The sequence below is a fragment of the Aquimarina callyspongiae genome, from assembly GCF_034322225.1.
In the GTDB taxonomy this organism is placed as follows: Bacteria; Bacteroidota; Bacteroidia; order Flavobacteriales; family Flavobacteriaceae; genus Aquimarina.
This window is the reverse complement of sequence record NZ_JAXLPA010000003.1, coordinates 1-57671: the sequence shown is the minus strand read 5'-3', so window position 1 is coordinate 57671 and position 57671 is coordinate 1. Positions and strand designations below refer to the sequence as shown.

Annotated in this window: 48 protein-coding genes (1 of these 48 running past the window's edge); 23 read left to right on the top strand and 25 right to left on the bottom strand. The window is 31.7% G+C overall.

Annotated features, from left to right (window positions below; genetic code table 11):
* The 12 genes from U0D62_RS12605 to U0D62_RS12550 all read right to left on the bottom strand — a co-directional run.
* A protein-coding gene (locus U0D62_RS12605) for a PatA/PatG family cyanobactin maturation protease (RefSeq protein WP_322287660.1) crosses the window boundary here: on the bottom strand, nucleotides 1-392 show its 5' portion. Its footprint begins 1648 nt before the window's first position; 392 of the gene's 2040 nt are visible here — the first part of the coding sequence; the start codon lies at nucleotides 390-392; the stop codon falls past the left edge of the window.
* 180 nt (nucleotides 393-572) lie between these two features.
* On the bottom strand, nucleotides 573-1859 hold the full coding sequence (locus U0D62_RS12600) for a hypothetical protein (RefSeq protein WP_322287659.1): 1287 nt from the start codon (nucleotides 1857-1859) through the stop codon (nucleotides 573-575).
* A gap of 12 nt (nucleotides 1860-1871) precedes the next feature.
* A complete protein-coding gene (locus tag U0D62_RS12595; RefSeq protein WP_322287658.1) occupies nucleotides 1872-4130 on the bottom strand; it encodes a TOMM precursor leader peptide-binding protein in 2259 nt (752 codons plus the stop codon).
* Nucleotides 4131-4176: 46 nt separating this feature from the next.
* Entirely contained in the window at nucleotides 4177-5163 is a 987-nt protein-coding gene (locus tag U0D62_RS12590; protein ID WP_322287657.1) for a hypothetical protein, read from the bottom strand.
* Between the two features lie 17 nt (nucleotides 5164-5180).
* Nucleotides 5181-9287: a TOMM system kinase/cyclase fusion protein gene (locus U0D62_RS12585; protein ID WP_322287656.1), complete on the bottom strand. Its 4107-nt coding sequence runs from the start codon at nucleotides 9285-9287 to the stop codon at nucleotides 5181-5183.
* A 28-nt stretch (nucleotides 9288-9315) separates the two neighbouring features.
* Nucleotides 9316-10293 carry an FHA domain-containing protein gene (locus tag U0D62_RS12580; protein WP_322287655.1) on the bottom strand — a complete coding sequence of 326 codons (978 nt, stop codon included), beginning with the start codon at nucleotides 10291-10293 and terminating at the stop codon, nucleotides 9316-9318.
* Between the two features lie 313 nt (nucleotides 10294-10606).
* The gene (locus tag U0D62_RS12575; RefSeq protein ID WP_322287654.1) at nucleotides 10607-11005 is read right to left on the bottom strand and encodes a hypothetical protein; all 399 of its coding nucleotides are present in this window, start codon (nucleotides 11003-11005) and stop codon (nucleotides 10607-10609) included.
* Between the two features lie 11 nt (nucleotides 11006-11016).
* Complete coding sequence (locus tag U0D62_RS12570; RefSeq protein WP_322287653.1) at nucleotides 11017-11931, bottom strand: sterol desaturase family protein; 915 nt, start codon at nucleotides 11929-11931, stop codon at nucleotides 11017-11019.
* 13 nt (nucleotides 11932-11944) lie between these two features.
* A complete protein-coding gene (locus U0D62_RS12565) occupies nucleotides 11945-12133 on the bottom strand; it encodes a hypothetical protein (RefSeq protein ID WP_322287652.1) in 189 nt (62 codons plus the stop codon).
* A 277-nt stretch (nucleotides 12134-12410) separates the two neighbouring features.
* Nucleotides 12411-12815, bottom strand: a complete 405-nt coding sequence (locus tag U0D62_RS12560; RefSeq protein ID WP_322287651.1) for a hypothetical protein — start codon at nucleotides 12813-12815, stop codon at nucleotides 12411-12413.
* A 140-nt stretch (nucleotides 12816-12955) separates the two neighbouring features.
* A complete protein-coding gene (locus tag U0D62_RS12555) occupies nucleotides 12956-14086 on the bottom strand; it encodes a helix-turn-helix domain-containing protein (RefSeq protein WP_322287650.1) in 1131 nt (376 codons plus the stop codon).
* Nucleotides 14087-14263: 177 nt separating this feature from the next.
* Nucleotides 14264-17620 (bottom strand): T9SS type A sorting domain-containing protein, encoded by a 3357-nt coding sequence (locus tag U0D62_RS12550; protein ID WP_322287649.1) that lies wholly within the window; start codon nucleotides 17618-17620, stop codon nucleotides 14264-14266.
* A gap of 438 nt (nucleotides 17621-18058) precedes the next feature.
* Here U0D62_RS12550 and U0D62_RS12545 point away from each other — a divergent pair, with 438 nt between their 5' ends.
* The 3 genes from U0D62_RS12545 (at nucleotide 18059) to U0D62_RS12535 (ending at nucleotide 22167) form a co-directional block, all read left to right on the top strand.
* A complete protein-coding gene (locus tag U0D62_RS12545) occupies nucleotides 18059-18568 on the top strand; it encodes an RNA polymerase sigma factor (protein ID WP_322287648.1) in 510 nt (169 codons plus the stop codon).
* Nucleotides 18569-18648: 80 nt separating this feature from the next.
* Nucleotides 18649-19557 carry a FecR family protein gene (locus U0D62_RS12540; protein ID WP_322287647.1) on the top strand — a complete coding sequence of 303 codons (909 nt, stop codon included), beginning with the start codon at nucleotides 18649-18651 and terminating at the stop codon, nucleotides 19555-19557.
* A complete protein-coding gene (locus U0D62_RS12535; protein WP_416135538.1) occupies nucleotides 19558-22167 on the top strand; it encodes a TonB-dependent receptor plug domain-containing protein in 2610 nt (869 codons plus the stop codon).
* Between the two features lie 10 nt (nucleotides 22168-22177).
* Here U0D62_RS12535 and U0D62_RS12530 read toward each other — a convergent pair whose 3' ends face one another.
* Nucleotides 22178-22792: a DUF4230 domain-containing protein gene (locus tag U0D62_RS12530; RefSeq protein WP_322287645.1), complete on the bottom strand. Its 615-nt coding sequence runs from the start codon at nucleotides 22790-22792 to the stop codon at nucleotides 22178-22180.
* Between the two features lie 77 nt (nucleotides 22793-22869).
* Here U0D62_RS12530 and U0D62_RS12525 point away from each other — a divergent pair, with 77 nt between their 5' ends.
* The 5 genes from U0D62_RS12525 to gwsS all read left to right on the top strand — a co-directional run bounded on the left by U0D62_RS12525 (nucleotide 22870) and on the right by gwsS (nucleotide 26941).
* Nucleotides 22870-24174, top strand: a complete 1305-nt coding sequence (locus U0D62_RS12525; RefSeq protein WP_322287644.1) for a sulfatase-like hydrolase/transferase — start codon at nucleotides 22870-22872, stop codon at nucleotides 24172-24174.
* 341 nt (nucleotides 24175-24515) lie between these two features.
* On the top strand, nucleotides 24516-24713 hold the full coding sequence (locus tag U0D62_RS12520) for a hypothetical protein (RefSeq protein ID WP_322287643.1): 198 nt from the start codon (nucleotides 24516-24518) through the stop codon (nucleotides 24711-24713).
* A 69-nt stretch (nucleotides 24714-24782) separates the two neighbouring features.
* Nucleotides 24783-25742 carry a grasp-with-spasm system ATP-grasp peptide maturase gene (gene gwsG, locus U0D62_RS12515; RefSeq protein ID WP_322287642.1) on the top strand — a complete coding sequence of 320 codons (960 nt, stop codon included), beginning with the start codon at nucleotides 24783-24785 and terminating at the stop codon, nucleotides 25740-25742.
* Entirely contained in the window at nucleotides 25732-25959 is a 228-nt protein-coding gene (locus tag U0D62_RS12510) for a hypothetical protein (RefSeq protein WP_322287641.1), read from the top strand. Before gwsG ends, U0D62_RS12510 begins: the two co-directional genes overlap by 11 nt.
* On the top strand, nucleotides 25949-26941 hold the full coding sequence (gene gwsS, locus U0D62_RS12505; RefSeq protein WP_322287640.1) for a grasp-with-spasm system SPASM domain peptide maturase: 993 nt from the start codon (nucleotides 25949-25951) through the stop codon (nucleotides 26939-26941). The genes U0D62_RS12510 and gwsS overlap by 11 nt, the downstream gene beginning before the upstream one ends.
* Before the next feature lie 107 nt (nucleotides 26942-27048).
* Here the strand turns inward: gwsS and U0D62_RS12500 are convergent, their stop codons facing one another.
* Entirely contained in the window at nucleotides 27049-27582 is a 534-nt protein-coding gene (locus U0D62_RS12500; protein WP_322287639.1) for a DUF4136 domain-containing protein, read from the bottom strand.
* 143 nt (nucleotides 27583-27725) lie between these two features.
* Nucleotides 27726-27896, bottom strand: a complete 171-nt coding sequence (locus U0D62_RS12495; protein WP_322287638.1) for a DUF5522 domain-containing protein — start codon at nucleotides 27894-27896, stop codon at nucleotides 27726-27728.
* 29 nt (nucleotides 27897-27925) lie between these two features.
* Here U0D62_RS12495 and U0D62_RS12490 point away from each other — a divergent pair, with 29 nt between their 5' ends.
* From U0D62_RS12490 to hemL, 4 genes are read left to right on the top strand one after another with little or no spacing between them, the layout of a single operon-like run.
* Nucleotides 27926-28252, top strand: a complete 327-nt coding sequence (locus tag U0D62_RS12490) for a hypothetical protein (RefSeq protein WP_322287637.1) — start codon at nucleotides 27926-27928, stop codon at nucleotides 28250-28252.
* A complete protein-coding gene (locus U0D62_RS12485; protein ID WP_322287636.1) occupies nucleotides 28253-29194 on the top strand; it encodes a 1-aminocyclopropane-1-carboxylate deaminase/D-cysteine desulfhydrase in 942 nt (313 codons plus the stop codon).
* Nucleotides 29195-29201: 7 nt separating this feature from the next.
* Nucleotides 29202-30050 (top strand): glucosaminidase domain-containing protein, encoded by an 849-nt coding sequence (locus tag U0D62_RS12480; RefSeq protein WP_322287635.1) that lies wholly within the window; start codon nucleotides 29202-29204, stop codon nucleotides 30048-30050.
* A 6-nt stretch (nucleotides 30051-30056) separates the two neighbouring features.
* Complete coding sequence (hemL, locus tag U0D62_RS12475) at nucleotides 30057-31343, top strand: glutamate-1-semialdehyde 2,1-aminomutase (protein WP_322287634.1); 1287 nt, start codon at nucleotides 30057-30059, stop codon at nucleotides 31341-31343.
* A 41-nt stretch (nucleotides 31344-31384) separates the two neighbouring features.
* On the opposite strand, the gene U0D62_RS12470 is transcribed toward hemL, so the two are convergent.
* Nucleotides 31385-31711: a hypothetical protein gene (locus U0D62_RS12470; RefSeq protein ID WP_322287633.1), complete on the bottom strand. Its 327-nt coding sequence runs from the start codon at nucleotides 31709-31711 to the stop codon at nucleotides 31385-31387.
* Between the two features lie 122 nt (nucleotides 31712-31833).
* Between U0D62_RS12470 and U0D62_RS12465 the strand changes: the two genes are divergently transcribed.
* The gene (locus U0D62_RS12465) at nucleotides 31834-33138 is read left to right on the top strand and encodes a hypothetical protein (RefSeq protein ID WP_322287632.1); all 1305 of its coding nucleotides are present in this window, start codon (nucleotides 31834-31836) and stop codon (nucleotides 33136-33138) included.
* A gap of 10 nt (nucleotides 33139-33148) precedes the next feature.
* Here the strand turns inward: U0D62_RS12465 and U0D62_RS12460 are convergent, their stop codons facing one another.
* Nucleotides 33149-34630 carry a hypothetical protein gene (locus tag U0D62_RS12460; RefSeq protein ID WP_322287631.1) on the bottom strand — a complete coding sequence of 494 codons (1482 nt, stop codon included), beginning with the start codon at nucleotides 34628-34630 and terminating at the stop codon, nucleotides 33149-33151.
* A gap of 179 nt (nucleotides 34631-34809) precedes the next feature.
* Between U0D62_RS12460 and yiaA the strand changes: the two genes are divergently transcribed.
* The 4 genes from yiaA (at nucleotide 34810) to U0D62_RS12440 (ending at nucleotide 37662) form a co-directional block, all read left to right on the top strand.
* Complete coding sequence (gene yiaA / locus U0D62_RS12455; RefSeq protein WP_322287630.1) at nucleotides 34810-35286, top strand: inner membrane protein YiaA; 477 nt, start codon at nucleotides 34810-34812, stop codon at nucleotides 35284-35286.
* Nucleotides 35287-35397: 111 nt separating this feature from the next.
* A complete protein-coding gene (locus tag U0D62_RS12450; RefSeq protein WP_322287629.1) occupies nucleotides 35398-36690 on the top strand; it encodes a DUF2157 domain-containing protein in 1293 nt (430 codons plus the stop codon).
* Between the two features lie 4 nt (nucleotides 36691-36694).
* Nucleotides 36695-37246 carry a GDYXXLXY domain-containing protein gene (locus tag U0D62_RS12445; protein WP_322287628.1) on the top strand — a complete coding sequence of 184 codons (552 nt, stop codon included), beginning with the start codon at nucleotides 36695-36697 and terminating at the stop codon, nucleotides 37244-37246.
* A 71-nt stretch (nucleotides 37247-37317) separates the two neighbouring features.
* Nucleotides 37318-37662, top strand: coding sequence for a DUF6515 family protein (locus U0D62_RS12440; RefSeq protein WP_322287627.1), 345 nt, complete (start codon nucleotides 37318-37320; stop codon nucleotides 37660-37662).
* 63 nt (nucleotides 37663-37725) lie between these two features.
* Here the strand turns inward: U0D62_RS12440 and U0D62_RS12435 are convergent, their stop codons facing one another.
* The 5 genes from U0D62_RS12435 to U0D62_RS12415 all read right to left on the bottom strand — a co-directional run bounded on the left by U0D62_RS12435 (nucleotide 37726) and on the right by U0D62_RS12415 (nucleotide 43119).
* Complete coding sequence (locus U0D62_RS12435; RefSeq protein ID WP_322287626.1) at nucleotides 37726-38334, bottom strand: SPOR domain-containing protein; 609 nt, start codon at nucleotides 38332-38334, stop codon at nucleotides 37726-37728.
* 316 nt (nucleotides 38335-38650) lie between these two features.
* Nucleotides 38651-40342 (bottom strand): lysine--tRNA ligase, encoded by a 1692-nt coding sequence (gene lysS, locus U0D62_RS12430; RefSeq protein WP_322287625.1) that lies wholly within the window; start codon nucleotides 40340-40342, stop codon nucleotides 38651-38653.
* Between the two features lie 70 nt (nucleotides 40343-40412).
* Entirely contained in the window at nucleotides 40413-41312 is a 900-nt protein-coding gene (locus U0D62_RS12425) for a thioredoxin family protein (RefSeq protein ID WP_322287624.1), read from the bottom strand.
* 92 nt (nucleotides 41313-41404) lie between these two features.
* Nucleotides 41405-41884 carry a DUF1573 domain-containing protein gene (locus U0D62_RS12420; protein WP_322287623.1) on the bottom strand — a complete coding sequence of 160 codons (480 nt, stop codon included), beginning with the start codon at nucleotides 41882-41884 and terminating at the stop codon, nucleotides 41405-41407.
* Between the two features lie 167 nt (nucleotides 41885-42051).
* On the bottom strand, nucleotides 42052-43119 hold the full coding sequence (locus U0D62_RS12415; RefSeq protein WP_322287622.1) for a helix-turn-helix transcriptional regulator: 1068 nt from the start codon (nucleotides 43117-43119) through the stop codon (nucleotides 42052-42054).
* Nucleotides 43120-43223: 104 nt separating this feature from the next.
* Between U0D62_RS12415 and U0D62_RS12410 the strand changes: the two genes are divergently transcribed.
* The 3 genes from U0D62_RS12410 to lipB are packed head-to-tail and all read left to right on the top strand — an operon-like array spanning nucleotide 43224 to nucleotide 44917.
* Nucleotides 43224-43382, top strand: a complete 159-nt coding sequence (locus tag U0D62_RS12410; protein ID WP_322287621.1) for a YqaE/Pmp3 family membrane protein — start codon at nucleotides 43224-43226, stop codon at nucleotides 43380-43382.
* Nucleotides 43383-43404: 22 nt separating this feature from the next.
* Complete coding sequence (locus tag U0D62_RS12405; RefSeq protein ID WP_322287620.1) at nucleotides 43405-44166, top strand: hypothetical protein; 762 nt, start codon at nucleotides 43405-43407, stop codon at nucleotides 44164-44166.
* A 49-nt stretch (nucleotides 44167-44215) separates the two neighbouring features.
* The gene (gene lipB / locus U0D62_RS12400) at nucleotides 44216-44917 is read left to right on the top strand and encodes a lipoyl(octanoyl) transferase LipB (protein ID WP_322287619.1); all 702 of its coding nucleotides are present in this window, start codon (nucleotides 44216-44218) and stop codon (nucleotides 44915-44917) included.
* A 64-nt stretch (nucleotides 44918-44981) separates the two neighbouring features.
* Here the strand turns inward: lipB and U0D62_RS12395 are convergent, their stop codons facing one another.
* On the bottom strand, nucleotides 44982-48623 hold the full coding sequence (locus U0D62_RS12395; RefSeq protein ID WP_322287618.1) for a reprolysin-like metallopeptidase: 3642 nt from the start codon (nucleotides 48621-48623) through the stop codon (nucleotides 44982-44984).
* A 352-nt stretch (nucleotides 48624-48975) separates the two neighbouring features.
* On the opposite strand from U0D62_RS12395, the gene U0D62_RS12390 reads away from it, so the two are divergent.
* Complete coding sequence (locus U0D62_RS12390) at nucleotides 48976-49458, top strand: GNAT family N-acetyltransferase (protein WP_322287617.1); 483 nt, start codon at nucleotides 48976-48978, stop codon at nucleotides 49456-49458.
* Between the two features lie 51 nt (nucleotides 49459-49509).
* Here the strand turns inward: U0D62_RS12390 and U0D62_RS12385 are convergent, their stop codons facing one another.
* Both U0D62_RS12385 and U0D62_RS12380 read right to left on the bottom strand, forming a co-directional pair.
* Nucleotides 49510-51978 carry a ribonuclease HII gene (locus U0D62_RS12385; RefSeq protein WP_322287616.1) on the bottom strand — a complete coding sequence of 823 codons (2469 nt, stop codon included), beginning with the start codon at nucleotides 51976-51978 and terminating at the stop codon, nucleotides 49510-49512.
* A 119-nt stretch (nucleotides 51979-52097) separates the two neighbouring features.
* A complete protein-coding gene (locus tag U0D62_RS12380; protein WP_322287615.1) occupies nucleotides 52098-52700 on the bottom strand; it encodes a ribonuclease HII in 603 nt (200 codons plus the stop codon).
* Between the two features lie 136 nt (nucleotides 52701-52836).
* On the opposite strand from U0D62_RS12380, the gene U0D62_RS12375 reads away from it, so the two are divergent.
* Both U0D62_RS12375 and U0D62_RS12370 read left to right on the top strand, forming a co-directional pair.
* Nucleotides 52837-54900: a putative porin gene (locus tag U0D62_RS12375; protein ID WP_322287614.1), complete on the top strand. Its 2064-nt coding sequence runs from the start codon at nucleotides 52837-52839 to the stop codon at nucleotides 54898-54900.
* Between the two features lie 175 nt (nucleotides 54901-55075).
* The gene (locus U0D62_RS12370; protein ID WP_322287613.1) at nucleotides 55076-57373 is read left to right on the top strand and encodes an FdhF/YdeP family oxidoreductase; all 2298 of its coding nucleotides are present in this window, start codon (nucleotides 55076-55078) and stop codon (nucleotides 57371-57373) included.
* Nucleotides 57374-57671 lie beyond the last annotated feature (298 nt).

Here is a 57671-nt window from a genome sequence, read left to right as displayed (position 1 = left end):
AAGGCAATATGAATTGATCTTGCCAATTCTATTTGAGAAGCAGGTTTCAACTTGTCGTTTTCGCTATTGTAGAGGGTTATACCAAATCCTTTACAATTAGGAGCAATACCTTTAATTGGGGTATTGTGTTGTCCAAATATTATACTCGCTACACTTGTTCCGTGGCTTACTATATTTGAATTAGTGTTTTCTGAAATGTTTAAAGAGAATAGACTACTATTTTTTAAACATTCATGATCATAATTTACAGCACTATCAATTACCGCAATATTTATAGAAACATCTCCTTTTGTTAGTTTCCATAAATCGGTTAGACCAGGAAGTAACAGTTCATATCTATTGTATTCTTTTAAATACTTTTGAGAATAGTTATTGTTATCAGGAGTTTCCATATAAAGGTTTCTTAAGCTCTATTAAAGTTGAATTAATTTTATCTTGTTTTTGGATAGAGTAAATTTATCTTGTCTTTAGATTTAAAAATATTACGCATCATTGCACTGGTAAAACCGCAAAAAAGAAAAGCGATAACCTGTTTGATTATCGCTTTTTATTAATTTGGAGTATTCTATTGTTTATATCAAGAGTTTTTCTATGTCTGTTTCTTTATTAAACAACTCAAAAAGATTACCAGTATCTTTTGTATGTTGATCATATGGAATTAGTTTAATTTTTCCTTCGCTTTGCTTATGGGGTAGTGCTTGTAGGCTTTTTAATACAAAATATTTTTCACCATTTAGTTCTGTTATTCCATCTAATAATACCCGATTGAGATCATTCATGAATACAGGGCCACGAACTGTTCTTGCTAGGCCTGTGGTTTGTCTTTGAGCTTCTTGAAAGATTTGTAAAGTTTTAGATAATGGTATTCTGAAACAATTCTCAGGGTTATGATCAGCTTCTACGAACATATAATTAGGGATCATTCCCAAATTGATTTGAGCAGCCCAAATATCCATCCAATCTTGTGAAGTATCATTAATATCTTTGACTAATGGTCCTTGGCAGCGAATAACAGTACCTGTTTGTTGAATTCGATGAGTAGCTTCTTTTACAACGGTTGTTTCCAATTCTCGTACATGGGTAAAGTGTGCACAAAAATTAAGATGTTTCCCTTTGGACTGGATGTATCTGAATAGTTCTAATATATTATCAGCATCTTTATCAGTAGTAAAACGATATGGCCACCAAGCCAAAGATTTAGAACTGATACTTATTGTTTGTATACTATCAATATTAAGAATGGGATCAATGTATCGTTTTAACGTTTCTGCTTTTAAAACCAGTGGATCCGCACCCGTAAAAAGTACATCCGTAATTTCTGGATTGGCTGTTAAAAAAGCAACTGGAGTAGTAGGGTCCTGATATGAAGTTTTATCTTGTACTTGTTTATTATTAAATGCAATCCATCTAAAACAATAAGAACAGTATGTATGACAGGTTTTGATCATAGGTTCAGGAAATAAACTAACCATGGTGTTGAAACTGCGATACATTCCTTGGATTGGTTGATTGTTTAATTCTGGGAGCCCTGCAATATGATGCTTAACTTTAGGAAGCATTTTTTGTTTGAGTTGTTGTATATAGAGTAATAACTCTTTTTGACTTGCTCCCTGATCTATCAGGTAACTAAGTCTCTCATGATCTATAGAAGATAACATTTCTTTTCTAGGGAATGTTAAGCGATATATAGGATCGTTAGGAACATTTTCCCATCTGATTAAATGATTTAGTACATAGGTATTTATTTTGAAATGAAATACAAGAGATAAAATATCATATATGTTCCTTTCTTCGATTGGTAATCGTTTGTAATATGATGTGTTTTTAAAGGAGAGATTAGAATAGGATACGTATTTCATAATTTGGTATGATTAAATAAAAATACTATGCTGATTTAGATTGTTTTCTGTATTCTTTTTAGAGATCCATCCTAATTGCACTGGTACATCATATAAACGTCCTGGGGCTGTACGTCTCCAAAAATGTCTGAGTCCAGGAATGATAACTTTAACCACTGGCATTTTAATATCGGGTTGGGTGAGGTTAACTATTAACATTTCTAAACCTAACTTTTGAGCTTGAGAAATTCCATATTGAATGCTGTCATATATGGTAGATTCACATAGTTTAGGATAATCAGATAAAATATTTTTTGGAGTTTCTGTATTGGGGCTTAAATACGGATGCTTATCCATGGTAGCAGTATCAAGCCAATCAATAAAGTTTTGATCTTTAGTAAGATATTTGCCCTTGTTATGATGAACTATAGGTAGCAATTGATTCAATTCAATCACAGCTCTTTCCAAAGCAATTTTAGAATCCAAATGTGCACCAAAAGCATAAATAATCTTATCCTTGGAGTTTGCATCAGGACAGTGACTAATCGCTACAAAAACGGGGATATTAAAATCTGTTGTAATGTCCAATACAGTTAAACTGCGATTGATTTCTTTATAATAAGTAACTATGGTATCGAGATATGAATTTGATGTATTGTGTAGGTTAACTGAAGGTCTCTCAATACAATTATACCACCAGATTGCAGCCGCATCACGTTCTACCAATTCTAAGAACCCTTGCAGAATGGCTTCTTCGATAGTATTTCCCGAAGCGCAACCATTAGAATCTGGGTATGCGTAGAGGTTTTTTTCATCTTCAGAAGGATATTGTGCGTAGCAATAGTTGGCAGGTAAATATTTAAAACTTTGATCTGTTAAATTATATACAGGAGTCCAATCGATCTCTTTGTCTTCAGAAAGGTATAATGGAATTAAAGTATGAAATTTGGTGCATTGCGAATTGATATTAAATCGGTTTTCATATTGTTGTTTACTAAATAATAAACAAGTATTTGGATGAATGGCATTTTTTAATTTTTGAAAACTGCTTTTTATCGTATGCGTTTTACCTGGAAACACCATGCAGTAGCGTTCTATACCTTCACATAGAGCGCCAACCTTTGCTTGGATAGCTGTTTTTCCTTTCCCTCCATTCCCACTTCGTAGGTGATGATTTAACCAAAATAAAGAAGTGCTTTGCAAGGCAAGGTTTCTTCCGGATGTAAAATTATAAATAGGAGCATCCTTTACCGGATAATAACTTTTTAGATGCCTGACGATTCCAGTAATTGGGCTTATGAGGTGTTCGTATTGAGATAATGTTATTGCTGGAGAGATAGTTCTGTAACCACCATCCAATTTTAAGTTTGTATTGGGTTCCTGTTGTATATCAATTGGTTTAGGGTGTTGTAGTAAGATAGAATCATCTCCACAACTAGAACATTGTGGTCTTTTAACTATAGAATTTATAGTTCGTTGTCCATTTTTTATGTCAATTGATATTAGATTATTTTCTAATGTATTAGAATTTTCGTCATATAACCATTTAATGATTTCCATAATGGCACTGGTAGTAGATAATTGTTCTGTCAGCGGGTGGTTAATTAAAGGTTTATGTAGTTGGTTCTGACTTAAAGTTAATTTTTGGTATAATTTGTTTTCTTGATTAAATAACGACAATCTATGTTGTAAACAAGTATAGCAAGCAGTATCGTCTTTTTGAGGAACAAAGATTGGTCCAACATAAGGAGTTATACCCGAAAGTTTTACTAAAACCCAGGTTTTTTGGTTTTTTATGGCTTCCTGGTTAATTGCTTCTAATTCAGGAGCAGTATAACTTGTAGTAAGTATAATTGTAAGATAAGGATTAGATGACAATTGAAGACCAGTTTCTATACAAGCACTTTTAAATTTATCAGAAGATGCTTGTCCAATAGTTTTGATCGCTATACTTTTTTGAGAAAGTACAGTTGATAATTTTAATGGATCAAATCCTAATTCTTCCCAAAAAGCATTTTGCTCATTAGAAAAAGGAGAGGTGCTTTGAGTGATGTAACCATCTTTTTCTAATTGATGTAACGTTATTAGCAAATTACTTAGACTTTTTTTTGTCGGGTATTGAGCTATTAACTGGTCTTTTGATACTGGATTTTGATCAATAAAATCTAACAGTTCAATAGTTTCCTGATCATTAAAAACAATACTTTCTGATTCTGATGAGAGAACTGTATATTGGTTATTGATTCTTGTTTTTGCATATTTTTCCTTGATTCGATATAAGTTGTTATACATACGATATAGCTGTTGTGAAAAATAGAATTAAAAAATATTAGAATATCTATGTACAGGTTACTATCAAAGTTTCGTCTACTTGAGGTTTATTGTTATGCGAACTAAAAATTTTAATGATTGTATTCTTGTCGTATACTGGTGCTAGATATGGAACAAATAAGGTGTACTCATACATTTCACCATTCAAAAGAGCAAGATCTAACACTTTGGTATCATTTATAAATGGAGTAGGTTTATCTTTACTATTTGTAGAAATATATGTAGGTTCTAAATCATTGTTAGTGTAAAAACCGATTCCAGATCTTAGTTTTGCTTGTGTTTCGACTAAGGTTACTGCTTTGTCTATTTCATTATTTTTGATATAGCTATTTATTTGAAGGTTGGTCTCTCTATCGTTGATCTGATAAAATTCATTTTGCCCAGTAATTAAAAAATCTAAACCAGCAATATGTTCTTCAAGAATAACTTCACTGTTTTTAAATTCTTTTTCTATGTTTTTTTTGAACATTAACATTTTAGCTTCGCTTACTTTATTACTTAACGCTATTCTTGTGTTAGCTGGGATCTTCATTTCGCAACCTGGCCAGAAATACCATAAATGATAATCACTATCCTGAGATTCTGTATCTAATTGAGTTTTTACGCTATGGATAATTACGGATCGTTGTTCATCAGTCATCGTGGATAATTCATCCATAGTATACCCTTGAACTAATTCTGTAACATCAGCTTTGTTTTCGGTTTTAAAAAGTACACCATCTGTGAGTATTCCACGTCTGATATTATTGTTGTTAAGATATCCCTCTCTTATAAAATCAAATGAGGATTCAAAAAAATTAAAAGAAGAAAAGAATTCCATAATCCTTAAAACATCTGTTTTTGGTTTAGTAGAATTTAATTTATCGGGTTTTATGTTTTGATCAATCGCATGATACAAAGCATATATTGGATCTTTTTTTGGATGATCATCAAATATAGATTTGATAATCGATCTAATTTCGTTTTTTTTGAGAGACAAATTTTTAGTATTCATTTTGTTGGGTATTGGGTTTATAGTGTGGTGTTTATATTTTTAAATCTTTTTTTTAGAGAATTGTATGTGCTCAAAATATTTAAGTTGTATGCTTCTATTTCATTATTTGGATTTATCATGTTTTTAAATATATTATGAGCTTCATCGATTCTAGCTTCTTTGATCAAAATATTTGAGTAATCAATAGCGGCTAAGAAATTTAATAGAGGGGTTTCTATTTTTTTTGAATCCCCGATTGCTTTATTAAAAAAATGCTCTATGTCTTTACTTAATTTTTTTTCCTGTAAATATTTACAGTTTCCTAATAGCGTATAGAATAGTGGTAAAATTGATCTTTCATTTTGAAGTAACTGCCTGTCTATAGAACTTTCAAGAAGATCTATTGCAGGAAGATACTTTTTTTGCTTTATATATGTCTTTACAAGAGAAGGTTCATAATAAGATAATGTAATGCTCTGTCCCATTTCGATGAGCTGATTTCTTTTTTCTTCAGCTAATTTTGATTTTCCGTAGACCCAATCATTTATCATAAAAAACAGGTGAGAATATGTAGTAGCTTCCAGTTTGTCTCCAACGATATTCTCTAATTCTAGATTATATTTTTTGCAGGTTTTCACATCGTCGATAAGAGAAAGAAAAGAAATATAAAATAAATAAGCAGTAATAATTAGAGTATCATTTGATGTAGTTTTAGAATATGTAATCCCCTTTTGAAAAAAAGATTTTGCTTGTATTAAGTAACCTTTTAGTCCATAAGTATATCCAATCATACCTGTGGCAAATATATATGGATCAATACCATATTCTGTTGCAATTAGCTTATCAGTATTGGTGTCAAATTTTTTAATAATGTTAGAGAAAAAGCCTTCTGATTTTGTTATTTCTCCTGCAATGAAATAGGAGTGACCTAAGAAAGATGAAATGACCATTTCTAATTCATGATGTTGTATGTTTTTGGCATTTACTAAGATTTTTTCGCCTAACTCCTGGGCTTCTTTGTTTTTTGATTGCGCGTGAAGAAAGGAGAAGATGGTCCAATCATTTTTTATAGTAATAGTATCAAGATTTTCATCAGGTTTAAAATCACTCTGGGTTTTGATTTGTGCAATTAGCTCTTGATTTTTTTTAGCTATTTTATATAAGGTATTACTTCCATCTCCTTCTTTTAGAAATATTGCTGGGAGAATACAGATATTTAAATCAAGTTCTTTTCTTAATCTATTATGATCATTGTTAGAAAGAGATAACCATTCTTTTATTTTTTTTTCTAGTTTTAAAGCTTCTTCGTTCGAGGAATTTTGTATTTGTTTTTCGATGGCTTTAGTTCCAAAAACAAAAGCTTCATCATAATTCTCTGCGTTGGCATAATGATTGCCTATTTCAAAAGGATTTTCTTTTGTTCTTTTAGAAAATTCTTCTTTAAGAGTATTAGCAATTCTATTATGTACCTCTTTTCCATATGTTGGAGCCATTCCTTCATACGCAGCGTCACGGATTAATGCATGTCTGAAAATATAGTTTTCATCCTTTACTTTACGTTGTCGATATATTAGATTAGCCTTGATAAGTGTTTCTAGATTTGTTTGCACCATAGCTTCGTCCTGAAGAGAAGATGCGACCAGAAGTTTATAGTCAAATTCTCTACCAATTGCAGCGGCTAATTGTGCTGTCTCTTTTGTAAAACCTAATCCATCTAATCTGGCGTGCAGTAACTCTTTCAAGGTTATAGGAATGGATTTTTCATGAAGGTTATCTATTAATTGATAAGTTTCATTTTTTTGTACCAAATAGTTTTGATCGATTAGCATTTGGGTTAATTCTTCTATAAATAAAGGAATTCCATCTGTACGTTCTGTGATATAATCTATCGCTTTTTGATCAACAGGTTGTATTACGGTTTCAATTAATAATTTGGAAGAAGCTTCTGTTAAGGATTGAAGTTTTATTGTTTGTAACCGCTTACTAGTTAGGTTTGATGTGAATTCTGGACGAGAGGTTATTAATAATAGACAATTCTTATTTTGAATTGAGTCTATTATATCGGTTAAAAACTTTAGGCTCGTTGGATCTATCCAATGCAGATCCTCCATTATAAAAACAAATTTTTCAGCTTTTTCTGAGTGTAATAAACATTTTTCCAGAATTACTAGTAAGATTTCTTTCTGTTTATCTGGCGATATCTTTACCAATTCATAACTATTGGGGATAGATATTGATAACCATGTACATAAAATAGGTATAGTTTCTGCTGGATCAAATCCTATATTGGATACAAATTCTTCTAATAATGAAATTGCAATATTGGGTGATGTGTTTTTATGTATCCCAATATGTTTTTTAAAGATTTCTAAAAAAGGATATAAGGCATTATTTTGATGTTCTTGCAAACAACGACACTCTCTAATGGTATATCCATCAGAATCAAAATTGGTTTTACATTCATATATTAATTTAGATTTACCTATACCTGCTTGTCCTTCTATTAATATTGCATTTCCTTTTTGGGATGTAATGGTTTTCCAGATTGTCAAAATTTGTTGAAATTCAGACGCTCTACCTATCATTTTTCGACTGGCACTCCAAGGTCTTAAAAAAGAAAAAGCTTCTGATTTTCGTTCCTCAGTTAATAAATACGATTGCACAGGAAGTTCCAGGTCGGGTAATTTATATGAGTTTGAAACTTCAAATTCTAAATAGGGTTCTAATATTTTTTTGGTAGTTTCACTAACCAGGATAGTTCCTGTTTTGGTGTTATATAGTAGATTAAAAGCAATGTTGGGCACTACTCCTTCAGGAATATTATTTTGGCTAGATAATACATCTCCAGAATTCATACTTATTCTAAGACCAAGAGAAATCCCATGTTGCGTATTCAGTAATGCACTTCTTTTTTGTATTTGACTGATAAGCTCTAAAGCGGTTCTTCCTGCTCTTCTGCCATCCGTATCACTTACTTTAGGGTATCCATAGTATATAATTAGATTATCTGTAAGTTTTCCTGCTAGATAGCCTCCAAACCGGATAGCTGTATCGATACAAAAATTGAGTTGATCCTTTTGTATGGTGTCCAATGTTTCTAAATCCAGCTCAGTGTTTTTGGTTGATAATAAGCTAAGTTTTATACATAATACTGTAATCTGGCGTTTTTCACTACTAGGGTTCTTCCAGGAGAATTGATTGACAAGAGTTATGTCTTCTCTGGGTTGCGAGATGGTATTTTGATGATCTAATTCTCCTACCAGGCTATGAAAATTTATTTTGGAATATTCTTCAAAAATAGTCTGAGCGTCCGAGATTCTATAATTAGGATTTTTTTCTAATACCCGACGTAATAAATCAGCAAGAGGATGCCCTGCTATCGAGGCTGGAATACTAATATTAGAAGGGTGTAGTTGCTGTTGAAACATCTCTGCAACAGATGCACCTTGTATAACTGGTTGCCCGGTAAGACATTCTATAAATATCAATCCCCAAGCATACAAATCTGATTTTATAGTTGAGGGCTCACCTCTCAATTGCTCGGGAGCACTATAGGCAGGCGTACCGATAACTTCTTTGGTAAGTGTAAGGTTAGTATAATTATGTTTTTTAGAGTCGCTTACAAAGGTTCCAATCCCAAAATCCAATATTTTTAAATGTGCTTTGGATCCGGTTTTAAAAACCATTATGTTTTGCGGTTTGAGATCACGGTGTACTATTCCTTCTGTATGAGCACAGATAAGAGCATCAAGAATTTGCCCCATTAGTTCAGAAATTTCTACTGGGGTTAACTTTTTATTTTTTGAAATATAATCTTGTAATGTTTCTCCGGATATATATTCATATACAGCATAGGCATCCTGCGTTTTGGTATATCCTTTATCTATGAGTTTAACGATGTTTGGGTGATTGATTTTTGCGCAAAGATGTGTTTCCCGTTCAAAACGAAGTGCCTGACGTTTTCTGGCTTGTTGATTGAAGTCTGTCTTAAATTTAAGTATTTTAATAGCTACAAGCTGATTTGTACTTATTTGTTGTGCTTTATATACTAATCCAAATCCGCCTTCTCCTATTTTTTCTAATAAAATATAATTGTTTATCTCAGGAGGTATGTTAACTTCCTGATTGTTAGAGATATTTTTCATTTATAATGTGAAGCGTAAATGTGTTTTATTATCCTATGTTTAGTTTAGTATTACTTGTATATATTTCTCCTATACATTTGCCTTCCTTTTGTATTTTAAAATAGGGATGGGCAAAACGTATTTCTTTTTTCTTTCTTTCTATGACATTGGAGAATAGATATCCATATGGTATAAGTTCATTCAAATATTTTCGTAATCGATGGATCTGAACATTTAGATAATAGTCATCAATTTCCTTGGCAAATTCTTTAGACAGGTCTATAGCTAATTCATCAATATCGATCCATCCTTGATCATTAAAAACATAATTTAAATCAGCATCGATCAATCTTTTTCTTGCTAAGGATAGTAATAGATAATTATGAACACGTTCTCCAAGATCTATTTCTAATTCATTGGTGATTATTTTTACTTGGATACGCTCTTCATCTCCACTCAAAATAAACAGAAAATAGGATTGACTCACTATTTGTCCAAAGTCGGTAGTTTCATCAATATTTGTGTTTTCTACAAACATCCATTCTTCATCATTAAAATGAAGCTTAACACCATGAACTAGATCAATCACTTTACCCTCTTTTTCAGCTTTCCATTTTTTATTTTCTGTACAGTAAAAAGTAACTTCAGGAGTCTTGTTTTTAATATTATCTATAGAAGAGGGAAGGGTTAATATTTTATTTTGATCACTAAGAGATATTAAATATCCAGAAGGCATATCACAATCTATAAATTCCCATTTGGTGGTTTTATTTTTACCATATTGTAAAATATCTCCTTTAGAAAGTTTTATAGTGTTATGAATAAGTTGTTTGCCATTTACTAAGGTGCCATTTCTACTATGATCTTGTACATACCAGTATCCATTTTTCCAAAATATCGTTGCATGAGAATTAGATACATCATCATCAGGAATATACGTACACGCATTATATTTATTTCTACCAAAAACATGTTGTGCATTTAACACAACACTTTTCCCAAGTGAATTATTCTTTATTATGGCCATTAGTAGCTCTTTTTTTGTGTAGTTAAATCAGTGCTTACGTAAAATTAAAGCTATTACACGTGTTTTTGTAGCGGTTTTATCGCCTTCTTTTTGTGGTTTTTCCGCTTAGTTCTAATTTTTAGTTAGCACTTTTGATTACTAGGTATATCGTATTTTAACTTGTAGTGCTTTTACTACAAAACTACTTATTGATTTGATCATTTGTTAGGGGTATTTATACTCGATTTCACTATATAATACTCTTGATTTTATTGTAATAGGTGTTTTGTTTTTCATTAAATCAAGTAGAAAATTTATTGTTCTGAGTTATGTTTTATGAAACAGATGATTCTGAAGAATTATATTTTAATGCCTCTTTTATTTTTTGTCGAAAGCGTAGGTTTTGTTTGTATTGCCGTTTCTGTAAAATTTCAAGGAAATATGCAGTTACAGCTCCACCAAAAATTGCAATACCTAATTCTGATGCGACATCTAATAATACATCATTAACAAACCTTCCCCAAGAGTCTGAAAAAAAATAAGTAAGCACTCTGGATCCAACTGTAAGACCCATACCCAATAAAAAAAAGAAGGATACAAATTTGACGTGAAAAACTTCTTTGTTAGTAATGAGATCCAGTTCTTTAGGGTTTTTCTTATAGTAGGCTATAATTTCATCTGTTATTTCGGGATCTTTTGTGGTAAGAAACGAGATAATATTATTATCTTTCATAGTTAACTTATTTAGAATTCTTTGTTTGATTTATTTTCTTCTAGTATACGACCATTATTGTCTGCTTCAAAATAATCAGGTCGCCACTCTAAATTTCCAAAAATAATTCTAAATCTATCTTTCCAGTTCTTACATTTTTTTACGTCTTTCCAGATGTTTTTATATTCAATAAAGTTTATTGTTATTGGATTGTTAGTATTAATGTTTTTGGTTAATCCATAGACTACTTTCTCTTCCTCTCTTTGAAAAGTACCAAACAATTTGTCCCAAATGATTAAAACACCTCCATAATTTTTGTCTAAATATTGATCATTAGATCCATGGTGAACTCTATGCACAGATGGTGTGTTAAAAACTTCATCTAACCACCCTAGTTTTTTTATACGTTCTGTATGTATCCAGGTTTGAAATTGGGCAACCAATACTAAACTTACAATCGCCTGAAAAGGTGTAAACCCAATAAGCACCATCGGGATTAAAAATATCCACTCAAAAAGACCTTCTACAATACTCAAACGCAAAGAGATAGTAAGGTTATAATCTTCAGAAGAATGATGTACACTATGACTTGCCCATAATATGCGATGTTCATGCTCTAAACGATGCATCCAGTAATAAGAAAAATCTGCAACAAAAAAAGCAATGACCCAAGTCCAGATATTTGAAGGTATTGCTAATGGTGTTAACCAATGAATCGGGATAAGACATATAACTCCAATAGTTCCTACTATGGTTTTTTCCAATAGTTGATTCATTATAAAGATACCTATGTTAGCGCTCGAGTCTTTCCATCTTCTTTTTTTTGAAGTGAAAATATCTAGTAGGATTTCAAAAATAATGAGTCCTATATTGAAGAGAAAAAAATAGGTGATAAATATCATTACCTGTGACTCTTCAAAAAGTGATATTAATTTTGCAAAACTCATAGCTGAAATAAATTTATGATTTAATATTATTGACGTTGCTTTTGGGAATAAAGTTTAAGAACCAAAAAAACCAAAGCAAGTTTGTTAACTCCCAACCAGATCCACCGCCTTGAAAATAATTTATTACCAAAGGCAGTTTGTAAAACCCAACAAATCCAAGAAAACCGAGGTACCAATATTTATCAAATTTTACTTTTTTCATAATCAATTATTTTAGAGTGTTTATAAAAGTATTAATACAAGAATACTGATGGTAAATAGTCCTAGAATCCAGAAAATAATCCATTTAGATAGGTGCGTTTTGATGTGATTTCCAAACTTAGAGTTTATGTATAACCATAATGCGAGAAACGTAGTCCAGATACACCATAATTGTAAACGATAATAGATCATTAATCCATATAGAATCAGAAATAAACCATTTAAAACGACAAAGACTATATTATTGTTGGGGATTTTCATTGTCAGCTATAGATATTTTATTCTATGCGCTTCCAGATTTCGGTATTAGAATATCCCCAATATGAATAACTTATATTTAAAGTATTTTCATTTTTTAAATTAAGCTTAGCATCAAATACATAGTTCTTACCTTTTTCATTATATACATATTTAGCTTTCCCTTTCCCGTTATTTAAAATGATATTTTTCATTGCCAGAGAATTATATTTTCCTCCTTCGCCTTTATCATTTTTAATAGATAATGTATAGCATTTAAGCTCTTCCTTTACTTTTTTAAATTCATACGTCACATAAGCTTTTTCACCATCTTCTTCATAGCTGGTTTCCCATTTGCCAATCAAAGTATCATTAGTTTGTGCTTGTGAAGAAGTAAAGGCTATTATAGTGATTACAATTGTTACGTATCTTTTACATATTTTCATCTTTACTGATTGTTTTAATTTATTTTGAGATTTACAGTAAAAGTATGAGTATCAGAAGACAGAATAGCTCTTCCCTATAATACTGAACACAAAAAAGATGTCCCGATTTATAGGGGAAATATAAGTAATGTGAGGTAGAACTAAGTTCTATTAGATTTTTTAAACTCTGTAGGAGTCTGAGATGTAACTTTTTTAAATGCTGTGTAAAATGCTGCTTTACTATTAAAACCTACATCTAATGATATAGCGAAGATAGTATCTGGTTTAGACTCTAATAGCTTTTGTTTGGCTTCTTCAATTCTAAAACTATTGATAAAATCGGGAAAACTCATTTCTGCATTTTGATTGATTGCCTGAGAAATATGATGTATCGATTCTCCTAATTTTTCAGCTATCATATTCAGTTTAATGTCAAAATCTAAATAAAGTTTTTCGTCTTTAACTAAGCTTTTAATTTTGTCAAAAAGCGCTGAGGAATCGGTTAATGATGATTTAGCGTATTTTTTTTTAACTACTTTGGGTAAATCTTCAAAATCACCCGTAAAAGCAAATACAGGAAAGTGCATGATCGAAAATGAAAAAATGAAAAAGAAAATGGCAATCATTAAAGTTTCAAATTTCATATATATCTCATAATCTTCAAACATCTCATAGTTCTCAATTTTAAAACTCCCAATAATATCACTAATTAGTATTCCTGTTTGTAATAAAACAAAAGCGATCAATACTAATTTTATCCATTTATACTGGAGAGCTTGTTTTTCGTTTAAGTCCAGCACCAATGGAGATTCTTTTAAACGGAAAAATGCCCAGATAAATAATAAAATGTTTAGTAAACTCATTAGGATATATTCCCATTCAAGCCATTTGTTGTATCCAGATCCTTCAACAAAATCCATGAATTCTTGAAGTGTTTCATACTTGAAAAGAGGAAAGAAAAAAGTCCATCGTAAAAATGTATAACCTATAATAATAAGCAACCATTTTTTCCAGTTAATCGTTGCATTAGTATATAGGATAACAAAGTAATAAAATAAAAAACCGATGAGATGAATAAACAAATAAGAAATACCAAAATAAGATGTATCTCCTTTGTGGTTTATTGTAATATAATAATCAAAGGATATAAATGTGTAGACAAAGACGATTGCGGCTAAAATGAATTTAATTTTCTTATCCTTACCTAATCCAGATCTTCTAAATAAGATAAATAGTAATAAAAAAACACCTAATGTTATACTTAAAAGGGGTGCTACGTCTAATATATCCATTTTGTAAAATTAATATTTTACGACGGGGTTAAACATCTTTTGATGTTATTTATATTACGTGTTTTTATTTATTAATGGTAAGATAAATACTAGAAAGAAAATAATTAATAAAAAACCTCTGAGATTCTCAGAGGTTTTCTTAATTAAAAAAGATATGATTTTGGGACTAAAAAGTATTTAGTTTCTAATCAATTTTTGTGTTATTTCATTTTTGTCCAAAGAAACTTTTATAAAGTACATTCCTTTAGAATAAGAAGACATATCTAATTGAATCTGACGATCAGATGATTCAATATTGTTCTTGCTGGCAATCATTTTTCCTGAAACATCGTATACTTCATAAGAGGCTTCAGAAGCATTTCTCCATTGGATGGTGAATATGTCTTTAGATGGATTAGGGAAAAGAGTAAAACCTGGACGGTTTGTAAAATCATCTACACTAAGAAATGTTCCCTCTATTACAAGGTTGTCAATCACAACTCCTTCTTGTTGAACAGCTCCATCGGATACAAAGTTGAATCTAAAAATAAAACTACTTTCATTAGTAAGAGCAGCTAAGTCATAGCTATATTCTTTAAATGTTCCATCGGTTCCTGTCCATTGTGCTCCAGGACAATTAGTACAATCTGTACCATTAGGAAGTCTATCACTATTATACCAGTTCGGATCCGTTGCTGCTCCAAGAATAGACCAACTCTGACCATTATTAGTAGAGTATTCAACATTCATAAAGTCCCAATCAGTTTCCAAATCAAATGCCATATCAAATTTTAATATAGGATCCTGTAATGAGGTTAAGTCATAACATCCAGATATTAAATAGCTGACCGCATTGTTAGGATAGGTTCCGGCTAGATTTGTACCGTAAACGTTTTGTCCTGATGCAGCTGCATTTAAAATAGTTCCAGAAGGCGCACCCCGTTCCCATAATGTAGATCCTCCTGTTAATAAAACATCATTGGTTGTTTCAAAATCATTGACAGTTATTGGAGCGTTATTGTTTTTATCAAAGGATATGAATTGCTTATTATTTGCTGGAAATGCATCATTTGGCATTATAATTTCGAATTCGATATTATGATTTCCTAATGCACCAGGATCAACTTGTGAAAGTGTCACTTCAACTGTATTTCCATTAGCAAGATTTCCACTCCAGGATTGTGCTACCGCAGCACCTCCATCTAATGAATAATTGATGTCAAAACTAGTAATTGCGTTCAAACCTAAATTACTTACTGTAACTTTAGGAGTGATTGTACCACAAGCTAAAGAACCACCAATATCAGCTGATATTAATCCTGCTTCGTTTTGAGCAGCTTGCAACGGCATATCTGATCTCCATACTCCACGCCCATAAGTAGCAGCAGTAATGTTACCGTCTGTTACATTAATTTCTAAATCTCTTACCGCAACATTAGGTAAGTTGTTTAAAAATGGTTCCCAATCGGTAGAAGTATCATCTAGTCTGTATACACCTAAACTAGTACCAACATATATAGGGTTATCCGGATGAAGCCCTTGATGCTTAACTATTAATTTGGTGTCATTAGGTAAGTTTGAAGAAATGCTGGCAAAACTTGTACCATCGTCCGTTGATTTATGTACATTACTACTGGTGGTTACATATACCACTGAGTTGTTTGTGCTACTAACTGCAACACTGGTAATATTACCATCTGTAAAAATATTTTTAGCTTCAAAAGTAACACCTCTATCTGCACTTCGATATAAACGATTATCAAAGAAAACATATATGATATCGCTGTTTGTTGGATCGATTTCTATTCCTCTTAAACGAGAGATGAATGAAGGTGAAACTGCTTGAAAAGAAGAGCCTACAAGTTTATAAAATCGTGAATAACCAGCAAATAGTTCTCCTTCCTTATTCATTGCTAAAGGAGTAATCCAGTTTCCGTTTTCGGGACCGTTAATACTTCCTGCTAAAGAAGCTCCAGCGTCATTTGAAAAGTATAAACCACCTCCATTTTGTATAAATCCATAATATTTATTTGGATTAGTGGGGTCTACGGCTGTATCCATTCCATCTGCACCATAATAATTTTTCCAATTATTCCCACTATAAGCATACCCTCCATTATCTTGTAAACCTCCTACCATATTAGCCGAAGATTGAGAAGATACAGAAAGACGATAAAATTGACCGATTGCTAACCCTTCAGTTAAATCCTCTGTAGAACTACCATTTAAACGATAAATTCCTCCATCAGTACCAAAGAACATTACACCGTTAAACTCTCTTATCATATGAATATCAGCGTGAGTGTATGTTGCACTTGCAGGAGCGTTCCAACTATTCCATTTGGAAAAAGAAGTTCCTCCGTTTGTAGATCTGTAAATATCAACGGTACCTACGTAAATAATATTTTGATCAGTATCTGATACTTCAAATCCTAAATCATACCACCCTTGAGTTGATCCATTAAATAAATCAGTACTTGCATTATCTAATCTAGTAAAAGTTGCTCCATCATCAGTAGATCTGAAAACCCCTTGAAAGGCAAATCCGGTAGTAGTACTTAATACGTATACGTTACTAGCAGCATTGGCTGTAACTGCTAACGCAATTCTACCTCCAGTACTTGGTAATCCTGTAGAAGATAGTTGAAAACTATCTCCATTGTCAGTGGACTTATATACTCTGCTGTTTGTCGCTGCGTAGATAATGTTAGAATTTCCAGGTTTTAATTTCATGTCATCCAAATCTTGATTTAGTGTTCGAGCAAAATTAACACCTGCATCAGTGGATTTGTAAAACCCTGTGTTAGAAGAAACAAATATTTTGTTACTATCAGAGGGGTCTAGATATATTTCATTAATAAGAGAAGAACTATTGTTAAAAGTAAGTCCTGTACTATTCCAAGTTGCTCCTCCATCAGTCGATTTCAATACTCCAATACTATAAGTATCTGAAGCATCATCATCTCCAGTACCTATATAAATGATATTTGGATCTGTTGGATGAATTGCTATTGCAGAAACTCCAATTTGTAATAAGTCATCAGATAATGGTGCCCAAGTAACACCTGCATCTGTAGATTTCCATATTCCTCCTGCTGGAGTCCCTACGTAGTATGTATTTGAATTATTTGGGTCAATAATAATTGCATTAACCCGACCTTGACCTGAAGACCATGATCCTGTATTTGTATGCACATAAGGCCCTAATGATTGCCAATTGCTATCATCTGCAAGATTACTTTGCATAGCTCGTTTTTGATTCCATACATCTTGCATTTCTTGTGGAGTAGGTAAAGTACCATCCTCTTTTACAAAATCTTTCCAGTAAGTAGCCCAACGCATAAAGGGTTTATAACCAGAGCCTTTCTTAGTATGATCTTTGTTTTTCCAGTAGTTATCAAAAGCATCAACTATTTCTTGATACTTAATAGGATTGTTATTATTAGAAGATTTTCTCTGGGTAAGGAGATTTTGCATCCAGGGAGCGTTTTCATTGTATTGAGAAATCCCTGCATAAGAAACCAATACAATTAAAATAAAAATAATTTTTTTCATGAGTGCTTAGTTAGTTTGATTTTAATATTTAATAGATAGTAAGAATAAAATCCTTGTTATCTATTTTTATTTATACGAATAAACGTTAAAAATGCATCAAGCTTTTTAATGTTTATAGTTATTTATAACTATAAACAGTTTAAGAAGTAAAAACCCTACTAAAATATTACATTTTTAACGTTTACTTTATGATATGCGAAACATAAAATACATTTTTGAATTTTTGTACTAATATATTACCCTAAAATAATACTATATTATCTTAATTTGATAACGATAAATATAAAGTGGATAATTTTTAAATAATTTTTGTTTTGTAAAACATCTGTGTAGATTTTTACGTTAGTACCTGAGGATACTTAAAAATTGGGAAGTTTTTAAAAATAATTGTAGTTGAATCGTTGAAATTTCTATAAAATAAATATATTCGAGGCATCTATGGAGAAGAAGTCTGTCTGTGAAAAAGAAAACTTTGAGTCAATTTTTAATGATAATTCAGAATCATTACGAAACTTTATTTATTATAAGTCTGGGGATCTTAAACAGGCAGAAGATGTTGTTCAGGATGCTTTTATAAAGCTTTGGAAAAATTGTGAGAAAGTCTCTTTTGAAAAAGCAATTTCTTATTTGTATACTGTAGCAAGAAATAATCTTCTTAACTATATAGCTCATCAAAAAGTAGTGCTCAAATATCAACAAATACCCAGATCAGATATTAGTAATCAAGATCCTCAATTTTTAATTGAAGAGAAAGAATTTATGAGTAAATTTAAAAACGCTATTGATGATTTACCGGTTAAACAGCGAGAAGCTTTTTTGTTATCCAGGATTGATAAGAAGTCATATAAGGAGATAGCTGAGATTTCTGGTATAACTGTAAAAGGTGTAGAAAAAAGAATACATTACGCATTATTAGGCTTAAGAGAAAAATTAGGAGATATTTTGTAAAATAAAAATAGGGTATCTTAGATTAAGATTGTTATATATAAAAAGGCAATAATAAAAACGAATAAAATTTAGAGCATACAATGGAGAATCCATATTCAGATGAAACTTTTTTAGCCAGATGGCTTAATAATGATCTTTCTCTTCAGGAGAAGGATGCATTTGAAAAGTCTGAAGATTATACTAAGTATGTAACGATAAAAGATACAATAGATAAGTTAAGTCCTCCTGTTTATAATAAAGAGGAAATGCTTAATGATATTCAAGAAAATCTTCAAAAAAGGGATAAAGTAATTTCTTTTATTCCTCGCTGGGTATATGGAGCAGTTGCTTCGATTGCTTTATTGTTAGGAGTTTTTTATTTTGTAGATAGTTCAGTGAAGTATACTACGGGATATGGTGAAGTAGCTACAATTGAACTTCCCGACGGTTCTGAAGTTAAAATGAATGCAATTTCCAAATTGAGTTATAAAGAATTGGATTGGAAAAATAACAGGAAATTGAAATTAGAAGGAGAAGCTTTTTTTAAAGTTGAAAAAGGTTCTCGATTTACTGTTGTCACTGAAACCGGAGAAGTTCAGGTTCTTGGAACACAATTTAACGTAAATACTCAACCTGGCTATTTTGAAATTACCTGCCATGAAGGGAAGGTAAAAGTAATTGGAGCCAATGATGAAGAGGCCATCTTAAATGCTGGAGATGCATTTAGAATTGCTGATAAGAAGATAGAAAACTGGAAAATAGAATCTAGTACTCCAGGATGGTTATTAGGAGAGACAACATTTACTAATACTCCTTTAAATCAGGTGATAAAATCCCTTGAAAATCAATTTGAAATAAAAATTGACAAAGAGCATATAGATGATCATCAGAGATTTACAGGAAGTTTTACACACGAGAATTTAGAATTAGCTTTGAAAACTATCTTTGTTCCTATGGAAATTTCATATACCTTTAGCGACGAAAATAATATAGTTCTGGCTAAGGAATAAATGAAGCAAATTTTTTTTTACTTTTTTTTACTTGTATACTTTAACACATTTTCTCAAAAAACTATAAAGTTAGAGTATAAGGATACCCCATTAAAAATAATTTTGGAGGATATAGAAAAATCTTACGATGTAAGATTTTCTTTTAATGCCCAAAATGTAGAAAACGAAAGAATATCGATAAATGAAACTGATATCCTAAGTAACATTCTCCAAAAAATACAATCTCAGACTTCGTTGGTTTTTGAAAAGGTAAATGAACGATATTATGTAATTAGGAAAAAAAGTAAAAAAGGAAAGGTTAGTATTTGCGGGTATCTAATTGATGATATGACAAAAGAACCTCTTTCAGGAGCTACAGTAACAAATATAACAAAGTCCAATACGACTGTCACTACAGATAAAGTTGGGTATTTTGAGATGTTTTTGTCAGAACCTCAAGATATAATCAGTCTTCGATTTTTAGGATATAGAACACGCGATTTTAAAGCTAAGGATTTAAGTAGTGAAGAATGTAGGAAAATTTTTCTTTCAGAAGATAATTTTAATCTAGGTGAAGTTCATATTACCGAGTATGTAACTTCAGGAACTTCTCGAGATAGTGTTACAGGTGCAGTACATATTGACCCAAGCAAACTTGGTATTTTACCAAGATTGGTAGAGCCAGATGTATTACAGACACTCCAGTTTTTACCAGGTATTCAAAGTCCTAATGAAACTGCTTCTGGATTGTTTATTCGCGGTGGTACACCAGATCATAATTTGGTTTTGTGGGACGGGATCAAAATGTATAGTTCTGGACATTTCTTTGATCTGATATCTATTTTTAATCCATATATAACCGAGGATGTAAAATTATATAGGGGAGGAACAGAAGCAAGATACGGAAGTAGGGTTTCTGGAGTGATAGATATCAAATCTAAAAATGAAATTCCAGATGATTTCGGTGCAGGTTTTGGCTTTAATTTAACCAATATAGATGCTTTTATTGAAACCCCTATAACCGAAGATTTTGGCCTTATAATATCTGGAAGAAGAGCGTTTACAGATTTTTTAGAAACAACAACCTATAGAAGTTATTCTGATCGAGCATTTCAAACGATACGTTTCTTTTTGGATAATGAAGCATTAAGTCAGGAAATGACCGAAAGTGAGAATGTATTTTACTTTAATGATTACACGGTTAAAGCTATCGCAAAACCTACCGATTCTGATAAAATAGTCGCAAGTACCATTTTTACAAATAACAAACTAGATTATACATTTAATGTGCTCAATGTAGCAGGGTTTAATGAAGTGTTTGATGATCGTCAAAATGATAACTTAGAATTTGTAAATAGAGGATTGAACCTTTCTTGGGATAAAGAATGGGATGATAGCTTTTCACATTCTATACAGGCGTACTTTTCTAATTTTGATTTTGATTATGAGGGAGAAAGAGATGTTATTGCTGATGATGGTTTTGTTTTGTTTGAAAATGATATCGTAGAGAAAAATAGTATTCGGGATGTAGGATTTAATATTCATACAGACTGGAAGATTGATAATACGAGTAGTATTGTTTCTGGATACGAGTTTTCTACAAATAAAGTGTTGTATACTGCAGATTATTCTGCTGAAAATTTCACATTTGATGATATCAATCATAATGTTACTCATGCGGTTTATGGAGAATATAGAGCTAACCTGGGTAAAAAGGTGAATATTAATGTGGGGTTGCGAGTTAATAGTTTTTCTGTAATTGATGATTATTTTTTAGAACCTAGATTAAATATTGATGTTAAGTTACATAAGAACTTAAAAGCAAGACTCTCTGCAGAAGTAAAAAATCAGGTGATCAGTCAGGTATCTAATTATTTACCTAATGATTTTAACCTGGATAATCAGGTTTGGTTATTGGCAAACCCGGATTTTATATCCAACTTGAGCAGTAGGCAATTTTCTGGAGGTTTCGAGTTTAGTAAAAATCAGTGGTATTTAGATGTAGACACTTATTATAAAACTACCGAAGGCTTGACTTCATTTGTTAACGGCTTTAATGGTGTTCTTGGGTTCACAGAAGGGAAAAATGATGTTTTTGGAGTGGATGTATTACTTAAAAAACGAATTCACGATTATAGAACTTGGATAGGGTATTCTTGGGGGAATCAGGATTTTAAATTTCCTGAGGTGAATAATGGAATTTCGTTTTCTGGGAATTTTGATATAACCCACTATTTTTCTTGGGTACATTCTTATCAATTAGATAATTTTGAGTTTTCCTTAGGTTGGAATATCAGAACGGGAAGACCATTTACTCCTGCTCGTGGTGTTAGAGAAACAACTACAGCCTTTTTTATAGATTATGAAAGAGTAAATAGTGAACGCCTTGATGATTATCACCGCCTAGATTTCTCAGCCTCTTACAAATTCAATTTTTCTAAAAACCAAAAATGGAAAGGGAAAATAGGGTTTTCTTTATTCAATTTATATGACCGAAAAAATATTTTAAATCGTATATACGCTATTAGATTAGATAATAGCAATCCAGCCGGAACCAAGGCGTTATTGCAAGAAATAGATACTTTTTCTTCGGGGATTACACCTAATTTATCTTTTAGAGTAAATTTTTAAAACATAATGATTAAGGCAACAATTCTTCAATATTTTTAGAACCATCAATTAAAGTCTCGTTAAATTTTAAAGTCCACCCTAGAGAATTAGTTACGATATAGATTTTTTGAAGCTCACTGATTAGACGATTTTGAGCATTAGTATTGAGAGAAGATTTTTTTGCTTTTTTATTCAATTGTTCAATGACCTGTTTTTGTATTAGGTTGTGATCTTCTGGAGTAAATTGGTTAAAAAAATTCTCTTCTAAGTTATGGTATTTGATATCGGGATTAATATTTATCTCTGGATCTGGAATGGAAGTTATGGTTAATGTTTTCGAATCTTTATCAATCAAATGCTTGATCTTGCTTAAATCATAAGATATGGTTACTGTAGCGTTTACTACTACAATTGCTTTTTTTTCTGCTGTTAAGATGTCTAAATAAAATTTTTTGGCATCCTTGTAGGTAATAACCTCAGAAAAATGGCCTTCTGTAACCACTAATTTCCCAACATTTTTTATCTGATTTAATATAAGATCTGAAGATTCCAACTCTGTTTTTTGAGATCTAGAATGTGAAATTAGAAAATTGATGCTTAAAGCTATGAATGCAGCTATTAATGCTCCTAGAAGAAAGTTACGCATGTCATATGGGTCAAGTTATTTATAAATGTACATAAAAATATATTAAACCTTTTATATTTTTTATTGTCTAATAAGCTATGAAAAATATCTACTTTATTTTATTCGCATTTATTATATCCCTTTTGTCTTGTAAAAATGATGATATAATCGAAAACGAACCTATTGTTACAGAGTTAGTCAAACCTAATATTTTGCTAATTATAGCAGATGATATGGGGCTTGATGCTACACCCGGTTTTTCAGAGGGTAGTGTCAAGCCGCATATGCCAAACCTACAAGGGTTAATAAATAGTGGTGTAAGGTTTAATAATCTTTGGTCTGCACCAACTTGTTCTCCTACTAGAGCAAGTATTTTGACTGGAAAGTATGGAGTTGAAACTGGGGTATTAGAGGTTGGGGATGAGGTGTCAACTGCTGAAATCTCAATTCAAAAATATTTGGATGATCATGCGTTAGACGCGTACAATCATGCAGTTATTGGTAAATGGCATTTGTCAAATATTTCGACTCACCCTAATGACATGGGAATTGATCATTATGCAGGGTTATTAGAAGGAGGAGTACAATCTTATTGGAACTGGCAACTTACTCAAAATGGAATTACTTCACAATCTACAGAGTATATAACAACTAAGATTACTGATTTAGCAATAGATTGGGTAGGAGAACAAGAAAACTCCTGGTTTTTATGGTTAGCATATAATGCACCTCATACCCCATTTCATCTGCCACCATCTGATTTACATACTCAAGGAGATTTGCCAAGTGATAGTGCTTCAATAGAAGCAAACCCATTGCCTTATTATATGGCAGCTCTCGAGGCAATGGATTCAGAGATAGGACGATTTTTAAATTCGATGTCAGATGAAGAAAAGGAGAAAACTATTATAATTTTTATTGGAGATAATGGAACTCCTAATCAGGTTGCGCAACTCCCATATAGAAGAACCACGGCAAAAGGGACATTGTTTCAAGGAGGTATAAACGTGCCAATGATCGTATCAGGTTTTCAGGTTAGCAGAAGAAATGAAATCGAAACCAATATGATTAATACTACAGATTTATTTGCAACGATCGCTGATATTGCAGGAACAGGTACTTCAGAAGTCAATAATAGTATAAGTTTTAAATCATTATTTACTAATTCTGATACGGGAAAAAGAACAATTGCTTACTCAGAGATTGAAGGATTGCCTAGAAATGGATATACAATTAGAGATGAGACCTATAAATTAATTGTCTTTAATACTGGAGAAGAAAGATTTTATAATCTAGAAGAAGATCCTTATGAGGAGGAAGATTTATTGCTAATAGGTCTTAATAATGATGAAATGATCTCTAAAGAAAACCTGGAGCTTAAAGCTCAGGGAATAAGGGAGTAAAAAATAGTAATATTGAACTTTTATTGATAGATAAAACCCTTAAATACATTAGGAGTGTATTGCTCCAGTTTTTGATATAATAAAGAAGGAGGTTGTTGTTTCAACCTCCTTCTTTATGTTTTGGGACTACTGATTAGGCTTGTTTTAAAATTGTTTAATTATTGGTTGGTTGTTTTGTTTGTAAAGGAAAATTATAAAACACGGTGAAAGTTTTTTTTATAGTTGGGTAATGAAATTTGATTTAGTGCACTTATTAATAGATCGATCTAAATTGGAGGGAGCTGAAAATCCGATTATGAATAAAGAGTAAGCATAATAAATTTAAAAATCATTCAAGAATTATGAAGACTAAAAAAATGCAATCATTAAAAAACTTTGAGGTATCTAAAGAAGAAATGAAAAACACTACTGGTGGTTTATATTATGGACACGGAGTGTATTGGGCTCACGTAGAAGGAGATGTTGTGCTACACCGCACAGGTAGTATTGGTACATATGTAGACGGGATGAGTAATGGTACTGATGGTTATGAAGATTAAGTAACAGTGAAGTTATCACTCAGTTTATCTATGTATAAATTGAGTGATTTCTGTTTAAGTAATTATAATATGATATTAATTATATCCATAGAACAAGATGAGAGCACTATTGATATTATCAGGTGGTTACATCATTTAGGTGAAAAGTATATATTACTTAATAATAATGAATTGATTGATAATATTTCAATAGATATTAATACCTCAGATGTATACCTTACCTGTTCCGGAATTAAGATTAATTTTAAAGAAATAAAATCAGTATGGTACAGAAGAGGGAATTTTAAAATTGATAACGCTTCTATATCGGGGGATTTTGTGTCTGACAAAATCAATGATTTTTTAAAAAAGGAAAATAATGAGTTGTATGAGTATTTACATTATTTACTAAACGAAAAATATACCATAAATAATTATAATTATAAAAAAGTAAATAAGCTGATTGTTTTAACAATGGCAAGGGATTTAGGATTAGATATTCCCGAAACTTTGATAACTAATTCTAAAACTGAAGTAGAAACTTCTTTGAAAAAAGGCGATCTAATTACTAAAGCAATCCGAAATCCTATAAATTTTTATGGAGATACCTATTGGTTACCTAACTATACTACTGTAGTTGATGAAAAAAACACTCCTGGTTTTAATGATATTTTTGGTACAAGTCTATTTCAAAAACAGATACCTAAAAAAATTGAAATACGTAGCTATATGATCGAAAAAGAGCTACATTCTATGGCTATTTTTTCACAAACTGATGAACAGACTATTGTAGACTTTAGAAAATATAACAACAGAAAACCTAATAGAAATGTGCCCTATCAATTACCAGAAGAAATAGGTGATAAATTAAAAAGGCTGGCTTTACAGTTAAACTTAAATAGTTGTTCGTTTGACTTGATATATACGCCATCAAAAAAATACATTTTTCTGGAGGTAAATCCTATAGGTCAATTTGGGATGGTGTCTTATCCCTGTAACTATCAATTAGAGAAAAAAATAGCTCAAAAACTAGCGCAATATGATATCTGAAAAAGAAGCAGAAGTATTATTAAAAAAAATCAAGAAAAATCAAAAAGCCGAATTGCCAGTTTTATTGCAGTTATCTGAGATAACATCTATTAGCAGTTTTTCAAAAAAACTCATAACCCATCGTGTGCATATATCAAAATATCAAGATAGATATGCTTCCAAAAGATCGTTTTATAAGGCAATTACAATTCAATGTCCACTTCGTAATGAAAAATAAACAATATATCTCATTATATGCTAATTGCATACCAGTTAAAGGAGAACATAAATCAGGAGTTTATGATTTACAACGAGGAGATTTTATTGATATCCCCAATGATCTATATGATTTTATTCAATTGTTTGATACAAATAACCTAACTGATTTATATCGATTGACAGGAAAAGAAAACCATCATATCATTCTTGAGTATATTCAGTTTTTGATTGATAAAGAATTGGCATTTATATTGGATGAGGACGAAAAAGAAATGTTTCCTAAAATATCTAAGCAATGGGATTATCCTGCAAAAATTTCAAATTCAATAATTGATGTTAGTGAAGTTACCTTGACGGTGCTGCCAAAGATATTTGAACTTCTGTCAGAACTCGGTTGTGAACATTTGTATATAAGAGTTAAGATGAAAAAGCCTGTAAAGGTGATAGGATATATTCTTGATCTTTTGGCAACTTCATCAATATATTCCATTGTTTTTGAAGCAGATCTAGAAGTGGAGAAGGATATTAGTAATTATATTGATTTGATAGAAGCTCATAAACGAATAGAGACTCTTTTTTTGTTTTCTGATAAAGAGTTAATTTTTAGTTCGGAAAAAATAATAATTGTCAATAAACTGAATTTCATTGCTAGAAAAGAAGCGTTTTTTACTGTTAATTCATTATTGTTTAATGAATCGCAGAAGTATAATACCTATTTTAATAAGAAGCTTTATGTAAATGAAAAAGGAATTCTCAAAAACGCACCCGAATGTAATGATGAATTTGGGAATATAAATAACCTGGATTTAGATGATCTAAAATATATTATAGATTCATCTGATTTTCAAAAGTATTGGGGAGTACATAAGGACAAGATTGAAGAATGTAAAAATTGTGAATACCGATATATGTGTGTTGATAATAGACTGCCTAAATATAATGTTGATAAAGGATATTTTTTTGAGGAGAGTTGTATGGTTAAAACAGCTGTAGGAGGTTAGAATTAAATTTTTCACAAATTTTGTGATCAAAATAATATATAAACAGACAAGTCTGAACCAGGTAAATTATTTGCCCGGTTCAGACTTGTATTGTTATGACCTTATTATTATCTCTGCTGTGGAGGATATTTCTCCATAATCGCAGTAACAATCTCGTTAACTTTTTCTTGTTTTTTATTTACATTTTGGGTCAGTGCAGAAGTCCCCATTCCTTGCCATACAAGCTCTTTCTTATTGGCATCTATTAAATCAATATAGAGAGTTCCTTCTGTGGTTCTAGAAACAGTATTATAACCAGTTCCCCAGAACCAAGGATTCCATCCCCATCCATACCATCCTGCTCCAAAATTATTCTGGTAGATGTTTACATTTTCTTTTGTCTTGGTAAAAATACTAACTAATACATCAGGATTACTGGATTTGGTAAACCCTTTTGCCGTCATATCCGCTTCAATAGCTCTAAGAATACGTTTTTTGTCTAAATCGCTTATTTCGGCTTTGTCGATTCCCGGTTTAAAGAAAGCGTAGCTTTTATAAGAGTTAAAGTTAGTTTGCTTATCATAATCTGAAGCTACACGCACAGTTGTGCAAGAACTTAAGGTTATAATAAGGATTAATGATAAAAGAGAGAAAAATTTCATAATCCTGAATTTTATATGTTTAACAATAGATTTTTTATAACAGAAAGCCACAATAACCATACCAGTTTAGTAGACTTTAAATGTCTTAAATAGAGTTTTAAAGATCTCGTAATCGGTAAGTTTTAAATCCGGTGTGGTATATTTTAAGAATACCGATTTGTTTTTTTATCATAACCATAAGGGCAATGCCTGCAGCCACTCTCACAGCAGTACCCTCTTTTAAGATGATACTGTTCAGTAAAACAGCGATAACCCTCAGGTGTTAGATAATAATCTCCTTCTTCTGGCTTTAGTATTTTTTTAGGATTGCTCATCAATACAAAAATAGTATCTTGCAGTCAATATGCCAATCGTAGTTAACAAATATTTGATAGGCCGCCACTTTGTTGGTATTGCACTTTGGCCATTTATTGTTGTCAAAGATGCTGATCTTAAAGACGATCCTATCTTTATCAATCATGAAAAAATTCATCTAAGACAACAGGCAGAATTATTGATAGTACCATTCTATATATTTTATTTATTAGAATATGTTATTCGTTTGTTTCAGTATAGAAACTCTCCACAAGCTTATCGCAACATTTCTTTTGAACGTGAAGCTTATGAAAACGAAGAAGACCTATTATATCTTAAAAACCGAAAACCCTGGAGTTTTATTAAATATTGGTAAATGAATATTTTTTCTTCAGAAACGATATATTCTGAAAATCAAGAGATACACCATCCTGTATTAAAGAATGCTCATATTTCTTTATCAATAAAAAGAGAAGATCTAATTCATAAAGAAGTTTCAGGTAATAAATTCAGAAAACTTAAATATAATTTACGCGAAGCCAAAAAACTTGGATATGCAAAGGTTCTTACTTTTGGAGGAGCTTTTAGTAATCATATAGCTGCTACAGCTGCTGCTGGAAAAATGATGGGGTTGGATACTATAGGAATTATTAGAGGAGAAGAGTTGGCAAGAAATATACAGCATACATTACAAGAGAATAATACATTGCACTTTGCGAATGCTTCAGGAATGAAACTGGAATTTATTACCAGGGCACAATATAAAGATAAAACGTCTCCGGAGTTGTTAGAAGCCTTAAAAGAGAAGTTTGGAGATTTCTACCTTATTCCAGAAGGGGGAACTAATGCATTGGCCATACAAGGATGCGAAGAAATCTTATCTAAAGACGATTCTGTATATGATATAATATGTTGTGCAATAGGAACTGGAGGAACCATTGCAGGTTTGATAAACAGTTCATTTCAAAACCAAAGAGTAATAGGATTTCCTGCCCTCAAAGGAGATTTTCTTTTAAAAGATATTACTGCGTTGACAAAAAATAGCAACTGGGAGATCATATCAAACTATCATTTTGGAGGGTACGGTAAAATAAATAGAGAACTTATTGAGTTTATAAATACGTTTAAAAAAGAACAAGGTATCGCATTAGACCCTATCTATACATCAAAGATGATTTTTGGGTTATTTGAGCTGATTCAAAATGGTTTTTTTACAAAAAATACTCGTATTTTAGCGATCCACACTGGTGGTTTGCAGGGGATACCTGGAATGAATAAAAGATTGATTAAAAAGAACCTACCTAGTATTACGATTTGATATGACGATGAAGAATTTTTTTATACTATTATGCGTTGCTACATTTTTGATTTCTTGTGGAGGAAATAAGAAAGCTGTGGTTTCTAGAACTAAAAGAAGTACACCAAAGCGCGAAGTAGCTGTAGTAAAAGAACCAATTAAGAACGTTGAAAAACCAAAAGCAGTTGAAAAAGAGCCACTGCCAGAATTATCATATAAAGCCAAAATACAAAGGTATATCTATGAGTATTCTAGTATTGCTAAAAATGAGATGAAGTTATATGGGATCCCGGCTAGTATTACACTAGCACAAGGAATTCTTGAATCCGGAGCTGGATATGGAGATTTAACTCGTCGTGCAAATAATCATTTTGGGATCAAGTGCCATGATTGGGAAGGAGATAGAGTTTTTCATGATGATGATCTTTCTCAGGAGTGTTTTAGAAAATATGATCTGGTTAGTGAATCGTTTAGGGATCATTCTCTTTTTCTGGCCAACAGAAAGCGTTATGCTGCACTGTTTAAATTAAGAAAAAACGATTATAAAGGTTGGGCAAAAGGACTTAAAGCTGCCGGGTATGCTACAGATAAGAAATATCCAGATAAATTAATTAGTATCATTCAGCGATATGAACTTTATAAATACGATAGAGAAGTTTTAGGTAGAAATAAAGTAAAAAGAGTAGAAACAGTAATTGTACCAGACACAAATAGTAATGATCATACTGTTGCAAAAGGAGATACTCTTTATTCGATTTCCAGAAAATATAAAATAACTGTTGAAGAGCTAAGAGCTTTCAATAATCTTAAGGATAATACTATAAAAATCGGACAGGTACTTAAAATAGTTCCTGAAGACGAATCAGACGAATTTTAATCACATATGATTTATAAAAGAAGTAGCGCGTTATTTGAAGAAGCGTGTAAAGTAATTCCTGGTGGGGTTAATTCTCCTGTAAGGGCATTCAAAGCAGTAGGAGGAGACCCTATTTATATAAAAGAGGCCAAAGGTGCTTATTTATTTGATGAAGATGATAATAGATTAATAGATTATATTAATTCATGGGGACCAATGATTCTAGGGCACGCATTTGCTCCAGTAGTCGATGCTGTTATCGAAAAAGCAAAAAAAGGAACTAGTTTTGGTACTCCAACAGAGATTGAAACACAAATTGCTGCATTGGCCGTTTCGATGGTGCCAAATATTGATAAAATTAGATTTGTAAATTCTGGAACAGAAGCTTGTATGAGTGCTGTTCGATTAGCTAGAGGCTATACAGGTAAGAATAAAATTATCAAATTTGCAGGTTGTTATCATGGGCACAGTGATTCCTTTTTGATTCAGGCAGGAAGTGGCGCTGTAACTTTTGGAAGCCCTAATAGTCCTGGTGTTACTCCAGGTACTGCAAAAGATACCCTTTTGGCAAGATACAATGACTTGGATCATGTAGAAAGTATTATGCAATCAAACAAAGATGAGATTGCTTGTATTATAATTGAACCAGTGGCTGGTAATATGGGATGTATCCCTCCGCAATCTGAGTTTATAGAAGGATTACGAAGATTATGTGATACTCATAATATCTTGTTGATTTTTGATGAAGTAATGACTGGTTTTCGTCTTGCAAGAGGTGGAGCCCAAGAACTTTTAGGAGTTGATGCTGATATTGTAACCTTTGGTAAAGTGATAGGAGGTGGTCTTCCGGTAGGAGCTTTTGCCGCAAGAGAAGAAATCATGAATCACCTTGCTCCTTTAGGACCAGTTTATCAGGCAGGAACATTAAGTGGTAACCCATTAGCAATGGCTGCAGGATTAGCTATGTTAACAGAGCTTAATAATCATCCAGAGATTTATGATAATATCAATAAAAAGACTGCCTATTTGCATAATGGTATTGCTAAAGCCTTAGATGATAATAACATTGAGTATACAATTAATAGGTTAGGGTCAATGATTTCGGTACATTTTGCTAAAGAATCTGTCATTGATTTTGAAACAGCAGCCAATGGAAACAATGATACTTTTAAGAAGTTTTTTCACGGGATGCTATCAGAAGGAATATATATAGCTCCAAGTGCCTTTGAAACCTGGTTTATTACAGAAGCATTGACTTATCAAGATCTTGATGATACAATAAAAGCAGTTTCCAAAGTAGCAGAAAATCTTTAAAAATAAAGCCTATCGATACCGATAGGCTTATTTTTTTATCTCTATTGGATACCTTTTCGTGTTTTTTTGTAGAATTTTTCAAACTGCTCTTTAGTCAATATCTTTTTTAATTTATCATCAAAAGTATTTCCTTTACTAATACTAGCAGATTTATCTGGATTGTTTTTTCTTTCAGTAAACAACTTATGAAGTGCTGTTTTTTGCTGTTCTGATAATCCCAGTTTTTTGTTGTAAATCTCTACCAAATCTTCTGGAGATTGAGCATCAGGCATTTCTCTTTGAGTTGAGGTATTGTTTTGTTGAGCTACTATATTGCCTGATGACAATATTAACAGACCAAAACACATAATAAATAGGTACTTGTTCATATTGGAGTATTTTTTAATGAGTCTCTAAATTCGAAATCATCATATTAATATATTAGTAAAAATACTACTTTTTAAATATTTCAATTACTTTTAACACTTTTACTAACGCAAATCGACGGTTGATGCGACATATTTTGTCTAATAACATACATAGAATAACAGTATACTTAGTTATTATTTTATATGTGGTTTTTTTAGGAGTAATTACAGAACCTGATACTGGTAATTATGCGCATCTAACTATTATTGCTCCACCTGGATATCCAATATTTTTATTTGTGTTTAAAAAACTATTAGGGGAAGAAAGTTATTTCTCTTTTGTAGTTGGTGCTCAATTGATATTTTGCGTCATTAGTTGCGTATATTTAATCAAAGTTTTACATCGAGTTTTTGGTGTCAAAAAAAACCTTTTGATACTATTAGATATTATCTTGCTGGCTCCATTATTTATCCCTCAGTTCTTAGTTGCTAATAGAATTGTATCTCAAGGATTGTCTTACCCTTTTTTTCTATTAATTATAGCATTTTTTATAGAAGGTATTTTTGAAAAGAAAAGACGTTCATTTTGGTATATGTTATTAGCGCTATTTGTTGGGTTATTAGTGCGAACACAATTCTTCTTTATTATTCCTGTGTTGATGTTAGTGTTGGGTTATTTTTGGAAAGTTAAGAAAGGATTTAGATTATATGGGAGGCCTTTACTTGTTCTGATTGCTATTCCTATTATTGCTTCTCTGGTTGATAAAACATTTCATTATGCTGTATCTGATAGATTTGTAAGTACTGCACATACAGGAGTTCAAATGATGACTATGCCTTTGTTTGTGGCAGATCCAGAAGATTATAAGGTGTATGATGATTTAGAAACTCAGGAATATTTTAAATATGTATATAAAACTGCAGTAGATAAAAAGATTACAGATGACTATTATGTGCCAGCTTTTGGAGACAATGTATATCAGTACTTTCACTATAATTATGTAAACATTTCATATGTTGTTTTGTCTAAAGAAGGAAGGCAATTTTTGATGCCATCTGATCCTAATAGTGTGGATGCTTTAATTATGAATGATAAGTTTTTGATATCTATGTGGTTCCCGTTATTTTGGGATAATCTTGCTAAATGTATAGATCTTTTTTATAAAAATGTAAAGCATGCATTAGGAGGATTTTATATGATGCTTGTGTATTTAATGGTTTTGATAGGTTCTTTGATTATTTGGATAAAAAGAGGTGAAAAATTAGCATTATTTTCATTAGTGTTAATGCTATTGGTGTTTAGTAATGTAGTATTAGTATGTTTAGTAGAACATAGCATTGATCGTTTTATGATGTATCAACATTGGATGTTACCTGTACTGTTAGTTCTTCTATATAATAAAATAATACTAGATAAAAACAAAGAATCGCTAACCGATCTTACATAAATATTCCTTGTTATTGGATAAGTTTTAAAGTGGTTTCGTATAAATCGGTCTTGTGCGTTTTTGATAACAACCAGGCGTAGAAACTAATTTCGAATATATCTTCTTGTATTGTACTATTAATAATTGTAGCATTTTTTAGTGTACTCCTAAAGTTCTCTGTTAGAGTTGTTTCTGGATTGTGATAATAATCAGTAATGAGTTTTAAAAAAGTTATTATTCTGGTTTCTTCATGATCTTTTAGATATGATAAATGTTTCTTTTTAAAACTACGAAGCCTGGACTCAACTAAGTCAATATTTTCTAGTTCTAGATGTAATAAGATTTCAATTAGATTCTTTTTGATTACCCAGGTTATCCCTGCTTTTTCGATATACCAAATATCACTGTGAAAAAAACTTTTAAAGATTTGTAAAGCTTCTCGATAACGAGATTGTTGAAAATAGAATACCACTAAGCATAATTCTAGATCCAGAACGTAAGTAATCTGATCTTTATGTTTTTTATAAGGAAATTCTTCTACAAGCAATATAGCCTGTTTGACGTGACCTGTATAATTGAGATTTAGTGCTTTCAGCAATGTTAATTGAGGTGAAAACCTTTTGAGATATTTATTGTTTTGTTTTGAAACCCAATACTCCATTTGATCCAGATAGTCCTGAGAAGTTTTAAAATCCCTATTTCTAAAATAGGAGTTGGATATATAATATAAAATATGAATGTGATAGAACAGGTGTTTCTCTGATGATTTGTTTTTAGATTCAATATGCGTAACCGTTTCTTCTATAAATGGTAAAATAGAATGATAATCTCTTGAAATATGAGCTGTTTTATTGATGATCTCTAATAACTTGAATAAGGATCTAAAGGTGATATCCTGAGTGTTTGAGATATCAAAACTTAAAAGAGTGTCCTTTATAACAGGTAGAAAGTTTGTTTTTCTTTGTTCTAGTTTGTTTTGAATAGATGCATAAAATAGATTCAGGTTTTCTTCTTGTAATAAAGCTTGTCTGTTGGCTCTAAAATCCTGTATTAAAACTGGCAATATATCTTGTTTACTTAAATGCGCATATTGAATTTGGGTATAATAAATTTCGTTAAGAATACTAAACAGGTCATAAATTTTAGCTTTTTGTTCTGCTTTGTTAATTATTTTAAAAGCAATGCTGTATTGTTTTTGTTCGAATAAAATTCTACTGGCTAATAATAATTTTAGGATTTCCATCTCTTCTGATGTTTCTCCTTCAAAACTTTTAGAAGCTATAAAATCAATAATACTATCGTGTAATCTTTTGCTTAAGGCGTGATAAGCACCTTTAGCTTTTTTTCCATAAATATGAATATCTGGATTCTTGATTTCTGGAGAAGCATCAAGTAAGTTAAATAGTTGGATGTTCTTGGTGTCATGTCTTTTGTTCTTTCGTTTTAAGAACGTGGTAAAAACTTGTTTTTCTTCAGTAGACAAAGTATGTATTAAAGAAATTAATGTGCTCAATATATCGTAAGTTTTTATGTGTTTAATATCAATAAATATAGTAATAATTTAATTTTATAATGTAAATATATCATAAGTTTTTAGTATAAATAGAATTTCGTAATAACAAGAAGTGCTGCATTTTTGCCTTGTTCAATTGTAATAGTTGTTCAAAATTTAATCATCAAAATCAAATTATTATGGAATATAAATTTAGTAATGACGTAGTGGAAGAAACTATAGTCGAAAATCAAGAGAAAAAAGAAGTAAAAGTTTATGATCAAAAACCTACTGCTGCTTTTATATCGGCATCCTGGTCTGCTCTTTTTATAGGTATGATATCATATTGTGTTGGTTTATGGAATGCAGATATGGTGCTCAATGAAAAAGGATATTATTTTACAGTATTACTATTTGGTTTGTTTTCTGCCGTTTCGGTTCAGAAAAGTGTTAGAGATAAACTTGAAGGGGTTCCTGTGACAGAAATTTATTATGGAATTAGCTGGTTCACAACGATAACCTCAATACTATTATTAATTATAGGATTGTGGAATGCAGATATGGAATTGAGTGAAAAAGGATTTTACGGAATGTCTTTTACATTGAGTTTATTTTCGGCAATTGCAGTTCAAAAGAATACTCGAGATAAGAAGTTTATTGAAAATCAAGAGAAGTAATCAAAAGAAGGAGGTGGTCTCGGCCATCTTCTTGTTTTGATGATGAAAAAAGATAGTCGTGTGGCTGCGACTATCTTTTTAATCATATTATAATTATATAATCAATATGTTATGAGTTCAAAATTTAATAAAGAATTACAAACTCTTGTAAAAGATAAAATCATTTCTCCCGAGCTTTCAGAAAAAATAGAACAATACTATTCTAAAAAGGAGATTGATAAACCCAATAAATTGTTTACTATTTTTGGAGTCTTTGGTTCGTTACTTATAGGATCTGGTATTATCTTAATGCTTGCCTATAATTGGGAGGGTTTCACGAGATTTACTAAAACGGTTCTTGCGTTTGTACCATTACTATTAGGACAAGTTTTAGCTGGTTATTCTATTCTTAAACAAAAGAGTCGGGCTTGGAGAGAAACTTCAGGAACTTTTTTATTTTTTTCAGTAGGGGTAAGTATTTCCTTAGTAAGCCAGGTTTATAATATTATGGGAGATCTAGGTGATTTTCTACAAATCTGGATTATACTTTGTTTACCATTGATCTATTTAATTAGATCACATGCTTTGGCAATACTTTTATTGATCTTTAGCACCGCTTATGCACTAGAAGTTGGAGTTTGGAATTATAGGAGTACTGAAACCCCTTGGCTGTACATTGTTTTTCTATTAGCTATAATCCCTCACTATTTATGGCTTCTAAAAAAGAATATATCAAACAATATAATTGCTGTTTTTAACTGGGTTCTTCCTTTGAGTATTTCTTGCGCTTTAAGTGCTTTTATCAGAGGCGGTGAGTATTTTGGTTTGGCGTATATAACACTATTTGCTTTGTTATATATCATCGGTAAACAAGAAGTGTTCAAAGAGTTAAGAACTCTCAAGAAAGGGTTTTTGATTATTGGTTCCTTGGGGGCAGTAATTTCCTTAATGATTTTTACTTTTCGTTGGGTATGGGAAGAATTTTCAAGAGATATTGTTACAAATTCCGAAGGGTTTTATACCGCTTCTGTATTGTTGATAATGGCATTATCAGGTTTGATCTATACGATAAAAAAGAGAGGTATTCATTCCATCAATTTATTTCAAGTGACATTTTTGATTTTTTGGATCATATTTTTTGTTCCTATTAATATAACGATACCCCTAATATTAACCAATATCTTGGTTTTTGCTTTAGGAATATCTGCGATCAAGATTGGAACAGATAAATTCAATTTTGGAATACTCAATTATGGAATGCTTATTATTTCAATACTTATTGTTTGTAGATTCTTTGATACTGGAATGAGTTTTGTCATAAAAGGGATTCTGTTTATTACAGTAGGGATAGGATTTTTCCTGACTAATTATATTATGCTAAAGAGACAACAAAAATTAAAACAACTGAAAAACAGTAAAAGATAAATAAATGAAAACGAAATACTTGTTACTGCTATTTATACTTGTGGCATTGGTACAAATCTTTGTGCCAGCACAAATCATATGGAATAATAACGATACGATAACCTCAGGAAAAGCATATCGTTTTAAAACGATACCAATAGATCCTACAGATCCTTTTAGAGGAAAGTATATTACACTAAGATATGATATGGATTCATACATTATATCTGATACCACCTATGTAAAAGGGGATGAGATTTATGTGTATATCCAAAATGATGATCAAGGTTTTGCTATGATACATAGTATTAGTAAAGAACCATTAAATAATAAACTAGATTATGTAATTGCTGAGGTAACTGGAAATTATAATAATAAGGTAAAATTTAAATTACCATTTAATCGATTTTATTTGGAAGAAACAAAAGCACCTAAAGCAGAAAAAGCATATGCAGAAGCTAACCGGAACAATTATTTAGAAAATGTATATGGATTAGTCTATATCAAAAATGATACAGCTGTTCTCGAAGATGTAATCATAAATTGTGTTTCTATATCAGAATATGTAAATCAATAGTTTTTGAATCCAGATTAAACCTTTTTTTAATATCAGGGTCTTACTTATGGATAACAGAAAAACTAATGATTATGAAAAGGATATTAAAAATTGTTTTATTGATAGTTACAATTGCAACAATAACAACTTCTTGTGCAACTACTGTTAGAGTGCAACCTACACATAGAGTAGTAGTAACCAAAGTACATAAGCCAAAAGTAATTGTATATAAAAATGTAAAATATTATAGAAGTGGTGGCACTTGGTATATAAAGAAAAATAGAAAATATGTTACTGTAGCTGCACCAGCAGGTGTGAGAGTAACAACTTTACCTAGAGGGTACCGAGTAGTAAAAGTCAGAGGAGTAAAATATTATAAATATAAAGGAGTGTATTATAAAAAATCCGGAAGAAAATACATTGTAGTTAATGTTTAGTTTTGATTGAGTTGGTTGGTTAAAAGAGGAGGCTTATTATAAGCCTCCTCTTTTTAATATATTTTACCAGGCTTCTTCGATACGAAGTCGCTCTCCATTTTGATAAGAGGCGATAAAAGCATCTTTAAAACCAAGTCTTACTAATTCTTTTCTAAACATTTTGGCCTCATTCAAAGAAGCAAAATTACCAAGAGCATATTTATTATACTCTCCTGCTTTTATTTCTTTAAAATTTACATAGTTATCAGAATATAAAGAAAGATCTCTTTTTTCAAAAGCTCCTATTTGCACAGAATATGTTAATTCACCCTCTAATGATTCATTAACTTCTCCATTATTTCTTTCACCTTCTATTTCGTTGGTCATAGAAAGTCCTTGAACAGATTCCTCAAGCGTTTTGATCTTATCGTTTAGAGAGTTAACATGGGAGTCATACTCTTTTTTAGCAATCATATTTTCAGGAGTATTGAAATTCATAAAATAGACAGTTCCTGCTACTCCTAACAAGGCAATAAAACCTAGAATAATTGTCGAGATCTTAAATTTTCTGGTTTTTTCCTGCTCGTCTCTGATCTCTTTGGTATGAGCATAGTTGGTTATGCGCTTCTCTTCTTTAGCTTCATCAATTTGAACCTGAAAATCTAAAAGCTCTTCATCACTAATATAAGGCATGGTTACAAGTTTTAAAGTTCTCAAATATAAGTGATTATTAGCTGATGCAAAAATTAAAGAATCTTTAGATTATAAAGATGATATATAGAAGGTCAAAAGATCAGAAACTTATAGTATTTCTTGATATGTTTTTTAAAGTTTAATTAATTCAGGGATAACATAAAAAACTCACTTGAAAAATACCTTTGCTCAAAAGAATTAGACTAAGACTGTAGAAAATACAGTTTCGTATAGTTAATTTTATTTTATAAAAGGGGATTAAAAAACGCAACCAATTTGGTTGCGTTTTTTTGTATAAAATAATTTTATAAGAAAGCTATTCTGCTACTTCTACAATAAGACTATCTTCAGTCTTAGTAACTTTAGTTAAACCAAGTTTAGAAAGCCCTTTCATTCCTTTATCCCAGGCTTTGTTACTTAACCCAACTGCGGTTTTAAGATCTGCAAGAGCGATGCTTTTTTCCTTTTTTAGAATATCAAAAATTGCCTTTTCATTATCATTAAGCTCAATTTGTTTTTTCTCAGGCCTCATTTGAGGGAAGAATAATACTTCTTGTATGGATTGATTATTTGTTAAATACATAATTAATCGATCCATACCGATTCCCATACCAGATGTAGGAGGCATCCCATATTCTAAGGCTCTTACAAAGTCATCATCAATAAACATAGCTTCATCATCTCCTTTTTCACTAAGTTTTAATTGATCTTCAAAACGTTCTCTTTGATCGATAGGATCGTTGAGTTCTGAGTATGCATTGGCAATTTCTTTACCACAAACCATTAGTTCAAAACGCTCAGTAAGTTCAGGGTTCTCTCTATGTTCTTTACATAAAGGACTCATTTCTTTAGGATAATCGGTAATAAATGTTGGTTGGATATAATTACCTTCACACTTTTCACCAAAGATCTCATCAATCAATTTTCCTTTACCCATGGTTTCATCAACTTCAACACCCATAGATTTGGCAGCTTCTCTTATCTCATCTTCAGTTTTACCGGTAATATCAAAACCAGTAAAATGTTTGATAGAATCTGCCATAGTAACTCTGGCATAAGGAGCTTTAAAATCGATTTCGTGATTGTCAAAAGTAGCTTTTGTTGTTCCGTTTACGGCAATAGCACAATATTCCAGCAATTGCTCGCAAAAATCCATCATCCAATTATAATCTTTATACGACACATAGATTTCCATCGCGGTAAATTCGGGATTATGGGTGCGATCCATTCCTTCGTTTCTGAAGTTTTTAGAAAACTCATATACTCCATCAAATCCACCAACAATAAGTCTTTTTAAATATAACTCGTTTGCAATTCTCATATATAATGGAATATCCAAAGAGTTATGATGCGTGGTGAATGGACGTGCTGCCGCTCCTCCAGGAATCGGTTGTAATATTGGTGTTTCTACCTCAAAATATCCACGATCATTAAAAAACTCACGCATTGCATTAAAAAGCTTTGTTCTTTTTACAAAAACTTCTTTTACGTGTGGATTTACCACTAGATCAGCATAACGTTGACGATAGCGTAATTCTGGATCATTAAATTCATCAAAAGTATTACCATCTTTATCTGTTTTAGGTAGAGGAAGAGGTTTTAAGGATTTACTCAATAAAGTAAAGTCTTTAACCATAACTGTTTTCTCTCCTACCTTAGTAGTAAAAAGCTCACCTTCAACTCCAATAAAATCACCGATATCCAGTAATTTTTTATATACATTATTATACTTAGATTTATCTTCTCCAGTACAAATTTCATCCCTGTTAAAATAGACTTGTATGCGACCATCTGCATCCTGCAATTCAGCAAAAGAAGCAGAACCTTGAATACGTCTTGACATTAATCTACCAGCGATAATAACTTTTTTCCCTTCACCAAACTCCTGTTTTATCTTCTTAGAAGTATGATCTACCGGAAATAAAGCAGCCGGATATGGGTTGATCCCCAGATTACGTAAAGCGTTTAATTTTTCTCTTCTTACTAATTCTTGTTCTGATAATTGCATAATTCTGCCATTTTAAAGGCACAAAAGTAGAGTATTTAGAGAATTTAAGGAAAAAGTCTTTTGAAAACTTTTATTCAATGTTTAAAGAATTATTTAATTCTTGAATTTTGATTTCGATTTCTTCATTTTTGGAAATTTTCAAGGATCTTTCATAAGATTCAATAGCTTCTTTTATGTTGTTCATCTGTAGGTGTTTATTAGCTAGACTTATGAAAGTATTTGGTTCATTAGAAAATAATTCAGTATTTAATTTTAGTACAGCCAAGGCTTCTTCTTTTTTATCCGAAAAAAATAAAACGTTGGCATATGTATTTAGCTCGTAAAGACTTTTGGTTTTATTTTTTAATTGAGAGATTATCTTTTTATTTTTTTTGTAGATATAATCAATCCCTTTTTCTTTAAGAAGTTCATCTATTAGAACTACAGATTGATATTTTGGAGAATAGTTGCCTGATATAATGTCTAAAATATCTTCTTCAAGAGTTTTTTTTGGAGACTCTACAATTCTATTAACTTCTTTACCATCTTTATAAAAAATAAAAGTGGGTACTCTATGTATATTTAAACCTTCGTGTTCTCCTCCTGGACTTTGTTTGTATTGAGTTCTTTGATTGTTTACAGCAATTGTAGTTATCCGATTTAAAGAAAAGTCAGCTTCTTCTAATATTTTATAAAAACGAGGTACTTCTCTTTTGCTATCTCCACACCAGGTGCCCATAAATATGGTAACAGTGTATTGAGATAATTGATTTTGTATAGAATCAACTGTACTTTTTTTTGGAGTGTATTCGGTTTGATTGGTTAAAAACCATTGATTATAAGGTTCAGAAGATAAAGCCTGTTTATTGATTTTACCTAAAAGGTGAGGAGACGACTTACCTTCCTGTTTTATTTCCTGATTAAAAGATTGAGCAGTTAGTTGAGTTAACGAAGTAATGAAAAATATAATAAAAAGTGTATTTTTTTTCATAATCAAAATGTTTAGAATAGAGGAGAATCATAAGTTCAATCACAAATTATCGAACGTATGATTCTCTATATGGTTTGTTATTTGTATAGGTGTTATTTGCTTATTGGAGCACCGTTTTGAGTAGGTTTAACTTTAGGAGCTACCATAGCTTTAACCTTAAGAATTTCTCTACCACTTTCTGTATTGGCAGTTATTGTAACCTGTTTGTTTTGCAGGTTAGGTTTGCCATTAGAATTAAAAACAACTAAAAATTCTCCGGATGCTCCAGGAGCAATAGGATCCTTTGGCCATTTAGGAACGGTACAACCGCAACTACCTTTTGCACTTATGATAACAAGAGGAGCTTTACCTGTGTTAGTAAAAGTAAAAGTATGTTCTACAACATCCCCTTCATTAATAGTTCCAAAGTCATGATTTGTTTCGGTAAATGTCATTACTGGTAGATCTTTTGCTTTTTCATCTCGTTTTGCAGCCATCTCTACATTTTCAGATTTAATTTTTCCGGAGGCATTGGTGCAAGACGTTGAGGTAATCATAACAACTCCTGCAAGGATTAAAATTCCTTTTTTCATTTTTTTTGAATTTTTAGGTTATTAAAATAATGATTTGGTTAGCGAAATTTTCTGTAGAGATATCTACAAGATTCACTAAAAAAGTATTCTCAAAATTGAAGATTTGATAGTTGAAAACCGATAAAAAGTGGTTGGAAAAAAGGACTAGACCTAGGTGGAAATTTTTGTTACCTGTTGTTATATAGAGATTTAACTTCGTCTCTCGAACTTACGTTTAATTTTTTATACAGGTTGTTAATGTGAGTCTTTACAGTACTAATACTTACAAAAATAGAAGAAGCGATCTCTTTATTGGTTTTATCTGCTAATATAAGATTCAGAATTTTTTGTTCCTGTTGTGTAAGTTTTTTTTCTAAAGAAATATTAGATGATTTTTTCTTTTTTCGATGTTTTGAAAATTGAAAAATATTAAGAAATAATGAAAGAAGTAATATTGATATAATAGCCCAAAACCATAAAGAACCAGTTATTCCTTTTTTAGGATCGATCAAAAATTTGTCTGAATCCAGTTCTTGCTGATATTGTTTTAGATATGAGCTATTGGGATACTTTTTTTGTAACCTTGTTAATAATTGATCATAATATTCAGTTTTTTTTAAATCCTTTAGATAATGCTGATATAATTCATTGGATTTATCAGATAAAAAAGAATAGATATACAATTCTGCTAATGGTTCATTAAGCTCTTCTCCAAATTGTTGTAGTTTTGTTAACCATCTGGCGGCATTGATTTTCCTATTTGTTTGACTACGATAATTTCCGAAAACAAACTGCATTTCTTCGATAATAGAATCTATTCTTATAAATGCATTACTCTTTTCGTTACCAGAAACTATTTTGCAAAACATTTCTCGATCAAATGAAAACGGTAAAGAAATTGTATCAGAACGATTAGCGATAAAAAGAACTTCTTTGCTGTCCGGACAAAAACCATTAAAATGAATACTACTTTCATTTTTTTCAAAACATTCATGTACCTGTATCCTATAGATATGATTTTCTATTGGTAGTTGATCTCCTTTAAAGGAAAAGTAACCTGTTGAGTCAGAAGTGACTTTCTGAATAATTTGTTCAGGATAGATGCCGGATATTTTTCTATAATCTTCAACAAGAGATAGATATATGTCTTCTGATGAGTTTTGGGTATCAACATAGCCTGTAAACTCATGTTGTGCAAAACCAACATGAGAGGATATGATAAAAATACCAAAAAACAGAATAAATAATCGTTTCATGTCTGAAAGAAACCAGAAATATAGAGATTAATTTTATAACATTGTAACGTAATGAAAATTAGAGCTACCTATAAGTATAACATTTAATATATTTACAAAGATTTATGAGCATTTGGAGAGTTTTATTAGCTATTTTTTTTCCACCTCTTTCAATATTGGATAAAGGGTGTGGTTCTGTACTAATCGTATTATTACTAACAATTTGTGGCTGGGTACCTGGTGTCATAGCTGCGTTAGTAATTTTAAACAACCCGAATAAATAATATTTTAAATGATATATCTTTTATGAGAAATTTTTATACCTGTCTGAAATTCGTATTCCTGTCAATTATTTTTATTGGTTGTCAGTTTTCTGAAGATTTACATCTTAAAGAAGATGGAAGCGGAAAAATATCAATCAATTTTGATGGTTCTGAGCTAATGCAGATTGGTGGAGATAAAATGTCTGAAGGCAAAGAAGAAATTATTGATTCTTTGATCGTTTTTAAAGATTTTCTCGAAGAACATAAAGATAGCATTGCTCAATTATCCGAGGTTGAGCAAGAGAAATTAAAGAGATTAGAAAATTTCAAGATGCATATGCTTATGAATACGCAATCAAAAGAAATGAAATTTGATATGTATACAGAGTTTAAAAATGTATCAGAGCTTGGAGATTTATTTAATGATTTTAAAACCGCTAGTGCTGTAGGTAATAAAGATAAAGGTCAAGCTTCTCAAGGAGCTAATCCTATTTCGTTATCTTCTTCAGAGGTAGAAGGTTCAAAGGTTTTTTATTCTTTTGAAAAAAATAAGTTTAAGAGGGTGACAGAGATTTTGGATGAAAAGGAACTTAAAAAAAACCTGGATAGTTTGGAGCAAATGAAAATGTTCTTAGCTAGCTCTAAGTATAAATTGAATTATCATTTTCCTAGAAAAATAAAAAAGATTTCTTCAGAGAGAGCAATGTTTAGCCAGGATGGAAAAAGTTTTGTTCTTGAAGTTGGGTTTCTTGAATATATGGAGAATCCTAAAATACTGGATGTAGAAGTCGAATTAGAAAAATAACAAGAAAGTAGCTACTAAGCTACTTTTTTTATCTCGTATCTTTGCAGTGATGAATAAGAAGATCGACGTACAAGAATTAGGTTTTAAAGATTATAAAGAAACCTGGGATTATCAGGAAAAGCTATTTAAAGAGATTTTAGATATTAAGATCAAAAATCGCAGAGAAGAAGCTGGATTATCAACTCCTAATTATTTACTTTTTGTAGAACATCCGCATGTATATACACTGGGAAAAAGTGGAGATATAAGTAACTTACTGTTAAACGAAGAGCAACTAAATCAAAAAGGAGCATCTTTTTATAAGATAAACAGGGGAGGAGATATTACTTATCATGGACCAGGTCAGATTGTGGGATATCCAATTTTGGATCTGGATAATTTTTTTACCGATATACATAAATACCTTCGTTTTCTAGAAGAAATGGTGATTTTGACATTGGCAGAATATGGTATAAATGCTGGAAGGAGTGATGGAGAGACTGGAGTATGGTTAGATAAAGGGACTCCTTTTGCTCGTAAAATTTGTGCAATGGGTGTTCGTGCAAGTCGTTGGGTAACCATGCACGGATTCGCGTTTAACGTTAATGCAGATTTAGGATATTTTGATAATATTATTCCTTGCGGAATTAATGATAAAGCCGTTACATCTCTTAATGTAGAACTGGGAGTAGAAAAAGTAAATGAAGACGAGGTTAAAGAGAAAATGCTAAAACACTTCAAGGTTCTATTTGAAGCTGAATTGATAAGATAAAAAAAGCGACGCATTTCCCAATGCGCCGCTTTTAGGTATATGATATAATTTTTACTAAAAAAGATTATTCTTGAATAAACTGCATAGATTTATATTTACCTTTATTTCCTATACTTAGTTTAAGTATATACATTCCTGAAGGTAATGAGCTTGTATTAATAGCTTTTTCTGATACTTCTCCTTTTAATACAGTTCTTCCAAGCATATCGACAACTTCATATTGCGAATTTTCTTTAGAAACAATTACATTAAGAGTTCTGTCTTTACCAACTGGATTCGGAAATGCAGAAATCTGAGGTTGTTCAGTTGTAACTACATTATCGATCGTAGAACTTCTAACCGAGCTACCAATTGTAAAAGTAGTTGATTCTGTTGTTCCAAAAGATCCTCCAGAAGCAAGTGTATTTCCTTCTAGGGTTAATGTATAGGATCCTTGTCCATAGTTACAACAAATTCCATCCCCATAACTATCATTAAAAGTTAAGGTATATGTTCCTGGGTCTAAACATTCAGTAAGGGTAATTGATGATCCATCTGGTTGAGAAGGATATGTTCCTCCAGAAGCAACCACTTGATTATTACTGTCAGTAATTTGCCAGCTTGTCTCTTCTGGATAATTATCAAAAGTAATCGCTAATTGAATATCTTTACAAGTGGTTGATCCACCACCATCACTTACACTGATATCATCAATTGCCATATCACCTCTCCAGGTATTTCCAGTAATACCATTAAAACGTAATTGAACACTAGATCCAATATATGCAATTAGATCTATTGTAGCTGATTGCCATGAGTTACCTTGATTTCCAGACTTAGACCAGATACTAGTCCAATTAGTACCATTATCTGTACTGGCTTCTAAGGTTAAACTACCCATAGTAGAAGCACCATACATGTGGTACTTAAAAGTTATGTTTGCAGATGTTAATGTACTTAGATCAAAACAAGGAGAGTTTAAAATTGCTCTTTTTGATGGGTAATTAGGAGAAGAGGATTCCATGTATACATAATAAGTTCCTTCGGATGCGCTGGATGGTCCCGTATTTCTTGATGGTGTTCCATTGGCATCTACTGACCAATCAAAATCATCTCCAGATCCTTGTGACCATGCTCCCAAAGTATTTTCAAACCCTTCGGTATATGGATATGATGAAATTCCTCCAGTACAATTACCACCTGAGGTTTGTGTGGTTATAGTAACAATATTACTGGCAGCAGATTCATTGCCTGCGGCATCTTTAGCCTTAACACTAAAATCATATGCAGTATTAGCTGTTAATCCAGTAGCTTGATATGAGGTCGTAGCAACCGTTGTTATTACTGTATTGTCTCTATATACATCATATCCAGTTACTCCTACATTATCGGTAGAGGCATTCCAGTTAAGATCTACGCTGTTAGAAGTGATATTTGAAGCAGCTAGAGCCGTAGGAGCTGTAGGAGCTTGAGTATCTGTTTGTGACAATGTTGTGACGTTAACAGTATTACTGGCAGTAGATTCGTTGCCTGCAGCATCTTTAGCCTTAATGCTAAAATCATATGCAGTACTAGCTGTTAATCCAGTAACTTGATATGAGGTCGTAGTAACCGTTGTTATAACTGTATTGTCTCTATAAACATCGTATCCGGTTACTCCTACATTATCGGTAGAAGCATTCCAGTTAAGATCTACGCTATTAGAGGTAATATTTGAAGCAGCCAGAGCTGAAGGAGCTGTAGGCGCTTGTGTGTCTCCACTACCTTGAGTAATCTCAAAATTTGTATTAGAAATATCATAAAAAATATTTCCTGACCCTCTAACCATTATTCTGTTTTGAGAACCCACTTGGTTTGGAACTGTAATGGTATGAGAACCGTCATTAGCGACTCCTGTTGCTATAGTAACGGGATATGTGTTCCCTCCATTAGTAGATAATAGAATGTCTACATTGGCAGCATTGATACCGTTACCTGTAGTTCCAGCTACATCCCATGTAACTGTTTGAGATGAACCAGATGGCCAGCTCACATTAGTATTAGGAACATTTACTACAAAAGGGCCAGCATTACCAGCAACAGAGATTTGCGTATTATCACTGGCAGAACCTCCTCCTCCAGGAGCATTATCTCTTACCGTTAATCTAAAATTCATGGTTCTACTTACAGAAGGTACTACTTCCCATGTAGATGATGTCTGACCACCAATAACGGTAGATAAAGCGGGCATGTATCGATCAGAAGAAGCTGTAGGTGTTAATGACCTAAATGCAGGACCATTTGTTGAAGTAGCAGATGGAGGCATTGTAGCAGGTTGCGCATCCATTTGCTCCCAACAATAGGTAAGAGAATCTCCAGAATTGGTATCACTACCATTACCTTTTAATACAAAAGGAGTAGAAGCAGGAACTGTATAATTAGGACCTGCATCGGCAGTAGGAGCAGCATTATTAGTATTGCTTTGAGAACCACAAGTACCACTCCCTTGAGAAATGTTTTGCCACATTTCCTGGATACTTATAGCATGAAAGTATGCATCACTATTGTTTTGAACATTTGGAGAGCAAATTCCTGCATATCCCATTATGGTTGAGGCACTTCCTGGTTCAACCGAAGCATTTGATCTTTGACAACTATTATTTTGAGTGTGGTTACCACCATATTGATGTCCCATTTCATGAGCAACATAATCTACATCATAACTATCACCAATAGGGCTTCCGCTACCAGTGATACCTCTGGCTTTAGAACTCGTACAAGGAGATCTAAGTTGTGCTAAACCACCACCACCAGTACTAAAAGCATGTCCAATGTCATAATTGTTAAATCCGATAAAATTATCACAAACAGTCTGACTTTCATTAATTAATGCACCTGCATTATTATTACTAAGGTTGTCGGTATTAGCATTAAGGAAAATGATGTCAGTATTGTTATTAACAAGTACCATAGTTAGTGCTAAATCTTTTTCAAAAATCCCATTTACCCTGGTCATTGTTGTATTTACTGCAGAAAGAACTGCTGCTTTTTTTACCTGATCAGAGGCGCCAGAACTGATTCCTTGATTGTTTAAATGAAACTGAGAGTATTCTCCGGTACAAGCAATAGCTAATCTGAATGTCCTGAGTTTACCGTCATTTGCATTTCTAACAGAAGTAGAACCTTGTTCAGAAATATTGGATTTAACGCTTTCTTCTACTAAGCACTCAAAACTATTAGGATCAGCTGGCAAATCTGCTTTTGAATAAGAAATGTAACTCTGCTTGTCTTTGGTAAATGGATCAATATAAATAGTACCGTGATTACCAGAAGATATCATAGCATGCAATCCTATATTGGAAATACTAAATCTCGCAGTAGAAGTAGGATCATCTATTCCATAACCTACATATGATTTAATATCTGGAAACTTTTTTGCCAATTCATCTGCAAGGACAGAAGCTTCTAAAATCTTAAATTTTTTAAGAATTCCTTTTTCGGTAGGAAGTTCAATGATAATATTAGAACTTTTCTGTTGTGTTCTTGAAGGAGTGCTTTCAAGAATAGATTTGAGTTGTTGAGTGTTTAAATCAAATAATTGAAATTTGGTCGGATTGGTTTTTCTAAACTCCTTAGGTTTTGTCTGAGTTTTGTTAGGTGATATGGGAGTCCATACCTGTGCATTTATGCTAATACTCGTAGTTAAAAAGGCGAGTAAGAGCATTTTTTTAAAGATGCTTGTTTTCATAATTGAGTTAGTTTGTGTATAAGTTGTAAAATTTATATCATATGCGATTACAACTCTCAATAAAGGGCTTTAGTGTTTGTGTAATTAGCTTTAACACAAAGTGTTAAATAATTTTATGTTTTTCTTAATAAAATGTTAATTAAGTGTTGAGGAATTCACTTTTGCATAGTATGGAGAAACAAGAATATGACCGGTTTTATAAATAGAGCCATACATTTAAGTGTCTTCAAGATTTTGAGAAAACTTGATTGGTTATTTTAAAAAATGTTACTTTGTTCATAGAGTTTATGCTGACTCATTTTGATAAATAAATGTGGTGTTAAGATCATTACTAATAAATACTAAATAGAAATTGAATATTATAAAAGCGAATACAACGCACTATAATCAAATTTGGGAAATATTCTCAAAAGTAATTCGGTCTGGAGATACTTATGTTTTTGATCCAGAAACTCCTAAAAAGGAACTTGAAAAGCATTGGTTTTCTGATTATATGGAAACCTTTGTAATAGAGGAAAACAAACAGATTTTGGGCACGTACATTATTAAACCAAATCAAATTGACTTAGGGAGTCATATTGCTAATTGTAGTTATATGGTTAGTCCTGAAGCTCAAGGAAAGGGAATAGGGAAAAAACTTTGTGAACACTCTATTCAATTTGCAAAAGAACAAGGATATAAAGCCATCCAATTTAATATTGTAGTCAGTACTAATGAACCTGCTGTCCGTTTATGGAAAAAATATGGGTTTAGAATAATCGGGACTACTCCCAAAGGATTTAAACATAAAGAACTTGGCTTCGTAGATACTTATATTATGTACAAAGAGCTTTAAAGCTTAATTCTTCAGAGAAATTAGTTTCAGTTATTTAGAGAAATAGAAAGATTAATTAATCTGATAAATAAGAATTCCATTTTCTTCTCCTTGAACGGCAAACTCCAAATTGGGATCTTTATCCATATTACCTAAGCTCATAACAGAATTACCATAGACCGGAAAATTAGGAAACAACTCAGCATTGCTATCATATAAATATACTTTTTTGGACTGAACATCTGTAACCGAAATGTAAATCTTATTATTGATATAAAACAACTTAGGTTCTGTGTAAACCCCAAAATCCAACTCAAGTGTTTTTCCTTTTATTGTGAGTTTATTCTCTGATAACGTAACTAAGGTTTTATTAGTAGAGACTATGTGATTGTTTTCATTAAGTCCCAGGTTTTTGGTAGTAACATTTCCATCTGATAGTATTTGTACCAGATTACCATCTTTTGTAGTAGAAGTAAATTTATCTTCATAAGAGTACCATTCATTCTTAGAGAAATCCACTTTACTTTTTACATTAACACGAGTTCTTCCTAATCGATCAAGAATATTAAGTTTTCCATTTTCTTCGGATAATAAAATATGATCTTTGGTTCCGATTCGGATATGTTTTGGAGAAAGTAACAAGTCAGTTTCCGTTTCAGAAAAACCAAAACCGGTCACAATACCCCCTTCTGCATTATACATTTTTACCTTATTACCTTGAGTGGTCAAAATACGGTAGCGTTTATTTTTATCATAATCAAATAAAGCTACAGGTTGCGTTAAGGGCTCATCAAATTTCTTTGGATATGGATTAACAGTATTTCCATCACGATCTAAAAGGTATAAGGTATTTGCTGTATTGAATAAAAGCTGATATCTGCCATTTTTATAAATATCAATTTGTTGGATGTCGCCTAAAATAGCTCCGTCTAATTGTTTTTTCCAAAAAATGGTTCCTTTGTCAGAGATCAGGTATAGATTGTTTTCAATATCCTGAACCGCAACATCCATACCTTTACTTCTATGGTTTTTTACTAAAATTGGCTGATTAAGTATTTTGTTTTCAAGAGTAGTAGAGGCTGTTTGAGTTACAGAGGTAGCAGCACCTTTAGCAATATTCTTTTGAAAAGCACCGTGGATATGTGCAAAATCATTTTCCTTAACAATTTGCAGTACTGCCGTTTGATACCCTTTATGATTTAGGTCACTCCACTGTTTTTGATATTCTTCTTCGGTGTTTTTAGAAATATATTTTTTAAGACTTTGAGTTGATCCTACTAATAATATAGAAGCTTCATCAGATAATTTCTCGGTAGTTTTTTTATAATATTCTTGTTCATATAATAACGTCTTGTTAAGAATATTAGAGATAATAGTTTCCAAAGATTTTTTAGTACTTCCAAAAATAATAAACTCGCCATACGAGATATAAAATTTTGCATCAAAACCTTTAATTAAAGGATTTAAAACACCTGAAAAAGTAATTGGATTATCATAACTATATATTGGGATATCTCTATAGGTTCCGGCTGGTGATCCCTGTAAACTCTCTTCGGTAGTTTCTGGATCCAGAGCTGTTAGAATAAATACATTTTCTTGTTCAAGGAATATAGTTCCGATCTCAGAAACACCAGATAAAATATCATCTAATTCATTAGGAATATCTCTTAATTCACGTTCTTGTGCAGGTGCCAGATTTCTTTTTAAGACATTAAAGTCATCATAGGTATAAGAAATAAAACCTTGTGCTGTAATAGGTGTAATTCTGGCTATACGATTTTCTTGAGCTAGTGTGTTATCAAAAATTCCTATCGTACTGGTTAAAGAGTCCTTTTCTATAGCGATCCCATCGATATAAATGGCATTTTGATCTATAGTAGTATCAACTGAAGCCCAACCACTAAAATTTGATAAACCCGTTAATTGCACTTCCGGAAAGAAAGAATCGTGAATACTCCCTAATTTTTTACCATTAAATAAAATTGAAAATGCATTTTCCAACCCAGAAACCTCGTAGGCTTTTTTTAAATCTTTACTGGCAGGAATGTTGTTTTTTTGCTCACGGATAATATTTTCTATTAATAACTGTGAAGAAGAGGTAATGAGTATACTATCATTTCTCGTGGCAAAAAAAGTATTTTCTTTAAAGCTGACTTTATGAATTGTTTTTTCAGAATAATTGATTGTTTCGATTTTCTTTTGACTAAGAGAGTCCGCCTTTATAAGCTGTGGATCAAATTTTGAAACATAGGTGTACCCAAAATTATTTTTTCCGACTGGCGAAAAGCATAATAAACCATTGGGTTTATTAATTTCTTTTAAGATGGGTAATTCCTTAAAATAATTAAACAAAGCAATTGAGTTATTGTTTTTTATAAAATTATTGTCCCGCAATATATTTCTAGTCTGCTCTAAATCATTGATTTTGATTATGATTTGTGCATCTTGAGGGATGTAGTCTATTAAAGAATTTGATGTTTTTATCGAAGTATTACAAGCTAAAAAAATGATGGATAGTAGAACTACAACTATTTTTTTCATTATACAGATGATTTGTTTTTTCTTTTGAAACGAGAAATATAAGTGCTCCTCAGGGATCAAAGATACTTATTTGAAATGAGTCATAAAAGATGAGAATTATCTAATAAAATATTGATAGATTAAGAAAAATCAAGGGATAGCTGCTCTGGAAGCAATCTAAAACTTTTTCTGTGATATTTAGTGATGCCATATTTTCTAATGGCTTCTCTGTGTTCTGCTGTAGGATACCCTTTATTTTTTTTCCAATTATACATTGGGAACTCTTGGTGGATTTTTTCCATATATTCATCTCTATATGTTTTTGCAAGTATAGAGGCAGCCGCAATATTTAAGTACTTACCATCTCCTTTGATAACGCAAGTATGAGGGATTTCATTATAAGATTTAAATTTATTTCCATCAACTGCAATATGCTGTGGTTGAGGTGTTAATTGAGCTATAGATTTTTGCATCGCAAGGATAGAAGCATTCAGAATATTGATCTTGTCGATCTCATCCATAAAAATATGTGTAACACCAAAGGTGATAGAGCAGTCTTCTAATAGAGGTCGTAAAGAATTTCGCTTAGCTTCACTAAGTTGTTTAGAATCATTTAAGATCTCATTACTGAAATTATCCGGAAGAATAATGGCAGCAGCAGTAACAGGCCCTGCGAGACAGCCTCGACCCGCTTCATCAGTACCACACTCTATGAGGTTGGGATGTAATTTTAATTTAAGCATGATACGAATATACTGTATGTATAGAATATCAAAAAAACTATTTTTTTAAATCATAAAAAAACTAAATAGTAAACAAACAATTAGTGGTGTTCACTTTCGTTAAAAAAGTATATTTTTGCCACAGTTTAGCAAACACATGAAAAAAAGCGTAGTATTTATAATCATACTTCTGATCGGTGCGATGGCTTCAGCTCAGGAATTAGGGCGACGAGTTCCAAAAAAGGAGAAAAATGAGGAAGAAGGTTCTTTTAGAGGTGATAATCCTTTAAATAATAGTTCTTCTTTGAGAGGAGTAAAAGATAAAAAGGATAAACCACCGGTAACTGATTATAAAATTATTAGTTTCAAGAATGATACAACCTATGTAGATACTACATTAACGATCCAAAAAGACTATCGATTCAATTACTTGCGTAGGGATGATTTTGAAATCGCTCCTGTTAATAATGTAGGGCAAACACATATAAGTCTTGCTAAGGTTGAAGAACCAAATCACTTATTACCACTTTTTGGAGCTAGGGCACGACATTTCAATTTTCTTGAAGCAGAGGATATTAATTACTATAGCGTTCCTACTCCGTTAACTGAGTTGTATTTCAAAACAACTTTTGAACAAGGTCAGCAGCTGGATGCGTTTATTACAATAAATACATCTCCAAGACTCAATCTTTCAATAGCTTATAAAGGAATTAGATCGCTTGGTAAATATCAACATGCTTTAACAAGTAGTGGTAATTTTAGGGCGACAGCAAGCTATTTTACAAAAAACAATAGATATCATTTAAAAACACATTTTGTCTCACAAGATTTGTTAAATGAAGAAAACGGTGGGTTGTCTGAGCAAGGAGTAAACGAATATCTAGGTAGAAATATACCGGCAGGAACAGAAGATGAGTTTGCTGATAGAGGGTCAATCACTGTTAATTTTGAAAATGCAGAAAGTATTCTTCTGGGCAAAAGATTTTATCTGGATCATAGCTATGAGCTTATACAAAAAACAGATAGTACTACTACAGGATTATCTATAGGGCATATTATGGATTTGACCGATAAATCTTTTCAATATGATCAAACAACAGTAGCTCCTAATAATTTATTCGGAGAAGCGTATTCTTCAGGAGTTATACAAGATAAAGCAGCTTTAGAAGATTTTACTAATCAATTATATCTTGATTTTTCTAACAAATGGTTAGGGTCATTAAGAGTTAAAGGAGGAAGTTCTAATTATAATTATGGATATAACTCTGTTATTACACTTGGTCAAGCAGGGAGTCAAACTAATATTACTAATCGTCTCGAAGGAGATATTTATTTTGTTGGAGGAGAATACAAAAATAACTACAAAGGATTTCAGCTTTTTGCAGATGGGATGACTATTTTATCAGGAGATTTTGATGGTAATTACGTCAATGCTGGAGCAGGTTATGATCTTAATGATAAATATGGAGCAAGTATTAAAATTAGTACTAGTTCAGTTGCTCCTAATTATAATTTCTTACTATATCAAAGTGACTATATTAATTATAATTGGCAGAATTACAACAATTCTGTAGAAACAGATAATTTTTCTAATATAGAAACTCAGAAAATTCAACTTACTCTTAAAGCAAAGAAAATAGCTAATATTGAAGCTAGTTATAGTACTATCGATAACTATACCTATTTTACAAAAAATACAGATTCAATAACATTACCAGAACAATTTGATGGAAGTGTTAATTTGTTAAAAGTAAAGTTAACCCAAGGACTTACCTTTGGTAAATTTGGACTTGATAATACCATTATGTATCAGAATGTCTCTGAAGGAGAAAATGTATATAGAGTTCCGGAAATAGTTACCAGAAATAGTTTGTATTACCAGGATCATTGGTTTAAAAAAGCACTGTTTTTACAAACCGGAGTAACTTTTAAATACTATTCGGAGTATGATGCCGATGGATATGATCCTGTTTTGTCAGAGTTTTATGTTCAGAGCCCTGAAGAAATAGCATATTTTGATCAAGAAAGTACTAAGCAAACCTTTGGAGGTTTCCCTCAATTTGATATATTCTTTAATGCAAAGATCAAACAAACAAGAATCTTTTTTAAAGTAGAAAACTTTGGTGAAGCTTTTATGCAGAATAATGAATTTGCTGCACCAGGATATGCTCCTCGTGATGCGGTAATTCGATTTGGTTTAGTATGGAATTTCTTCCTCTAAGAAAAAATAAAGGATCTTTTATAGAGTAATGTAAAGAAGAGTATGATATTTTAGATAGAATTATCATAAGAAGTATTCGCTAGATCTACTAGAGTTAATTACATGCCTATTGTCATCATTAAAATGTATCTTTGGTGAATGTCAAAACTTCTCAAGAATTTTAGATAAAATTATAATGAGTACTGCCAAAAAAAGAAATACATCTATACTAGGAACTCAAGAATTTACGGGTATTAAAATTACAGAACCGGCAAACTATGCAGCTGGAATTCCAGCCGTTAAAGTAGCATTACAACATGCATTTAAAGAAATGGGAGTTGTAAAATCTTTGAGTACGTTATCACACATGAATCAAAAAGAAGGATTTGATTGTCCGGGTTGTGCCTGGCCAGATCCAGATAAACCTTCAAAATTAGGTGAGTACTGTGAAAATGGAGTAAAAGCATTAGCAGAAGAAGCGACAAACAAAAGAGTAGACAAAGAGTTTTTTGCTAGATATTCTGTAGAAGAATTATCGCAATGGTCAGATTATCAAATAGGGAAAAGCGGAAGACTTACAGAACCTATGGTAATGACTCCTGATAGCGTACATTATAAACCTATTTCCTGGGAAGATGCTTATACGCTTATAGCAAAAAACTTACAAAAATTAGATACTCCGGATGAAGGAGTTTTTTATACTTCAGGAAGATCCAGTAATGAAGCAGCATTTTTATATGGATTATTTATAAGAGCCTTTGGAACCAACAATATGCCAGATTGTTCAAACATGTGTCATGAATCTAGTGGTGTGGCATTAAGTGAAACTTTGGGTATAGGAAAAGGTTCGGTAAAACTTGAAGACTTTGATAAAGCAGAAGTGGTTATTGTTATGGGACAAAACCCAGGTACAAATCACCCTAGAATGCTTTCTGCATTACAAAAATGTAAAGAAAATGGAGGTACTGTAATTAGTATTAATCCATTAGAAGAAGCAGGCTTAGTGAGATTTAAAAACCCTCAAGAAGTAAAAGGAGTACTTTTTTCCGGAACCGCGTTAACAGATCTGCATCTTCAGGTAAGGATAAATCAAGATGTGCCATTGCTAAAATTGATTATCAAAAAACTAGCACGCTTAGATAAGGAGAGAGGAGATGTCTTTGATCATAAATTTTTAGAAGAATATACTCAAGGTTATAAAGAACTACTAACCGATCTGGAAAAATATTCAGAAAAAGAATTGCTGGAGTTATCTGGAGTAGATGAAGTAGAGATAAATAAGACAGTCGAGTTACTAGCGAGTAACGATAAGATTATTGTTTGCTGGGCAATGGGATTGACACAACATAAAAATGGAGTAGAGAATATAAAAGAATGCGTTAATCTATTATTACTTAAAGGTAGTTTAGGAAAACCGGGAGCAGGAACCTGCCCAGTTCGAGGACATAGTAATGTACAAGGAGATAGAACTGTTGGGATTATGCATCACGTTTCTCCTATATTAAATGAATCGATAAAAAAAACGTTCGGATTTGAACCTCCTACCAAAGAAGGTTTGGATACAGTTCATGCAATTGAAGCGATGCATGAAGGAAAAGCTAAAGTTTTTATAGCATTGGGAGGTAATTTTTTGTCAGCAGCTTCAGATACACAATATACTGCAGAGGCATTGCAGAACTGTGATCTCACAGTTAATATTAGCACAAAGCTTAATAGAACTCATTTGATTACAGGTAAAACAGCATTAATTCTACCTACTTTGGGTCGTTCTGAGATGGATGTAAAAGAAGGAACACCTAGATTCTTTACAGTTGAGAATAGTATGGGTAAAGTACATCGATCCAAAGGCCTGTTAAAACCCGCTTCAGGAAACCTAAAAAGCGAACCCGAAATCATAGGGGGTATAGCCGATGCCTATTTTAGAGGAGAACATATTGTAGATTGGAAAAACCTGAGCGAAAATTATGAATTAATAAGAGAAAAGATAGCGTCGGTCTTTAAAGGATTCAATGATTTAACCGATAAATCCAAGGGATCGGGTTTCTATCTACCTAATAATGTCAGAGATTTGGATTTTAGTAAACTTCCAAATCAAAGAGCACAGCTTAGTATTTGTGGCCTGCCAGAGTTTCAATTAAAAGAAAATGATTTCTTATTAATGACAATTCGTTCTCATGATCAGTTTAATACTACTATTTATGGTTTAGATGATCGTTATCGAGGTATATATAATGAAAGAAGAATAGTTTTGATGAATAAGAATGATATGGATAAACATTCTTTAAAAAAACTGGATGTGATTAATTTAATCAGTCTATATGATCAGAAAGAAAGAAAAGCCAATAACTTTTTAGTAATTCCATATAATATTCCAGAAGGAAATCTAGCTTCATATTTCCCAGAGACCAATGTGTTGGTTCCTTATAATCATTATGCAGACAAAAGTCATACACCGATTAGTAAATCTGTTATAGTTCAAATAGAGAAAGTATAGTTTTTTGCAAAATAATTAATGAGTTATATTAATATGTAGGGCACCTAAACAGGTTGAGTTCCTGTTTATCTAGCTATTCGTTATATCTTTTTTTTAAACATAAAAAGGATGTCACTGCTATCTCTGGCGCAAAAAAGCTATTTGTTTTATTAGGGGTTGTTATTTGTTTAGGAGAAATAGATATTTTTTGTGTTTGTAAATTATGGTTTATCAAGGAGTTATAAAAAGGTTAAAAAATACTTTAAAAAAGTTATTGTTAGTTTAATAAATGGTTATATGTTTGCACCCGCAAAACGGA

What these genes read in the sequence shown, in the direction of transcription:
- U0D62_RS12600 (WP_322287659.1), bottom strand. Translation starts at nt 1,859, where the DNA reads ATGAAATACGTATCCTATTCTAATCTCTCCTTTAAAAACACATCATAT.
- U0D62_RS12595 (WP_322287658.1), bottom strand. Translation starts at nt 4,130, where the DNA reads ATGTATAACAACTTATATCGAATCAAGGAAAAATATGCAAAAACAAGA.
- U0D62_RS12590 (WP_322287657.1), bottom strand. Translation starts at nt 5,163, where the DNA reads ATGAATACTAAAAATTTGTCTCTCAAAAAAAACGAAATTAGATCGATT.
- U0D62_RS12585 (WP_322287656.1), bottom strand. Translation starts at nt 9,287, where the DNA reads ATGAAAAATATCTCTAACAATCAGGAAGTTAACATACCTCCTGAGATA.
- U0D62_RS12580 (WP_322287655.1), bottom strand. Translation starts at nt 10,293, where the DNA reads ATGGCCATAATAAAGAATAATTCACTTGGGAAAAGTGTTGTGTTAAAT.
- U0D62_RS12575 (WP_322287654.1), bottom strand. Translation starts at nt 11,005, where the DNA reads ATGAAAGATAATAATATTATCTCGTTTCTTACCACAAAAGATCCCGAA.
- U0D62_RS12570 (WP_322287653.1), bottom strand. Translation starts at nt 11,931, where the DNA reads ATGAGTTTTGCAAAATTAATATCACTTTTTGAAGAGTCACAGGTAATG.
- U0D62_RS12565 (WP_322287652.1), bottom strand. Translation starts at nt 12,133, where the DNA reads ATGAAAAAAGTAAAATTTGATAAATATTGGTACCTCGGTTTTCTTGGA.
- U0D62_RS12560 (WP_322287651.1), bottom strand. Translation starts at nt 12,815, where the DNA reads ATGAAAATATGTAAAAGATACGTAACAATTGTAATCACTATAATAGCC.
- U0D62_RS12555 (WP_322287650.1), bottom strand. Translation starts at nt 14,086, where the DNA reads ATGGATATATTAGACGTAGCACCCCTTTTAAGTATAACATTAGGTGTT.
- U0D62_RS12550 (WP_322287649.1), bottom strand. Translation starts at nt 17,620, where the DNA reads ATGAAAAAAATTATTTTTATTTTAATTGTATTGGTTTCTTATGCAGGG.
- U0D62_RS12545 (WP_322287648.1), top strand. Translation starts at nt 18,059, where the DNA reads ATGGAGAAGAAGTCTGTCTGTGAAAAAGAAAACTTTGAGTCAATTTTT.
- U0D62_RS12540 (WP_322287647.1), top strand. Translation starts at nt 18,649, where the DNA reads ATGGAGAATCCATATTCAGATGAAACTTTTTTAGCCAGATGGCTTAAT.
- U0D62_RS12535 (WP_416135538.1), top strand. Translation starts at nt 19,558, where the DNA reads ATGAAGCAAATTTTTTTTTACTTTTTTTTACTTGTATACTTTAACACA.
- U0D62_RS12530 (WP_322287645.1), bottom strand. Translation starts at nt 22,792, where the DNA reads ATGCGTAACTTTCTTCTAGGAGCATTAATAGCTGCATTCATAGCTTTA.
- U0D62_RS12525 (WP_322287644.1), top strand. Translation starts at nt 22,870, where the DNA reads ATGAAAAATATCTACTTTATTTTATTCGCATTTATTATATCCCTTTTG.
- U0D62_RS12520 (WP_322287643.1), top strand. Translation starts at nt 24,516, where the DNA reads ATGAAGACTAAAAAAATGCAATCATTAAAAAACTTTGAGGTATCTAAA.
- gwsG (WP_322287642.1), top strand. Translation starts at nt 24,783, where the DNA reads ATGATATTAATTATATCCATAGAACAAGATGAGAGCACTATTGATATT.
- U0D62_RS12510 (WP_322287641.1), top strand. Translation starts at nt 25,732, where the DNA reads ATGATATCTGAAAAAGAAGCAGAAGTATTATTAAAAAAAATCAAGAAA.
- gwsS (WP_322287640.1), top strand. Translation starts at nt 25,949, where the DNA reads ATGAAAAATAAACAATATATCTCATTATATGCTAATTGCATACCAGTT.
- U0D62_RS12500 (WP_322287639.1), bottom strand. Translation starts at nt 27,582, where the DNA reads ATGAAATTTTTCTCTCTTTTATCATTAATCCTTATTATAACCTTAAGT.
- U0D62_RS12495 (WP_322287638.1), bottom strand. Translation starts at nt 27,896, where the DNA reads ATGAGCAATCCTAAAAAAATACTAAAGCCAGAAGAAGGAGATTATTAT.
- U0D62_RS12490 (WP_322287637.1), top strand. Translation starts at nt 27,926, where the DNA reads ATGCCAATCGTAGTTAACAAATATTTGATAGGCCGCCACTTTGTTGGT.
- U0D62_RS12485 (WP_322287636.1), top strand. Translation starts at nt 28,253, where the DNA reads ATGAATATTTTTTCTTCAGAAACGATATATTCTGAAAATCAAGAGATA.
- U0D62_RS12480 (WP_322287635.1), top strand. Translation starts at nt 29,202, where the DNA reads ATGAAGAATTTTTTTATACTATTATGCGTTGCTACATTTTTGATTTCT.
- hemL (WP_322287634.1), top strand. Translation starts at nt 30,057, where the DNA reads ATGATTTATAAAAGAAGTAGCGCGTTATTTGAAGAAGCGTGTAAAGTA.
- U0D62_RS12470 (WP_322287633.1), bottom strand. Translation starts at nt 31,711, where the DNA reads ATGAACAAGTACCTATTTATTATGTGTTTTGGTCTGTTAATATTGTCA.
- U0D62_RS12465 (WP_322287632.1), top strand. Translation starts at nt 31,834, where the DNA reads ATGCGACATATTTTGTCTAATAACATACATAGAATAACAGTATACTTA.
- yiaA (WP_322287630.1), top strand. Translation starts at nt 34,810, where the DNA reads ATGGAATATAAATTTAGTAATGACGTAGTGGAAGAAACTATAGTCGAA.
- U0D62_RS12450 (WP_322287629.1), top strand. Translation starts at nt 35,398, where the DNA reads ATGAGTTCAAAATTTAATAAAGAATTACAAACTCTTGTAAAAGATAAA.
- U0D62_RS12445 (WP_322287628.1), top strand. Translation starts at nt 36,695, where the DNA reads ATGAAAACGAAATACTTGTTACTGCTATTTATACTTGTGGCATTGGTA.
- U0D62_RS12440 (WP_322287627.1), top strand. Translation starts at nt 37,318, where the DNA reads ATGAAAAGGATATTAAAAATTGTTTTATTGATAGTTACAATTGCAACA.
- U0D62_RS12435 (WP_322287626.1), bottom strand. Translation starts at nt 38,334, where the DNA reads ATGCCTTATATTAGTGATGAAGAGCTTTTAGATTTTCAGGTTCAAATT.
- lysS (WP_322287625.1), bottom strand. Translation starts at nt 40,342, where the DNA reads ATGCAATTATCAGAACAAGAATTAGTAAGAAGAGAAAAATTAAACGCT.
- U0D62_RS12425 (WP_322287624.1), bottom strand. Translation starts at nt 41,312, where the DNA reads ATGAAAAAAAATACACTTTTTATTATATTTTTCATTACTTCGTTAACT.
- U0D62_RS12420 (WP_322287623.1), bottom strand. Translation starts at nt 41,884, where the DNA reads ATGAAAAAAGGAATTTTAATCCTTGCAGGAGTTGTTATGATTACCTCA.
- U0D62_RS12415 (WP_322287622.1), bottom strand. Translation starts at nt 43,119, where the DNA reads ATGAAACGATTATTTATTCTGTTTTTTGGTATTTTTATCATATCCTCT.
- U0D62_RS12410 (WP_322287621.1), top strand. Translation starts at nt 43,224, where the DNA reads ATGAGCATTTGGAGAGTTTTATTAGCTATTTTTTTTCCACCTCTTTCA.
- U0D62_RS12405 (WP_322287620.1), top strand. Translation starts at nt 43,405, where the DNA reads ATGAGAAATTTTTATACCTGTCTGAAATTCGTATTCCTGTCAATTATT.
- lipB (WP_322287619.1), top strand. Translation starts at nt 44,216, where the DNA reads ATGAATAAGAAGATCGACGTACAAGAATTAGGTTTTAAAGATTATAAA.
- U0D62_RS12395 (WP_322287618.1), bottom strand. Translation starts at nt 48,623, where the DNA reads ATGAAAACAAGCATCTTTAAAAAAATGCTCTTACTCGCCTTTTTAACT.
- U0D62_RS12385 (WP_322287616.1), bottom strand. Translation starts at nt 51,978, where the DNA reads ATGAAAAAAATAGTTGTAGTTCTACTATCCATCATTTTTTTAGCTTGT.
- U0D62_RS12380 (WP_322287615.1), bottom strand. Translation starts at nt 52,700, where the DNA reads ATGCTTAAATTAAAATTACATCCCAACCTCATAGAGTGTGGTACTGAT.
- U0D62_RS12375 (WP_322287614.1), top strand. Translation starts at nt 52,837, where the DNA reads ATGAAAAAAAGCGTAGTATTTATAATCATACTTCTGATCGGTGCGATG.
- U0D62_RS12370 (WP_322287613.1), top strand. Translation starts at nt 55,076, where the DNA reads ATGAGTACTGCCAAAAAAAGAAATACATCTATACTAGGAACTCAAGAA.